Below are 57,671 nucleotides of genomic sequence, written 5' to 3'. Positions count from 1 at the left end.
CCGGTGAACAAGCTGGTGGCACTGTGGCAGGACTTCAAACAGGATGCTGGTGAGGGTAACGGCGCGGTGGAGTTGCAACCGGTCATCAACCGCCAGCTGCACAGAAACCAGCAGCGCATCATCGACAAGATTCTCGACGCCGACTGGAAATTGCGCCCGCTGGGGGATGCCCTGGTGGTGGGAGAGATAGTGCCGTCGGTGCAGTGCTGGGGTAACACCAGCGACGACGATGACGAGCCAGTTACACAGATCGCCAAGGGTTGTACCGGCCAGGACGTGGTTTATCTCTCCGAGGAATTTGATACCGGGCGGGTGGAATACGAATTCTTCTGGCTGGAATCCGACGACAGCCTCTCCTCCGCGCGCTTTTACAGCGCCTACGAAGACGAGATGAGCGGGTTTTACCCGGGCAACAGCGCCGGCGAAGATGACGTCACCAATTTCAACTGCAAACAGCAGTTCACCATCCACCCCAGAAACGGGCACGGCAAGGAGCAGGACTCCGAATCCGCTGAGAGCGAAGCCGCGCCGGAGCAAACGCCCCCCAAAGCCAATGGCAATCGCGACCCGGTGATCGCGCGCACCTCCTACTGCGTGCGCCGCTACAAGGATTACCCGGAGCTCTACGATGTGTTTTACGTCAGTCTGACCGTGGACCAGAGTAACCGCGCCCTGGTGAGCCACTTCACCCTGTCCGGGTTTACCCAGGAATCCGCCAGCGCCTTTACCCAGAAGTTTGTGAGCGAAATTCAATGGCACTGATTATCGAAGAAATCAGTCGTGCCCACCGGGTAGATACCCGTTACCGCATGGAAGAAGACCGCGCCACCCTGGGCCGCTGCTACGACAATGCGGTAATGGTGCAGGACCCCCACGTCGATCCGGTGCACGCCGAAGTTGTTAAAGACGAGGATGGCTGCTACCTGCTGCGCGACCTGAACAGCCTCAACGGGATTCGCCTGCTGGGCAACTTCCGCGACAAGTCGGTAAAACCGACGGCGATCCGCGAACACCTGATCGAGAGCGGCGACGAGATACAGATCGGCAAGAGCCGCCTGCGCTTTATCGATACGGACATGAGCGTGGCCCCGGCAGTCCCCCTGCATTCGGCGGAAACCGTGTTCGACCGCGTGGCAACGCCGCTGGTGGCGACACTGCTGTGCCTGCTGGTGGCGGGATTCAGCCTGTGGATGACCTACCTCGGCACTACCGGCAAGTTCGAATGGACCACCGTGGTGGAGGTGCTTACCAACACCATCACCGGACTACTGGTGTACGCCGCAGCCTGGGCGTTTATCGGCAAGGTGGTGAAGCACGAGGCCCACTTCCTCGCCCACCTGTCCATTGCCGCCGTAGCGGCACTGGGCTACGCCGCCTGGCAGTGGTTCGGCACCCTGCTGAATTTCAATTTCTCCCTGAGCCAGGTGATGCCGCTGCTGAACCTTCTGGTACTCGCCGCCCTGATCCCGTTCATGCTGTGGTGCGCCATTTATCTGGCGCTGAACCTGGCACCACACTGGCGACTGGCGGCTTCCATACTGCTGCCCTGGTGTTTCCTCGGGTTTGCCGCTGCGGTGGAAATCGGCAACATCGGTGAGTTCAGCGAATCCCCCCAGGTTTCCAAGGAGCTGAAGTTCAAGTCCATGCTTTGGCGCAAGCCGGTACCGCAGGAAGAGTTCCTCGCGGACGCGCCGGCGCTGTTTGATATTTCGCTGGATGAAGAAGGGAAAAAAGACAAAGCGGACAAAAAAGCGAAGAAAAAGGCGTCCGATAAGCAGATGCCGGAAGGGGACGACGTGTAAGGCGACGAATAAAGGAGAGCGGCCCCCTCCGTTAAGCGTCGTTAAGTGCAATTAGCCACAGTTAACCGTCGAAGTCTGCGCCCTCAGGGTCTAAAATCTCCACCCGCTGAGCCAATCTGCCCGGCACAAGGAGTGACTGCATGCGTGATCAAACTGGAGACCAGAACCCAGGCAACCCGTTCTGGAGCCCCGCGGTAGCGAAACTTCAGCCCTATGTCCCCGGCGAGCAGCCGAAAACCACCGAGCGGCTGATCAAACTCAATACCAACGAGAGCCCCTACCCGCCCTCCCCCAAGGCGCAGGCGGTGTTGCAGGAACCGGGCCTCGCCAGCCATCTGCGGCTATACCCGGACCCGGAATCCACCCAGCTGTGCAAGACCATCGCCGAGCAGTTTGATCTGGCGCCGGAGCAGGTCTTTGTGGGCAACGGCTCCGACGAGGTGCTGGCGCACGCGTTTTACAGTTTCTTCCAGCGCCCCGAGCCGCTGCTGTTCCCGGATATCACTTACAGCTTTTACCCGGTGTACTGCCAGTTTTACGGTATCAAGGCGCACACCCTGCCGCTGCGGGACGACTTTTCCATTGCGGTGGAAGATTACGCCATCGATAACGCCGGCGGCGTAATCCTGCCCAACCCCAACGCGCCTACGGGCCGCTACCTGCCACTGGCCGATATCGAGCAGTTGCTGCAGATGCATCCGCAGCGGGTGGTGGTGATCGATGAAGCCTACATCGATTTTGGTGGCGAGAGTGCCATTCCACTGATTAACCGCTACCCGAACCTGCTGGTTATCCACACCCTGTCCAAATCCCATGCGCTGGCGGGACTGCGCCTGGGTTATGCGCTGGGTCAGGCCCATTTGATTGAGGGGCTGAACCGGGCGAAGAACTCGTTCAACTCCTACCCGATTGACGGTATTGCCCAGAAGGTGGCGACGGCGGCGATTGCGGATCGCGCGTGGCTGGCGGATAACTGCGCCAAGGTGATCGCCACCCGCGACCGCACCTGTACTGCGCTGACCGAAATGGGTTTCGACATCGTGCCCTCGACCGCCAACTTCATCTTCGCCAAGCCGCCGAAGATTTCAGCCGAGGCACTTTTCCAGGCCTTACGCGAGCGGAACATCATTGTGCGCTACTTCAACAAGCCACGGATTAGTGAGTACTTGCGTATCAGCATTGGTACCGATGAGGAGATGGATGCTTTGATCGGAGCTTGTCGGGAAATTCTGTAGTATTTCAAAGCCCTGAGGTTGGGGGTTTGCGCCCTGTAGATGACCGAGTGGCGGCGCGACTGTCCGGTGCTCTCTTGCGAGACACGCCGTGAACCCATCCCTGGGGGCTCTTCTAAAACATCCCTGTTTTAGAAGGTCTCGCAAGAGAGCCCCGGCCATCCGCCCCTTCGCATGTCACAAGGTGCCAAAAAATAACCCCCTAAAGTCCTTAACTACTTCTCGCCTAGATGCGAAGGCGCTGATACCGGGAAACCCTTCGCGAGACCGTCTGCGGCCAGGACGGCCGCAGCCGAGCCCCCATGGATGGGTTCACGGCGTGTCTCGCGAAGGGTTTACCGGTAGCAGGGCCGCCACACTACTTGCCGAGAAAGAAAAACCACGAAAGCGGCGCCTTCCACAGAACTCGGTTATGGAACCTCTATAATTCCACGGGCACTAAATCTAAAACCCACTCCGACCAGCCGCAGTAACTATGTCGTCTCCTGTTTACGCCAATCTACGAACGCTATTCACCACCCTACTCCTGCTTGTGGCCATTCCCGCCCTCGCCAAAAACCCCTGGGAGGCCGTGAAAAAGCCCTCCAACCAGCTCCCTGCCAGTATCGGCGGCTACAGTAACGGCTGCCTGAGCGGCGCAGAGGAAATGCCACTGCGGGGTGAAGGGTTTCAGCTGGTGCGCACCGGGCGCGACCGGCACTACGGCAATCCCTACCTGGTGGAGTTTTTAAAGGACTTTTCCAACGCCGTGGAAGAAAACCAGCTCGGCAGATTGCAGATCGGGGATATGTCCATGGCGCGCGGCGGGCCATTCAGCAGTGGTCACAGAAGCCACCAGATGGGTCTGGATGCGGATATCTGGTTTTCCCAGGATGAGCGCGCGGCGGAGCGGCCGCTGTCATCCTGGGAGCGGGATAATATCTCGGCTATCCCCATGGCGGACGAGCGCAAGCATATACTGTTGGAGAAAAACTGGGACCCGCGGATCCCCAACATCTTGCGGATTGCCTCCGAAGACCCGCGGGTAGCGCGCATTTTTGTGCACCCCACAGTAAAGCGGAAGATGTGCGACATCGCCGGTAGCGACAATGAATGGCTGCGTAAAGTGCGCCCCTGGTGGGGACACAACTATCATTTCCATGTGCGCCTGAACTGTCCGCCGGAAGACAAAAGCTGTAAACCGCAGGCGCCGCCACGGGGCAAGCCCTGCGAAGGCGGGCTCGACTGGTGGTTTAGCGATGAGTTTTACGCCATCCTAAACGGTACGGCGCCGACAAAACCAAAACCGAAGCCGGAAAAACCGCCGAAGAAGCCCGAAATGCCGACCCAGTGCGCACAGGTACTGACGGCACCGGCGGCCAAACCGTAGTAAAAACGGCAACAGTAAAAAGACAACCGTAATAAATTGATGAGAGCCCGATGACCGATAAGGCCCCCAACAAAATTCAGGTCCTGCTGATCTGCGGCGGTGGCGGCAGTGAGCACGATGTCTCCCTGCGTACTGCCGATTTTATCCAACGCGAGCTGGCCAAAGCCGAGGATATCGCCCTCACCCGGGTCACCATGAACGCCGATGGCCAGTTACTGGATAGCGACGGCTTGGTGCGGGAACTGCGCTCGGACAAGCTGCTATACAGCGCCTCAGGCAGCGCACAGCCGGTGGATTACGTGATCCCCTCGATCCACGGCTACCCCGGTGAGACCGGCGACCTGCAGTCGCAGCTGGAGATCCTCGGCCTGCCCTATTACGGTTGCGGTGCCGAGGCGAGCAAAACCTGCTTCAACAAAATCACCACCAAACTGTGGCTGACGGCGCTGGGCATCGACAATACCCCCTACCAGTTTCTGTGTGCGAACAACGCAGAAGAGATCGCCAAGGCGCAGGATGCACTGACGAACTGGGGCGCGGTGTTTGTGAAAGCCTCCAACCAGGGCTCGTCCGTGGGCTGCTACAAGGTCAGCAGTGCCGAAGAGCTGGAGAAAGCGCTGAAGGAAGCCTTTACTCTGTCGCCCTATGTGCTGGTGGAAAAGTGCCTGACGGTACGCGAGCTGGAAGTTGCCGCCTACACCTACGAGGGTGAGCTGGTGATTACGCCTCCGGGTGAGGTCTGTGCACCCACGGATACCTTTTACAGTTATGAAGAGAAGTACGCCGACAACAGTCGCGCCCAGACCCACGTGGTGGCAGAGGGGCTGTCGGATGCGCAGCTGGGCTGGATTCACGCGGCCTCAAAACGGGCATTTATCGGCCTGCAGCTGAAAGACCTGTCACGGATCGATTTCTTCCTCACCGATGACGGCGAGATCTATCTCAATGAGGTGAACACCTTCCCGGGCATGACCTCCATCTCCATGTTCCCGAAGATGTTGCAGAATCAGGGGCACGATTTCTGCACCTATTTAAGTGCGCTGATCCGCAGTGCGGTATAACGGCTAACCAGGCCAGTATTAACTGGCCTGCTGTAAAACCTCAGACAGCCAGCCTTCCTGTCGCGGCCGTGAAAACTGGCCGCGCAGAAATTCCATCTGATCCCCACGAATCCGCGCGCTGTTGGTCAGCGCCAGGTACTCCGCCGCATTGGGCACAAATGGCAGTGCCAGAAGGTCCATTTCGATGGTTTCCAGCAGCCGGTTGCCCTTGTGCTGGTTACAGCGGCGACAGGCGGTAACCACGTTTTCCCAGATATCCCGCCCGCCTTTGGAAACCGGGTGCACATGGTCCCGGGTCAATTCCCGCACCGGAAACCAGCTGCCACAGTAAAGGCAGGTGTGTTGGTCGCGGGCAAACAGGGCGCGATTATTCAGCGGTGGGCGATTGCGGGGACGCCCCATGCGCTCTCCGCCACAGGCAATAATCGCCGCCAGCTCCAATGTAGAGCGTTCGCCCTGGCGGTTGATACCGCCGCGTACCGTTTGCACCACACCGCCCAGAGTCCAGGTAACCAGCTCCCGCACATACAGGCAGGCGGCTTCTTCCCAGCTCAGCCATTCCAATGGCTGCCCCGCAAGATTCAACCTCAGGATTTGTGCTTGCACGCGTTCACCTCCCGTTTCTGCGAACCGTAAAAACAACAAAGCCCCACGGTCAATCCGGTGGGGCTCAGGACATTGGAAATCGTATGGAAAACTTCGGAGACAATTCGGCGGAGAAAATCAGGGGAATGGGGAGCGCAGGAGGAAAGCGGCGAAATTCGGGGGCGATGAAGACTCGACCACCAATGATGAAAAGGTGGTTGCATTACAAACGGGTACAGCAATAAATTACTGAATGCTTCATCCTCCACGGTCACATTATTTGGACCGGCTTGCTCTGATTAAAGCGGAGAATTGTGACGTTTTCCAGACTGAGTCTAAAAAAGATACTTTTCTTCAACCCCGGAAAGTAGCTAACCGCGGCTCGCTCTCAAAAATGAGGAAATACGCGCCTAAGTGGGAAACTGGCCAACTCTCCGGTTACAGCCTCAATGATTTGCTCTTGAACTCACTGATGCATAAATCCGCAGCCGAATGTAATTCCTGCTTCAAACGCGCCGCCTGTTTTTCAACCAGCTAGAAATAGGTCGGCGCCGAATCGTTATTTATTACCCACAGAAATCAGGCCGACAGCAACAAGGCTGCCTTTATCTCCCCGATGTGATTTAAACGATTTGTTGATAAATTTTTATAGACACCACCTCGTATTTTCTAGCCTTTTTACTTTTAATCTAAAGTTACTTACTCTCTAACCGCCCAAACTACGGTATGGAGCAAAATAACCATAATGAAAAAAATCTTTTCAACTCAAAAGGGACTCTGATTTTGTCTAAATTCTCACTTACCTGCCTAATGATCTCAGCACTTTCAGCGCTTCTGATTGGCTGCGCATCAAGCTATACGGTCACGGAACAAACAAAAAATAAAATGGCTGAGCTAAACGATCAGGCGGCACAACAGCTTTTATCTACTTTGCTGACAAAATCTGAATACGGTGGAGGCTTTTGTATCGGCGGATTAAAAATGACATCCGGGTTCCAAGATCACGATAAATTATCCGTACAAGAGGACGGAACCCTCACCTTTGCTGCAAAATTTGTCGCCAATGCTGAAATTACCGGGGTTCGCGTTTTAAGCAACACAAACACAGTCAGTATTACCACCAAAAAAGAATGGCGAAAGGGCCAATTCGCCATGAACCTGGATGAAATTCAATCCATTCGAGTCAAAGATACAGACGGCTCCTTCTCTTCGACATTCTGCGAGGGGCTTTCCCCGGGCAAGCTAGTCATGGTTGAGGGTGCAGGTGATCTCGGATTTTTTATTAACGTAAAAGATGATCAGCTCGATAACTTGATGGCCGGCCTGCTGCACTTCTCTAAAAACACAAGCTTAAAACAGGGTCTGGGCTTCTGAGCCCAGATACCTTCTACAAAACCCAGTTAAATCCTCATCAAAGGCTGGCTGGGAAAGGGGGAATGGCGCGGCAGTCGTACTTATCTTTCGACACACTGAACTGTAAGTTCGACGCGCTGTTTTCATACTCGCCGTAATAGAGGTAAACGCTGATTCCATCACTGCCCGGAATGCTGTAACGAACAGCATGAGGGCCAAACTGGGAAAACTTAATCTCCGAAGCGGCGTTTAGCTCCCTGATGGACCTGTCGGCTGCGATCGTCAAATCGACAACAGCAATATCCCCCTTAAAGGGCTCAATCACTACCATTTTTGCTACAGGCTCCAGGACCAACTTAGATGTTGGACGCAATGCAACCATAATAGATTGCAAGCAGCCGTGTTTTTCAACTGCCGATAACCCCGTATTTGGCCAAAACTTCATTACCCCAGATGTTAGTGGAGCCTTACCAAGTAACGCCTCCATTTCTTCAATCCGGTCTACGCCAAGCAGGATCTGAACACCGCCAATCGAAACTCTTCCTTCCGCATCAACCGAAAAACTATTTGTATCGAGCGAAAATTCGGAGGCCCCGCCTTGCTCTCTCGCACAAGCTGTCAGAAAGAGCCATACGACCAGACAGAAATGTAGTTTCCGACGAATTCTGCGATGAAAAATTATATGTTTACCCAACCACCCACTCTCTTCTGTAACAACCTTGCCATCTATACGCCTACTTTGTAGGAACGGTAATATCTCATTGATTGAAACGCTATTGAACGCAATTTCTAAAACATTACTATGCGCAGGAAAACCTAGAATGGCGTGAAGGGCAGAAAAGCTATTTATATGGGCAACAGCATATCCAGTAAGATGGGTGTGAAAATCAGGCGGTATATACAAGCAGAGATGAAGGAGGCGCAAAGGCGATGAAGGTACCGTGCCATTTGAGACGGCACTTTTACAAACCCCCAAACGTAAAACACCGCTCAGGCAATCCAGCCCAAGCGGTGCGTCTCACAGGATGGTGCCCAAATCCTTTCAGGCTTGGCAGCGCGGTCTCCATTCCTTGGGGACCTGTCCTTGCCGCCGTTGCAATCCGTTCTCCGTCCTTGCAAATACATTATGGTCGCTGGGGAAAATTAGGGTAGTGGGAAAGTGCTGAAGTTGTTGTAAGAGATGTCTTACAAGCATGTGACCGTCGTCACATTTCACCTGGACGGGACGTCAGGAGGGAGGTGGCGCGTATCGCAACTGGTACTACTGTGCGACATTTAGCGGCTAACTATAGTTACTTCTGTTACGGGATCAAGGCAATTGTGAGAACTACGTCGAAAAACGCGCTAACTTTTGGCCGGACCGTGGTATTTGCCGCCATCGTCTTGATTCTGTTAGTAGCAGCGATTGTCGCGGGTCTGATTCCGGGCATCAATGTCCCCTGGGGACAATTAGTCGGTGCCAATACCGATGACAAGGTGGTGCAACGTCAATTGCAGGTAGCGCCAGGCTATCGGCTGGATCTTTTCAGTGACGCTGTCCCCAACGCACGCTTTATGGCGATAACACGCAACGGCGATCTGCTGGTGTCCCAGCCCAAACTCGGGCAGGTCAGCCTGCTGTTAAGTGACCGCAACGGGGACGGCAAAACTGACGGGCAGCGGATTCTCATCGATGGACTGCAACGCCCCCACGGTCTGGCGCTGTTTGAAGACTGGCTGTACATCGCCGAGAGCAATGGCGTCGGACGCATTCCCTTTGATCACTCCGACGGACGCATAGCCGGCAGCTATCAGAAAATCGTCAGCAACCTCGGGGATACCGGCAACCACTGGACCAAAACCCTGGGCATAGGGCCGGATGGCTGGATGTATCTTTCCAGTGGCTCTACCTGCAACGTATGTGAAGAGGAAGACCCCCAGCGCGCAACCATCATGCGTTTCCGGCCGGACGGCAGCAATTTCCAGATTTACGCCACCGGCTTGCGCAACAGTGTCGGTTTTGACTGGTCGCCGAAAGACGGCGATCTATACGCCACCGATAACGGCCGCGACTGGCTCGGCAACGACTTCCCGCCCTGCGAATTGAACCGCGTCGAACAAAACCGCTTTTACGGCTGGCCCTACGCCAATGGCCAGAAAGTGCCGGATCCGGATTACGGGGTGAATTCCGATGCCGCGGTGCGCCAGAAAATCGCCGATTCGATTCCCCCGGTGTACGAGTTCAGCGCCCACAATGCCCCGCTGGGTATCCGCTTCCTGCGCAGCCCTGAACAACCGGATCAGTATCGGGAATCTGCGCTGGTTGCCCTGCACGGTTCCTGGAACCGCGATGTGAAAGATGGCTATAAAGTAGTGTCGCTGCACTGGGGAGAGAATGGCGGTATTTACGCCGAGGATTTTATGTGGGGTTTTCTCGGCAAGGATAAAAGCACGGTATACGGTCGCCCGGTGGATGTCGCGGAGGACGTGCGCGGCAATATTTATATTTCCGATGACTACGCCGGTGCTATTTACCGGGTACAGCCCGGTTCTGGAACCTTAAGCGACAGCGATGCGCCTATCCCCAATCGCCCCCCCATCAGCGCGCCGAAAAAGCCCTTGGCCATCGATGGCAACGCCGCCCGCCAGGGTGCATTGATTTACGAGCGCCGGGACTGCGCCCAGTGCCACCAGCAACTGCCGCTCAAGGACCTGAGCCGCAAATATACCCTGAAACAACTGGCCGATTACTTTGACACCCCGACACCGCCAATGCCCAACTACGGGTTCAGCAACAGTCAGAAGCGAGCCCTGGCGCACTTTCTGATGGAGCGGGAAGTCAAAGCCGACGGGGCCAGCGGCGATTTGCTGAACTACCTGCCGTAACCTTATCCACAACCCCCGGGGTTTCCTGAAAATCCCGGCTTGCGCGGCTGTGGATATCCAGCGGCGCGCCAATTGACCGCCATACCTACAGCGGCTAAGGTTGCCCGGCAGTGAACAAGGCCCTAGAGAGAAGTGACCCCATGGCAGCCAAAAAGAAAGCCTCTACCTTCGAGAGCGCACTGGAAGAACTGGAACAGCTGGTTGAGCGTCTGGAAAGCGGCGATCTGCCACTGGACGAGGCGCTGTCGGATTTCGAGCGCGGAGTGAAGCTCACCCGCGAGTGCCAGCAGAAGCTGGCCAGCGCCGAGCAGAAGGTTAAGGTACTGATGGAAGAAAACGGCAAGGTCCAGGAACTGCCATTCGACGCGGCCGACGACTTCGCCGGAGATGCGGAGTAAGTGAGCGCTTCCACCACTGCCGTGGCCATGCCCGCAAAGCTCAAGATATTCCTGCAGACCGCCAGCCAGCAGGTTGAGCAGACCCTCAAGGCCGCCCTCGCCGACCAGTCACCGGCAGACGCCCTGTTTGCCGCCATGAATTATTCCGCCCTGGGCCCCGGCAAGCGCCTGCGCCCGGCACTGGTGTACGCCGCGGCCAAGGCTCTCGGCGGCGACACCGCCTCCAACAATAGCCACCAGGCAGCCGCCGCGCTGGAGTGTGTACACGCTTACTCTCTGGTGCACGATGACCTGCCGGCCATGGACGATGACGCTCTGCGCCGCGGCCGCGCCACCTGCCATATCCAGTTTGACGAAGCCACCGCTATCCTCGCCGGCGACGCCCTGCAGACCCAGGCGTTTGAATTGCTGGCCGACGCGCCTCTCGATGCCGAGCTGAAGGTTCGGGTCATCCGCGAACTGGCCCAGGCCTCCGGCGCCCGCGGCATGGTGGCCGGCCAGGCGATCGACCTGGCGGCGGTGGACCAGGCGCTGTCACTGGAGCAACTTAAGCAGATGCACCGCCTGAAAACCGGTGCCCTTATCTCTGCCAGTGCCAGAATCGGCGCCTTGATCGGCGGCGCGGATCCTCAACAGCTGGCCGCCGTCACCCGCTATGCCGAGGCCATCGGCCTGGCCTTCCAGGTACAGGACGACATCCTCGATGTCACCGCCGACACCGAGATCCTGGGCAAAACCCAGGGCGCTGACGCCGCCCGCAACAAACCGACCTATGTATCCCTACTCGGCCTCGACGGCGCCCGCGCCAAAGCCGACGAACTCCACCGGGAAGCCAGCGACGCCCTGGCACAACTGGGTGGCAACACCCAGATACTGCAGCAGCTGGCGGACTATATCGTTCACCGGGATCATTGATCCCGGTTTCTCCTCCCTGCCCCCACAGGATGCAATCTGGCGCCCTTGGGCATACAATCCCCTACCATTATCAGTTGCAATTGATACTTTGGGCCCAGTGCCACTTGCGCGCACTCCTCTCCCCGCCGGAGACAGGCCCAAAACGCCCGAATTCAGGACCCTTGATGTTCGACCAGATACCCCGCCAGCGCCCGCATACCCCGCTGCTCGACCAGATCGACCAACCGGCCCAACTGCGCGCCCTGTCGGAAAAACAACTGCCAGAACTGGCAAAAGAACTCCGCGAATACCTGCTCTACTGTGTCGGCCAGACTGGCGGACACTTCGGCGCCGGTCTGGGCGTAGTGGAACTCACTATCGCCCTGCACTACATCTACAACACCCCGGAAGACCGCCTGGTCTGGGATGTTGGCCACCAGACCTATCCGCACAAAATTCTCACCGGCCGCCGCGAGCAGATGCTCAGCATGCGCCAGCAGGGCGGCCTGTCCGGCTTCCCCAAGCGCAGCGAAAGCCCCTACGACACCTTTGGCGTGGGACATTCCAGCACCTCCATCAGTGCCGCCCTGGGCATGGCGCTGGGCTCGCCAGATGAGCGTAAGGTAGTCGCGGTGATCGGCGACGGTGCCATGACGGCGGGTATGGCGTTCGAGGCATTGAACCACGCCGCGCACACCGGCAAAGACATGCTGGTGGTGTTGAATGACAACCGCATGTCGATCTCCAAGAATGTCGGCGGTCTGGCAACCTATTTCGCCCGCATCCTCGCCAGCAAGACCTACCTGAACATGCGCGAGGGCAGCCGCAAGATCCTGTCTGCCATCCCCAAGGCCTGGCAGCTGGCGCGGCGCACCGAGGAGCATGTGAAAGGCATGATCACCCCGGGCACCCTGTTCGAAGAGCTGGGCTTTAACTATGTGGGCCCGCTGGACGGCCACAATATGCAGGACCTGGTGCATACTCTGCGCAACCTGCGCAATCAGCGCGGCCCGCAGCTGCTGCATATCGTCACCACCAAAGGCAAAGGCTTTGGCCCGGCGGAAGAAGACCCGGTGGGTTACCACGCGCTGAACAAGCTCGAACCGGAACCCAAGGTGCAGGTCGCCGCGGCCGAGGTGAAAAAGAAAGGGCCCAAATACCAGGATATTTTCGGCCAGTGGCTGTGCGACACCGCGGAGCAGGATGACAAACTCATCGGCATCACCCCCGCCATGTGCGAAGGTTCTGGCATGGTGGACTTTGCCGAGCGCTTCCCCGAGCGCTACCACGATGTCGCCATCGCCGAGCAACACGCAGTAACCCTGGCGGCCGGCCTTGCCTGCGAAGGCCAGAAACCGGTAGTGGCGATTTACTCCACTTTCCTGCAGCGCGGCTACGACCAGATGGTGCACGATGTGGCGATCCAGGATCTGGACGTCACCTTCGCCATCGACCGCGCCGGTCTCGTCGGCGAAGACGGCCCCACCCACGCGGGCAGTTTCGATCTGACGTTTATGCGCTGCCTGCCCAATCTGGTCATAGCCGCGCCCAGTGATGAAAACGAATGCCGCCAGCTGCTGTACACCGCCTACCAGCACCCTGGCCCCGCGGCGGTACGCTACCCTCGCGGTACCGGCCCGGGTGTGGAAATCGAACAGGAATTGAATGAACTGCCGATTGGCAAGGGCCGTGTGATTCAGGAAGGTAAAGAGGTCGCCATCCTGAACTTCGGCACCCTGCTCGCGCCGGCGCGGGAAGTGGCAGAAAAGCTGGGTGCAACGCTGGTGGATATGCGTTGGGTTAAGCCTTTGGATGAAGATTTACTCGACCAGATCGCCGACAGCCACAGCCTGTTGGTTACCCTGGAAGAAAACACGATTGCCGGTGGCGCTGGCAGCGCGGTTTCCGAATATCTGAACCGCAGAATCATTCCCGTTCCACTGTTGCAACTGGGCCTGCCGGACAAAATCATCGAACACGGCAAGCACCCAAAACTACTTGCTGAAATCGGACTCGATGCCAAAGGCATCGAAGAACAAATCCGAGAACGTCAGTCGCAGATGCACCAGGCCCAATCAAACGGCCAAGCTGCCGCAATCTAACGCTTACGAAGCAAGAAACAGGAACTTAAGGGCGGGGGCCAGGGGCGGGTTTTCAGGATCGTCGCAAACAGGATGTTTGCGCCGAAGCGCCCAGGGATGGGTTCACAGCGGTCCTGAAAACCCACCCCTGGTGCCCAGCCGCCACTGTACTCTGACCAGAGCTCCGCCAATAGGACTACGAAAGCAGGCACAGTGGCGCCGGGCCTCTGGGTAAAGCTTTTCGGAACCGCTGTGAATACATCCATGTACGCTGCTTCGGCGACGTCCCTGTCGCCGACGCTTCCGAAAAACTTTACCCAGAGTCCCGTCTTAAATTAAGCCTTTCAGCTTCGTTGCAACCACGTTTCAACAAACTATAAATCAGAGACAGGAAGTACGATGTCCTTTTCCAATTCAGTAAAAAAAATCCTGAACTCTAAACATCTCAGCTTAACTACCGCCATCATGGCAATAAGCCTGAATGTTCAGGCCATGGACCAGAAAGCGTTTGAAAAAGCCATGGATTCCATGCCCAAAAAGGGCGCCAGTGAAAAACTGCAGGCACTGCAAGACCTGCGCTACCGTTGGATTATGGAAAGCTATCCGGAATCTGCCACCTACAAAGGTTACCCCGGAGTAGAACGCAACTGGACCGACCAATCCAATGCCGGTATCGAACGCCGCAAAGGACAGACCCGCAGATTACTTGCCGCCAGTCGCCACCTGGATAAAAGCAAACTGGCCGAGGACGAACAGCTCGACTACCAACTGCTGTACCAGGACCTGCTGATGCAGGTCAAAGGCTACCAGTTCCCAGAGCACCTGCTGCCGGTTAATCACATGAGTGGCATCCAGCGCAGCGTGCCCGCGGTGCTCAACGCCATGCCCAAGCGCACCGCAAAAGATTATGAAGATATTCTGGCGCGACTGGACAAACTGCCCGGCCTGATCGAACAAACCAAAATCCTGATGGAAAAAGGCCTGCGGCAAAACCTGACTCCACCACAGATTACCCTGCGCGACCTGCCCGGGCAGATCCGTGCGCTGGTGCCGGCAGATCCGAAGCAGAGCCCGTTGCTGAAAGCCTTTAACGAAATGCCATCATCGCTGCCGGCGGCACAACAGGCCAAGCTGCGCAATCAGGCGCAGAGCATTTACCAGAAGTCGCTGGTGCCTAATTGGCAGGCCTTTGCGGAGTTCGTCGAGCGGGAATATATCCCCAATGCCACCACCGAAACGGCGTTTACCAAAAATGACGATGGCATCCGCTGGTACGCCTACAAGGTTCAGGAAGAGACCACTACCGACCTGAGCCCCGAGGAGATTCACCGTATCGGCCTCGGCGAGGTACGGCGTATTCGCGGAGAGATGGATGCCATCATCAAGAAGACCGGGTTTGCAGGCGACTTCAAAGCGTTTACGGATTTCCTGCGCAACGATCCGCAGTTTTACTACGACACCAAAGAAGACCTGTTGAAGAATTACCGGGATATTGCCAAGCGTATCGACGGTGAACTGCCGGCGCTGTTCGGCACCCTGCCGCGCTTGCCTTACGGGGTGAAGCCGATCCCGAGCTACTCGGAAAAATCCCAGACCACCGCTTACTATCAGCCAGGTTCCAAAGAGGCGGGGCGCGCGGGTGTTTTCTTTGCGAATACCTACGATCTGAAGAGCCGTCCGACCTGGGAAATGGAGGCGCTGACGGTACACGAGGCGATGCCGGGCCACCATTTACAGATTGCACTGGCTCAGGAACAGCAGGATATTCACCCGCTGCGCCGCGAAAAAATGTACACCGGCTTTGTCGAGGGCTGGGGCCTGTATTCCGAGAGCCTGGGTTACGACCTGGGCCTGTACAAAGACCCTTATAACGAGTTTGGCGCGCTGACGTACGATATGTGGCGCGCGGTGCGTCTGGTAGTGGATACGGGCATGCATCAGCTCGGCTGGAGCCGTGATGAGGCGATTGCATATTTCATGGAGAACAGCGCCAAGCCGGAGCACGATGTGATGGTGGAAATTGATCGCTACCTGGTTTGGCCGGGACAGGCGCTGGCGTATAAAGTCGGCCAGCTGAAGATCAAGGAAATTCGTGCGCGCGCTGAAAAAGCGCTGGATACCAACTTCAATATTCGCCAGTTCCACGATGCACTGTTGGGAGCAGGAGCGCTGCCTTTAAATGTGCTGGAAAGCCGGATGAATATCTGGATTGAATCGCAGGGTGGAGAGATCAGCCAGGCCGTTCCCGCTGCCGGTGGCGCTGGGCAGACTGCATTGAACTGATCCCGGTTAGATACGTCAGCGACGTCCCTGTCGCTGACGTATCTAAAAACAGCCCCGCCGCCTTGTCTTCACTAAAAGCCTGGGGGCTGTGCACGTGTACTTATTCCTCTCCACTTTTCCGCAAACGCGCCTGTTCCTGCACCACTTTGCGAACGAACTGACTGAACGCCCGATCACCCGCACGCGTTTCCGCGAGCGTCTTACTGTTGCGCGCCACTTCCCGCTCCAGCTTCTGCCAGTTTCGCAGGCGCCTTTCATCCAAAGCACCAGAATCGATGGCCGCCCGTACCGCGCAGCCGGGTTCGGATTCATGGGCACAATCGGCGAAGCGGCACTTTGCCGCCAGTTTGCCGATATCTGCAAACGTCGCCGCCAGGCCTTCACTCACATCCGCCAGGCCCAGTTCGCGCATACCCGGGCTGTCGAGTAACAGCCCACCTTCGGGTATGGCATAAAGCGCGCGGTGGCGGGTGGTGTGGCGACCCTTACTGTCGTCTTCACGGATACCTGAAGTGGCCGCCAGTACCTGGCCAGCCAGGCTGTTGAGCAATGTGGATTTACCAACACCGGACGAGCCGAGCAAGGCGACGGTCTCGCCATTGCGGCAGTAATCGCGCAGCGGCTCCAGGGTTGTCGTGTCCAGCGCATTAACCAGAATCAACGGCAGGTCGCGGTGTTTTTTCAGTGCGTCGGTGTACTGCTCGTGATTGTCACTGAGGTCCGCTTTGGTCAATACCAGACAGGCCCGACAACCGGCTTCGCGCACCAGCGCCAGATAGCGTTCGATACGCGACAGGTTGAAGTCGTTGTTGCACGAGGAAACAATCAGGACGTTGTCGATATTCGCCGCAATCAGCTGTGCCTGTTTGGCACCCGGCGCCATGCGCCGGAACAGGCTGCTACGTTCGAGGCGCCGCTGTGGTTTGCGCGTTTCGCGATCCAGTAGGAGCCAGTCACCCACCGTCGGTTTTTCCGCGGCGTCTTCAAACAAGGAGCCGTTGACCAGTACCGGCTCCTCGCCCTCTTCACCGGAGACCTCGATCTGGCTTCGGTGTACCGCCATAACCCGCACCGGCACACAGTCATTCAATTCATCCAGGCTCAGCTGCTGTTGGAAAAAAGGTTTCCAACCCAGCTGCCGCAAGGGTGATGGTGCACTGGCGGATTTTTGTTGCACAGCCGCAGAGGCTCCGCGCCGAAATGCCGGGCGGCGTGAAATCAGAGATTTACTCAAGGTTCTAAACCCTCAAATGTACCCTGCCCCGGTGTTTTCCGTCAGGCAGGCGTACGTCTATCAAGCCTCAGACACAGTCTGGGCAGTATGGGATAGGGTTTCCAGTTGGGTGGGAAACCCGACAAAAGAACATTGCCGGGCAGGTGACTGACCAGGGGAATCGTCAGTCGCGGCTGGCCCGGCGGGGGTTGGATACACTCATCAACAATCCTCCGCTGGTGGAATTTCACGCAATTTAACAGCCAAGCCAGCCAACCGCAATAGCTTGAACCCGCAGACTGTCTACAGGGCGCGCCGCGGTACAGGCGCTACAGGCCCGCACAAAAAAGAAAAGCCGGCATAAAGCCGGCCTCTATATCGGATCACTGACGGTACATCACCTTTCTCGACCTTCAGCGTTCAGATAATTTGAGTATAGACGCACCCTCTGACCTCGCCACTCCATCGGTCACTCTATTGCCCTTCCCTGGCAACTCGCGAGACCAGCGTCTTGCTCAGGTACAGAATGGCGTTAATTGATTGCTTTCAAGTGAAGCTTTTGTGAAGGGTTTGTTACAGCGCAATACCCGAGCAGATACCCCTGATCCACTACGCCTGGCGCCTGTTTCATTCACCCTCCCCCGGGGAGGAGGTCGCACGCGGAGATCTCTCGTCCAATGGTGCGGGGTATGCGATACCCCGATGATCGAACTGAATAACGACGCTCCAAATAACAGCGCTCCAAATAACAATAGCAATCAGAGAGAACCCCATGCACGCGACGCTATCCAAGCCCGCCGGCCTGCTGCTGGCCGCCAGTCTGTTATCCCACGCCATCCTCACCGCCAACCAGGCGCAGGCTTCCGACACTCCGGCCCCCACCAGCGTAGGCATCCCCGGCAACCTGCAGGCCGCCCTCGGCTGCCCCGGTGACTGGCAACCCGAATGCCCGGCAACGCAACTGGCGTACGATGCAAACGACGACAAATGGCAGGCCACCTTCTCGGTTCCCGCCGGCAACTGGGAATACAAGGCGGCACTGAATAATAGTTGGGACGAAAACTACGGCGCAAACGGCTATCGCAACGGCGCCAATATCGGATTGCAACTGGGCGAAAGCCGCGCGGTCAAGTTCTACTACGATCACGAAACCCACTGGATTACCAGCAACGCCAATAGCACCATCGCCACCGCCGCGGGCAATTTTCAGGGCGCACTGGGCTGCTCCGGAGACTGGCAACCGGACTGTCTGCGCAGCTGGCTACAGGACAGCGATGGTGACGGTATCTACAGCTTCCTCACCACAGAAATTCCCGCCGGCAGCTACGAATTCAAAGTGGCACTGAATGAAGGCTGGAATGAAAGCTACGGTAACAACGGCGGCAATGTGCCCTTCAACGTGGCGGAGGATGGCGACGAAATTTATTTTGCCTTCGATGCCAACAGTAAACAGGTCACCATCAGCACCAACGGTATTCCCCGCGGCGACCTGACCCAGGAAAAGGCTCACTGGGTAGACAACAGTCACTTCGCCTGGAACATCAGCCCCGCCGATGGCGACCGGGTACAGTTGCTGTACAGCGCTGACGGCAATCTGAAAATCACCCCGGATGGCATTGCCGCCGATGCCAGCTATCCACTGCAGTCCCACGCCACACTGCCGCAAGATAGCCAGGAAAAATTCCCCCACCTCGCCAGCCAGAACGTCTTTTCGCTCACTCAGGAAATTGATCCGAGTCAACTGATCAGTGGACAGCTGGCCCTCGCGCTTTACGACAGCAATGGCAGGTTGAAAGATGCCACCGGTATTCAGCTCGCGGGCCTGCTGGACCAGGCATTTTATTACGACGGTAAACTGGGTGCTGACGTTACCCACAATGCGATCGACTTCCGCCTCTGGGCCCCCACCGCGCGTTCGGTAAAACTGCACCTGTTCAACGACCCGCAGTCCGAAGTAGCCGATATGGTGCTGGAAATGACCCTGCAGGACGGCGCCTGGCAGGCCGCCATCGGTAAAGAGTGGGATCGCGCTTATTACCTGTATGAGGTCGAAGTCTTCTCGTATTTTTCTGACGCGGTGGAAACCAATCTGGTGACCGACCCCTATTCCCTGGGGCTGTCGCTCAACAGCGGCAAAAGCCAGATCATCAACCTGGACGACCGCGATTTGCAGCCCCGCGGCTGGAAACGCCTGCACAAACCGAAACTGGAAAACCCCGAAGATATCTCGGTTTACGAACTGCATGTGCGGGACTTCTCCATTGAAGACAGCAGCGTGCCGGAAAACGAGCGCGGCACTTTCAAGGCCTTCACCCGCCGTCACAGCGATGGCATGCGCCACCTGAAAAAGCTCGCGCAATCGGGCATGAGCCATATCCACCTGCTGCCCGCGTTTGACTTCGCCACCGTCAATGAAGAAAAGTCACAGCAGCAAGCACCGGAAGACCTTTCTGTCTACGCCGCCGATAGCGAAGCGCAACAGGCCGCTGTCAACGCCATCCGCGATACTGACGGTTTCAACTGGGGTTACGACCCACTCCACTTCACTGTTCCGGAAGGCAGCTTCGCCACCGATGCCAACGGCACCGCCCGTATTCGTGAATTCCGCGAAATGGTACAGAGCCTTTCCCGAAGCGGCCTGCGTGTTGTGATGGATGTGGTTTATAACCACACCAGTTCCTTCGGCCAGTACCAGAACTCGGTGTTGGATAAAATCGTTCCCGGCTATTACCACCGCCGCAACAATGACGGCAATGTGGAAATGAGCAGCTGCTGCGCCAACACCGCCAGCGAACACCGCATGATGGAAAAACTCATGCTGGACTCCATGGAAGTCTGGGCCAAAGACTACAAGGTAGACGGTTTCCGCTTCGACCTGATGGGCCACCACAGCCTCGACAATATCCTCAAGACCCGCGCCATGCTGGATGCGTTAACACCGCAAAATGCCGGCGTGGATGGCAAGTCTGTGTACCTCTACGGTGAAGGCTGGAACTTTGGTGAAGTGGCCAACGATGCCCGCTTCGTACAGGCGCGCCAGGGCAACATGGCAGGCAGCGGTGTCGGCACCTTCAATGATCGCCTGCGCGACAGTGTGCGCGGCGGCAATCCGTTTGGTGGCTTTGAGGAGCAGGGTTTCGGCAACGGTCTGTTTACCGACAGCAACGGTAAATTCTGGGGCGACGAACGCCAGACCCTGCTGACACTCGCGGACAAGGTGCGCGTATCCCTCGCCGGCAACCTCAAGGACTACCGCTTCACTGACTCCTACGGTAATGAAACCCGTGGTGAACAGCTGATCTACAACGGCCAGCCCACCGGTTACACCGGCGACCCACAGGAGTCCATCAATTACATCGCCGCCCACGACAATGAAACCCTGTTTGACGGCGTACAGATCAAAGCTAATAGCACGGCAACTATTGAAGACCGTGCACGCATCCAGGCCTTCAGTAATTCACTAGTCTTGTTTGCTCAGGGGGTACCGTTTATCCACGCCGGCCAGGACTTCCTGCGCTCAAAATCCATGGACCGCGACAGTTACAACTCTGGCGACTGGTTCAATGCTCTGGATTTCTCACTGGAAACCGACAAGTGGGGGGCGGGCCTGCCCATCGCAGACAAAAACGAAGACAGCTGGTGGATCATGCAGCCCCTGCTGGCGAACCCGAACCTCGCCCCCCACAAATCCCACCGCGAGCAGACCGCGGCCATCTTCCGCGAGCAACTGGCCATTCGCAACGGTTCGCCGCTGTTCCGCTTGACCACTGCAGCAGAAGTTCAGAAGCACGTGAGCTTCCTCAACACTGGCCCGGAGCAGGTGCCAGGATTGATCGCGATGCAACTGGAGGATCTGGAGGGTGAAATCGATCGCCGCTATGAACGCATTGTGGTGTTATTTAATGGCGACAAAGAAACCATTACGTTCAATCACGACGCACTGGCAGGTACTCATCTGAAGCTGCACCCGATGCAAAGACATTCTGCAGATCCGGAACTGCGCAGTGCGAAATTCGATCGCAATTCAGGGGCTTTCACACTGCCAGGTAGAACAACTGCAGTATTTATTCAGATTAGAAACGCAGAAAAATTGGAAAATTTTAGAGAAAAGAAAGACGCTCTAAAGATTCTTACAGATTTATTTGAAAGATTTTTCTCAAGCTTCTGACGGAGATATAGAGCTAGATTCGAAGAGGCTGATACCGGGGACTTTATGCGAGACCTTCTAAAACAGGGATGTTTTAGAAGAGCCCCCATGGATGGGTTTACGGGGGGGGCGCCTAGCTCGTGTCTCGCATAAAGTCACCGGTAGCAGGCTCGCCACCTATACCGCAAGAAAGTGAAGCTCCGGGGTATTAGGAGGACTTCGTAGCCTGGGGAGTGGCGGCCCCGCTACTGGCAACCGTTTCCGGGACACGCCGTAAACCCATCCATGGGGGCTCGGCTGCGGCCGTCCTGGCCGCGGACGGTCCCGGAAACGGTCGCCAGTACCGAGGCCTTCAATTTGAATTCTTATATATTACCGATGCTTTAACGGCCGTTTTTTAGTTACTTCTCTGAGCCTTCTTCATCATCAAACAAATGGCCGAGCTTCCCTTTCTTGGTAGAAAGGTAATTCGTGTTGTGCGGATTACGTCCAGACTGATGTGGCAGACGCTCGGTCACTTCAATACCAAGATCCTCCAACGCTTTTACCTTGCGTGGGTTATTCGTCATCAGGCGAATGGACTTGATACCCAAATGGTCGATCATTGGTTTGAGAATGGAGTAATCCCGCATATCCGCACCAAAGCCCAAACGTTCATTGGCTTCTACCGTATCGGCACCACAATCCTGCAGTTTGTACGCACGGATCTTGTTCAGCAAACCGATGCCTCGCCCTTCCTGACGCAGGTAAAACACCGCACCACGTCCTTCAGTGGCAATCCGATGTAACGCATATTGCAACTGCGCACCGCAATCACAGCGCAGGGAAAACAAAGCATCTCCAGTCAGACACTCGGAGTGAATACGGGCCAATACCGGCGTATCCGTATCCAGGTCACCCATGCTCAGAACAACATGCTCCTTGCCGGTCTCCACTTCCTCAAAACCGTGCATCTCAAACATGCCCCAGGAAGTTGGCAGCTTGGAGGATTCCACATAGCGAATGGTCAAACTGATACCTCACGTTCCATCAATGTGCGTGATCAATCGCGCGCGCGGAGCAACAACAGACCATCCTGTTGCTGCATATCCACGCGGCTCAAAAAACTGTTACCCAGTAGCGTCACCTGGGGGAAATTATTGCCCAGCACCGTCGCATCCACATTGTGCACCGTGATACCGCCAATGGTGACACTGCTCAGCTGTAACCGATAAGCCTGCTCCACTCCACTGGCGGTAGACACCCGCATGGGTTGCGCGCGGGAAAGGTCCAGGCCGAGACTTTTTGCGGTGGGGTAGTTGAACGCAATACTGGTTGCCCCGGTATCGACCATCACCGGCACCTGTCGGCCATTGATCCAGGCCGAGGTGTTGTAGTGGCCGCGGCGGTCCGGGCTAAGGCGTACTTCGGCCTTGCTGACTTCTGCGTACTGGGAGGCCACCGGAGCTGCCAGCGTCAGCCGCTGTTCCCGACCATCCATTTTTACCAGCGCATGGTCGCTGGTCACCGAGACCAGTGTGACCCCTTCCGGCGAGGTCTTGCCGGATTTCAGCAGCCGCTGCTTGCCGTCAATTTCAAACATGGCACTGGTGCCGAAGATCGCTTTCAAGCGTACATCTTGCGCACTGCCAATGGCTGGCAACAACAGTGCGATCACTACCAGAAATCTGTTCATTTTCATGGGCGTCCTGCCTCAGAGGGTGTGCATCAGGTAAGCCGTGCCCTGCAACACCAGCGCGGCATAGATGCCCGCGAGTATATCGTCGAGCATGATCCCCAGGCCACCGTGTACCCGGCGGTCTGCCCAGCCGATGGGCTGGGGTTTTGCGATATCGAAAATCCGGAACAACACAAATCCGTACAGGGCCCACAGCCAGCCCGCGGGCGCCATAAACATGGTGAGCCAGTAGCCGACGAATTCATCCCATACGATGCCGCCGTGGTCGTGCACGCCGAGCGTTTTTGAGGCCGCACCGCAGAGGTAACAGCCCAGAACAAACGTCACGAGGATCACACCCAGGTAGGCCACCGGCGACAGAAATTGCAGGCCATACCAGACGGGCACGGCGGCGAGAGTGCCAAAGGTGCCCGGGGCTTTTTTGGCAAGGCCGGAGCCAAACCCAAAAGCCAGGAACATGACCGGGCTGCGGAGTAGCTCACCCCATGTCGGGGTCGGAATCTGGGCCTGTGTCGGTGTCATTTTCTTGTTGTTCTCCACCGGTTAAAAATGTTGATAGCTGGCGCTGCCTGGCTGCCAGGATTTGTCGTGCAAGCGGCAGCGGATACCCGGCTTGGAAACGATACGACCCACAGCGGTAACCGGCAGCTTCAGGCTTTCGATCGTGCTCAGGTGTTGTTCGGGCAAGGTAAAGCAGAGCTGGTAATCGTCGCCGCCGGTGAGCGCGGCTTCCAGCGCTGTGTCCGCATTCATCGACTGTGCCAGTTGCGCGACCGGGAAATTATCCAGCTCCAGTTCGGCACCCAGGCTGCTCGCTTCGCAGATATGCCCGAGATCACCGAGCAGACCGTCGGAAATATCCAGTGCGGCACTGGCATAGGGACCAATGGCCCGGGCCACCGCAAATTGCGGTTCGGGGAAGTAGTAGGACGCCGCTGTCTGCTGCTGTTGCTCCGGACTTCCCGCGATCTCTCCGAGCACAATAGGCAGCGCGGCTGCGGCGGCGCCCAGTTGATTGGTGACAAAAATGATATCACCGGCGCTTGCGCCATCGCGCCGCAGTGGCCTGTCGCAGGCACCGGTGACCTGGATGGTGATCGACAGCGGGCCTTTGGTGGTATCGCCGCCTATCAGGGTAATACCGTACTGGTGCGCGGTTTCTGCAAGGCCGCGGGCAAACGGTTCCAGCCATTCCGGATTACTTTGCGGCAAAGTGAGCGCGAGGGTAAACCACAGGGGCTGGGCGTTCATGGCCGCGAGGTCGGAGAGATTCACACGCAGTGCGCGGCTGGCGATACGGTAGGGATCGGCCTTTGCCGGAAAATGTACATCGGCCACCAAGGTATCGACACTGGTGGCGAGCAGTTTTCCGGGCGGCGGCGCCAGCAGTGCGCAGTCGTCGCCGATCCCCAGTACAACACCGTTTCCGGCACTGCCATCAGCGACATGGCCCGGCTGGGTTCCGGCCTGAAAGCGGGAGGAAAAGTACTCCCGAATCAGTTCAAATTCACCGGGGCCGGGCATAAGAGGCTTAGCCTTTGTCGGCCTTTACTTCGACACTGCGCTCGCTCAGAGCCACTTTGTCGAGGATGCCATTGATAAATTTGAAGGCATCGGTGGGGCCGAATTTTTTCGCCAGGGCGACAGCTTCGTTGATCACGACTTTGTAGGGTACATCGACGCGGTTTTTCATCTCGAAGGTGGACATGCGCAGCAGGGCGCGGGATACCGGGTCGAGTTCTTCAACATCGCGGTCGAGGTACTGGCTGTAGGTTCCTTCGATTTCATCGAGGTTTTTTGCCACGCCGTGGAGCAGCTCGCGGAAGTAGGCCACGTCGGTTTTGGTCATGTCGTTGTCGGCATGAAACTCGGCTTCGATGGCGTTCAGGTTGGAGCCTGCCATTTGCCACTGATACAGGGCCTGCATGGCGTAGTGGCGTGCCTTGCGGCGGGCGGATGCGGTTACGGTCATTTCAGTCGTTTCTCAATCAGATTTTGCTGATCAGGGAGACCATTTCGAGGGCGGTCTCGGCGGCTTCACAGCCTTTGTTGCCGGCTTTGGTGCCGGAGCGCTCGATGGCTTGTTCGATGGAGTCTACGGTGAGTACGCCGAAGGTCACAGGAATGCCGGTGTTCATGGAGACCTGGGCGAGTCCTTTGGTGCATTCGCCGGCGACGTATTCGAAGTGCGGGGTGCCACCACGGATGACTGCGCCGAGGGCGATCACTGCGTCGAATTTTTTGGTTTCGGCAATTTTCTGCGCGGCCAGCGGGAATTCGAAGGCGCCGGGGGCGTAGTAGATGGTGATGTCTTCTTCTTTGATGCCTTTGCGACGCAGAGTATCGAGGGCACCGCCTTTCAGGCTTTCTACAACGAAGCTGTTCCAGCGGCTCACCAGCAGCGCGTATTTACCGGTGCTGCCTACGAAATCCCCTTCGATTACTTTGATATTACTCATGATCTTTTCCATTTTCGGTTATCCCACTTCGGGCCCGGTTTGAGCTTCGGTCCCGCGTCAGTGGCGGCGAGGCACTGGGTATTTGTTTTCAGAACCGCTGTGAATACATCCCTGTACGCTGCGTCGGCGACGTCCCTGTCGCCGACGCTTCTGAAAACAAATACCCAGCACCCCGCCTTCAAGTTGAACATCGGTGGCATTAACCACCTGTGCAATTTGTCTTAGATTTCTTCTGCGTTCAGATACTCTTCCACTTCCAGGTCAAAACCGGAAATGGCGCTGAACCGGAATGGCGCGCTCATCAAACGCATTTTACGTACCTTCAGATCGCGCAAAATCTGTGAGCCGGTACCTACCTGCTTGTACACCAGATCCTGGCTCGGGCGCTGTTGCTTGCCGCTGATGAGCCAGTCGATGCTTTCTTCAATTTCGTCGGTGGTTTCGTTGTGGCAGATGACAACCACTACGCCCTTGCCCTCTTCTGCAACTTTTTTCAGTGCATTGCGGAAGGTCCAGGGTTCGAATTTCTCGTCGCCGCGGCGCAGGCTGAATACGTCACGCAGGGTGCTGGCGACGTGTACCCGCACCAGGGTGGGCTCTTCCGGTTGGAAGTCACCGAGGCTGAAGGTGAAGTGGCGCTCGCGGCGGGCTTTGTCGAGGTAGGTGCGCAGTTTGAATTCGCCGAATTCGGTGTGCACTTTGCGCTCGTTGACGCACTCTACGGTTTTTTCGTTGAGTGCACGGTAGTTGATCAGGTCGGCGATGGTGCCGATCTTGAGGTTGTGCTGTTTGGCAAATTTTTCCAGGTCCGGGCGGCGGGCCATGGTGCCGTCTTCGTTCATGATTTCGACGATGGCGGCGGCGGGCTCGAAGCCGGCTAGGCGCGACAGGTCGCAGCCGGCTTCGGTGTGGCCGGCGCGGCTCAATACGCCACCGGGCTGGGCCTTGATCGGGAAGATGTGGCCGGGCTGGACGATGTCGGACGGCTTGGCATTGCGGGCGACGGCGGCGCGGATGGTGCGGGCGCGGTCGGCGGCGGAGATGCCGGTGGTGACGCCTTCGGCGGCTTCGATAGAGACGGTGAAGTTGGTGCTGAACTGGGCGCCGTTGTCGCGGGACATGAGCGGCAGGTCGAGCTGTTCGCAGCGATCGCCGGTCAGGGTCAGGCAGATCAGACCGCGGGCGTGGGTGGCCATGAAGTTGATGTCTTCCGGACGCACCTGCTCGGCGGCCATTACCAGGTCGCCTTCGTTTTCGCGATCTTCGTCGTCCATCAGGATGACCATTTTGCCCTGACGGATATCGTCGATCAGTTCTTCAACGCTATTCAGTTCCATAACTCTCTCGGATCGTATTTGGCAAACTTCTTCGAGCCTGCCTGAAGTGTTCGGTGGGAGCCTCTGGCCCTCTGATTCAGGCCTTGTAAAAACCGTGCTGGGCAAGGAATTCCATGGTCAGTCCTTCGCTCTTGGGTTGCGCCGCAGCATCCCCCAAGAGTAGTCGCTCCAAGTAGCGCGCTATCAGGTCCACTTCCAGATTCACCTTGGTGCCCGCCTGATAGCCGCCGATCACGGTTTCGGCAATGGTATGGGGCACGATGGTGAGTTCGAATTCGGCGCCGTCAACGGCATTCACCGTGAGGCTGGTGCCGTCGACGGTGATGGAGCCCTTGTGGGCAATATATTTGGCCAGTTCATCCGGGGCACGCAGGCGAAACTGTTCGGCGCGGGCGGTGGTCTTGCGCCACACCACTTCGCCGATGCCGTCCACGTGGCCACTGACCATGTGGCCGCCGAGGCGGGTCTGGGGGGTCAGGGCCTTTTCCAGGTTTACCTTGTCGCCCAGTTTCCAGTGGTTCAGGGTGGCTACCGCGAGCGTCTCTGCAGAGACGTCGGCCCAGTAGCCATCGCCGGGCAAATCCACCACGGTCAGGCAGACGCCGTTGGTGGCGATACTGTCGCCCAGTTTGACGTCGGACAAGTCCAGCTTGCCGGTTTTTACCCGTACACGCAGGTCTCCGCCACTGGGTTGCAGGGCAGAGATTTCGCCAACAGCTTCAACTATTCCAGTAAACATCAGCGCTCGATATCAGTAGTCGCAGTGATACGCCAGTCGTGCCCGACGGCGCGCATGTCGGTAATGGTGATGGGCAACATGGAGCCCATGCGTTCGATCGGCAGCTCAAACAGCGGTCTGGCGCTGGAGCCAAGTATCTTGGGCGCCATGTAGACGATGATCTCGTCTACATGGCCCTGATACATGAATTCGCCGGAGAGGGTGGCACCACTCTCGATCAGTACCTCGTTGCACTCGCGGCGGGCCAGCTCTTTCAGCAGCTCGCCCAGGTGCACACGGCCGTTTTTGTCGGCGGGCAGCACCAACACTTCGGCGCCGGTCTTTTCCAGCCGCACGCGGCGATCGCTGTCGGCGGCTTCCGTTGTGACCACCAATGTGGGGGCGGCGCCCTGCAAAATAAAGGCCCTGGCCGGGGTGCGCAGCTTGCTGTCGACAATGACCCGCAGGGGCTGCTTCTCTGCCGCTGCCGCCGCTTCGTCGGCCGGCAGCGCCATTTCTTCCGGGCGCACGTTCATATTCGGGTTGTCGTAGCGGACGGTATCGACGCCAGTGACAATGGCGCAGCTGCGCGCCCGCAGGTTCTGCACATCGGCACGGGCGGCGGGGCCGGTAACCCATTTGGATTCGCCGCTGGCCATGGCGGTGCGGCCGTCGATGCTCATCGCGGACTTGCTGCGCACCAGGGGCAAACCCAGGGTCATGCGCTTGATAAAGCCCGGATTCAGCGCCCGGCAGGATTCTTCCAGCAAGGGGCCTTCCACTTCAATGCCCGCATCGCGCAGTTTTTGTAACCCTTTACCGCTGACACTGGGGTTGGGGTCTTCCATACCGAAGACCACTTTGGCCACGCCGGCGGCCACCAGCGCATCGGCGCAGGGGCCGGTTTTACCGCTGTGACTGCAGGGTTCCAGGGTGACGTAGGCGATGTTGCCGCGGGCCCCGTCTCCACCATCGAGAGCTCCAGCGTCTTTCAGCGCTTCGATTTCGGCGTGCCCTTCTCCGGCGCGCTTGTGCCAGCCTTCGGCGAGGATGTTGCCCTGGGCATCGGCGATCACACAGCCGACACGGGGATTGGGCATGGTGGTGTAGAGGCCGCGCTCGGCGAGCTGGATGGCGCGGGCCATGAGTTCTCTTGGGGTGAAGGCCATCACTTCGCCTCTCCCTGCTTGCTCCCCCTGGGGGTATTCAAACGCTCGATCTCGTCGCTGAAGTCGCTAACATCTTCGAAGCGGCGGTAAACCGAGGCAAAACGGACGAAGGCCACCTGGTCCAGTTCACGCAGCTGTTCCATCACCAGCTCGCCGATGTGCATGGCTGGCAGCTCGCGCTCGCCGGTAGCCTGCAGGGCGTGTTTGATCTGGGCGACGGCGGCCTCTACCCGCTCGGTGCTGACCGGGCGTTTCTCTACGGCGCGCTGGATGCCGGCGCGCAGCTTGTCTTCATTGAAGGGTTCGCGCTGGCCGTTTTGCTTGACGACTCGTGGCAGCACCAACTCGGCGGTTTCGAAGGTGGTGAAGCGCTCGTGGCACTGCAGACACTCACGGCGACGGCGCACCTGGTCACCATCGGCCACCAGGCGGGAATCTACGACTTTGGTTTCATCTGCGCTGCAGAAGGGACAGTGCATGGGGAGAGGGCCCTCGAAAAAGTGGGCCGCAGTTTACCACAAGGTGGAAATTTAGGCTGCCAGCGGGTTAGTTCTGGGCCCGCAGCAACCTCGTTAAATTTCTTCCCGCTCGATAATCCGCTGCCAAAGCTTGTGGCGCAAGGCGAGCACCCGGGACTTGGTGGCGGCGGGAATCCAGGTGCGCTCCAGTTCTTGAGGGCGCGGGTAAACCGCGGGGTTGCCGAGCAGCTCCGGGTCAACCAGGTCCTGGGCCGCCATATTGGCGTTGGCGTACTGGGTTTCGTTGCTGATGTTGGCGATGACGCTGGGCTGCATCAGGTAATTCAGGAACTGGTAAGCAGCGTCGATGTTCTGGGCATTGGTGGGCATGGACACCACGTCGATCCACAGCGGGAAGCCCTCTTTCGGCATTACGTAGCGGATATCGAAGTCTTTGCCGGCTTCTTCCGCCATTTGCTGGGCAACCAGCACGTCGCCGCTCCAGGCGTGGGCGATGCAGCGTTTGCCGCTGGCGAGGTCTTCGACGTATTCGCCGGAGTCGAAGTCGGTAATGTGCAGGCGCACTTTGGAGAGCAGGTTGGCCACCATGTACTGGTGGGCGATGCTCATGGAGTTGGGGTCTTTTTCCAGATATTTGAGCGCGACGTCGAAAATCTCTTCCGGGGAGCGCATCAGGGTGGCGTTGCAGTGGTCGAGTTTGCCGAGGTTCTCGGGATCGAACAGCAGGTCCCAGCTGTCTTCCGGCAGGATGCCGCCGAAGGCTTTTTCCACTGCCTGCACGTTGTAGCCGATACCCACAGTGCCCCACAGGTAGGGGATGGCGTAGTCATTGCCCGGGTCGAACAGGGACAACCGCTCCATGAATTTGGGGTCGTTCTGGGACCAGTTGTCGATGCGATTGCGATCGAGCTTTTGCAGCTGGCCGGCGGCGATGTATTTGGGGATGTTGTCGGAGCCGGGCACGATGATGTCGAAGCGGCGGCCCTCTTTCAGCCAGACCTCTTCCAACTCTTCGATATCGTCGAATTCGAAATAGTGCACCTTGATGCCGGTGGCCGCTTCGAAATCGCTGATGGTGTCTTCGGCAATGGACTCAGACCAGTTGGCGAAGTGCAGCTCCCGGGATTGCGCACTGGCCTGCGTACTGAGGTTCAGCCCGATCACAGCGGTCAAGATGAGTAATAGATTGGAAACTGGACGCATGTTCTACTCTCGTTCCGCAGCCTGGCTGCGCGGTGGGTTCAGCGCTTTGCACCGGCACTCCCGCCGTGATCGCAAAGCATCGAATCCTGATACCGCTTGGACCCGAAAGTACCAGTCCGTTATACGGACTCTGGTGAGCATTCGCTGAGCAACGCATCCTTGGTGCTACAAGCTGCTACAAATCTCAGAAGCAAATTACGCGCCTGTTTTCTTAACTATACAGACCCGAACTCCACTTCGGTTTTTGAGGGCGCGTATTAAAACAGAAACCGCGACCTGTTTCACAGTCGGGCAGCAACTTTTTACTTTCACCTGTAACAAAAACGAAAAAAGGCCCCGGATAGGGGCCTTTTTTGAGAACGGAGATTAGCGCTTTCCGCTTTTATCTCACGCCTTTATCTCACGCCTTGTAGACGGGGAACTTGGCGCAGATCTCCAGCACTTTGGCTTTCACTTCAGCGATGGTCGCATCGGCGTTGCCTTTCTCCAGCGCGTCGAGAATGTCGCAGATCCAGTTGGTGAGCTGCTTGGTCTCTTCCACACCGAAGCCGCGGGTGGTGATGGCCGGGGTGCCCACACGCAGGCCGCTGGTGATGAACGGGGAGCGCGGGTCGTTGGGGACGGCGTTCTTGTTCACGGTGATGTTGGCGTTGCCCAGGGCTTCGTCTGCATCCTTACCGGTGTATTCCTTGCCGATCAGGTCCACCAGCATCAGGTGGTCGTCGGTGCCGCCGGATACGATGTTGATACCGCGATCCAGGAAGGTGGCCGCCATGGCGCGGGCGTTTTCCACAACCTTCTTCTGGTAGGCCTTGTATTCGGGGCTCATGGCTTCCTTAAAGGAAACCGCCTTGGCCGCGATCACGTGCATCAGCGGGCCGCCCTGGCCGCCCGGGAATACCGCGCTGTTCAGCTTCTTCTCGATCTCTTCATTGGCCTTGGCAATGATGATACCGCCGCGGGGACCGCGCAGGGTTTTGTGGGTGGTAGAGGTCACGACATCCGCGTGGGGAACCGGAGACGGGTAAACGCCTGCGGCAACCAGACCGGCAACGTGGGCCATATCCACCATCAAGTAAGCGCCAACCTTGTCGGCGATGGTGCGGAACTTGGCCCAGTCCATGATGCGGCTGTAGGCAGAGAAACCGGCCACGATCATCTTCGGCTTGTGCTCCAGCGCCAGGCGCTCTACTTCTTCGTAGTCCACTTCTCCGGTATCGGCGTTCAGGCCGTACTGTACAGCGTTGTACATTTTGCCGGAGAAGTTGACCTTGGCACCGTGGGTCAGGTGGCCGCCGTGGGCCAGGCTCATACCCAGAACGGTGTCGCCGGGGGCGCACAGAGCCTGGTAAACCGCGGCGTTGGCCTGGGAGCCGGAGTGCGGCTGGACGTTGGCGTAGTCGGCGCCGAACAGTTCTTTGGCGCGTTCGATGGCCAGGGCTTCTACCTTGTCGACATATTCACAGCCACCGTAGTAGCGCTTGCCCGGGTAGCCTTCGGCGTACTTGTTGGTCAGGCTGGTGCCCTGGGCTTCCATCACCTGCGGGCTGGTGTAGTTCTCGGAAGCGATCAGCTCGATGTGCTCTTCCTGGCGGCGGTCTTCGTCCTGAATGGCGGACCACACATCGGGGTCGTAGGAAGCTAGGGTGACGGATTTATCAAACATGGTGTTCCCTCGGATGATAAGGCGCAGATCGCGCAAGCATAATCTCGACAAGGGCAAATCCCGACCCGATTGTGACCGGCCCGCCCCAGAAAGCGGCGCATTGTACACCAAGGGAGTGGCGGCGGTGCAAAGGGTACACATGAAACAAATTCAATTCAGCGCCCGGTTCTGCTCATGTTCCGCGACCCAATAGAGAGACATCGACGCCCAGAACGAATTATGCAGCGGTATCGCTGCCTTCACGGATAGTTCTGCACTCCGAACGACACGCTAAAGCAGCGCACTAAAGCCGGCCACATCCACCAGCTGCCCCCGGTAGCCGTAGACCCGCTCCACCAGCTCTGGCTGTAACAGCTCCGCGGGCGCGCCATCTGCCTGCACGCAGCCATTCGCCAACATCACCATGCGGTCGGCATAGCGCGCGGCGAGATTGAGATCGTGGAGCACCGCAACCACCGCGGTATTTTCATCGGCCACTTCCCTGGCGAGGGCCAGCACCTGGTGCTGATGCTTGAGGTCCAGCGCCGAGGTGGGCTCGTCCAGTAACAGGATTCGCGCATCGTCGCCGTCCGCCAGGCTCAGCTGGGACAGCACCCGGGCCAGCTGCACCCGCTGCTTTTCGCCACCGGAAAGACTGGGAAAGAGCCGATCCCGCAGATGCCAGACGTCTGCACGCCGCATAAAGTGCTCAACGCGCTCGCCCTGCTCCACCCGCGACAGACTGCCGGGCGCCAGGCCCAGCTCCACCACTTCCGCACAGGTAAATGCGAAATTCAGATTGGAATGCTGTGGTAGCAAGCCGTAGCGGCGCGCCAGCTGGCGGTGATCTTTCGGTGTGCGATACCAGTCCTGCTGGGGCCGCCCGAACAAGCGAATATTGCCACTGTGACTCAGCTCGCCACTAATGGCCCGCAACAGGGATGTTTTGCCGCAGCCGTTAGGGCCCAGCAATGCGGTGAGCTGGCCCGCGGCAAACTCCAGGGAAATACCCTCCAGCAGAGGTGTACCGGCACGGGGATAAGAGATCCCGAGATTATCGATCTGGATCAGCACTGGCGCCCCCGTTAAAAAATCTGCCGGCGCTGTTGCCACAGCAGGTAAATAAAGAAGGGCGCCCCCAACAGTGCGGTGAGAATGCCCACCGGTAATTCCGCAGGGGCTACCAGGGTGCGGGCGACGGTGTCCGCAACTACCAGTAACAATCCGCCCGCCAGAACACTGTAGGGCAACAGGAAGCGATGATCCGGCCCCCGCAGCAGGCGTATGGTGTGGGGCACCACCAGACCGATAAATCCAATCATCCCCGAAACCGATACCGCGGCGCCCATGGCAATCGCAGTGAGCACAATCATCAGCTGCTTGAGCCGTGCCACATCCACCCCCAGGTGGCGGGCTTCCGACTCACCCAGCAACAGCGCATTCAGTGCCGGTGCGCGCCGCCACAACAACGCGCCCGCGACCAGCAATACCGATGCCGCCATGACAACCGCACCCCAGGTTGCACCACCCAGGCTACCCATCTGCCACAGGGTGATATCCCGCAGCGCGCGATCATCGGCGACGTAATTCAGCAGGCCAATTCCGGCACCGGCCAGTGCATTGATGGCCACACCCGCCAGCAGCATCATCACCACCGATTTGCCGCGATCGCCGAGTCGATACACCAGCCAGGTACTCAGCGCCCCACCGAAACTCGCGGCAACCGGTAGCAACAGCCAGTGCACTTGCTTCAATACACCACCGGCAACGGTGGTCAGCGCCGTGCCGCTGGCAAATACCAGCACCAATGCGGCACCGACACCGGCACCGGCGGAAACTCCAATAATGGCCGGGTCGGCCAGCGGATTGCGAAACAGCCCCTGCATCACAGCGCCGCAGAGCCCCAGTATTCCACCCACAATCAAGCCGAGTAGCAATCGCGGCAGACGAATCTCTCCCAGTACCAGCGCATATTGCTCCGGCACATCCAGGCTCAGAAAACCGGGCCAGCTCCAGTGCATCAGCCCCGCCAGCACATCGCGCCAGCCGATTGCCATTGCCCCCACGCCAAGGGATAGACAGCTGCCGATCAACAGCAGTGCCATCAAAACCGGCAACAGGCTTTTGTCACTCAGGCGAAATTCCACCGGGGTACCTCTGTTATCTGTCGCTGCACACTGCCGCCATCAGCGGGCGGCCAAGGTTTCATTCAGCTTTTTCGCCTCGGCCAGACTGGCGAGACCGATCCCCCCCAGCAGTGCATAGCCATCCACCGCGTAAAACGCCTGTGTTTTTCCGGCGGGGGTCAGTTTCAGCAGCGGCTGCCATTCCAGCAGGGCCAGGCCATCGTTCAGCTGTTCCGCCTGATCACTGGAAAACAAAATCCAGTCCGGGCGCAATTGCAACAGCGCCTCATCCGACAGCTGTTTGTACCCGGAAAAATCCACGGCATTGATGCCACCCGCAAGGCGGATCAGGCTGTCGGGGCTGGTGCCGGTGCCAGCCGCTTTAACACCACGCCCCTGCTGTGCGCGCACAAACAGAATACGCGGTGGTTCCGCCAGCGCCGCTCGCGCTGCCATCAATGCACGCAACTGCGCCTGAACGCCCTGCTTGATTATTGCTGCGGGTTTTTCCAGCACTTCAGAAAGACGGTCGATGTTATCCAGCAATTGCTCGCCATTTTCCGCTTCCGGTAACTGCAACACGGCTACCCCGGAATCCTGCAACAGCTGCAGTGTATTCGCAGGCCCCATGTGCTCTCCGCCCACCAGCAGTTGCGGGTTTTGCGCCAGCAATCCTTCCACCGGTAACTGTCGGTAGTAACCCACCACCGGGACCTTGCGAAAATCTGCCGGCAGGCGGGTGGAAGAGTCCACGGCGATCAGACTGTCGCCACCGCCGAGCGCGAGCACCAGTTCGGTAATCGAGTGGCCGGCGCTGATCACTCGCTCGGGCGCCGCGGCGCAATACTGGCTAACGCCCAACAACAAAATCATTGTTGAAGTCACAGCCGTTATTTTTTTTACCAGAGTGATCATGGTGCGTATCCCGTCGATAGGTCGATAACAATTCAGAGTGGTTATTGGGCAGCGTCTGGCTGCAAGGCAATCTCGGCCACTTCAACGCCCTGCTGCTGCAACAGCGCAAACAGATCGAGCATGCGCTGTACCGGTACATTGCGATCACTGGCCAGAGCCACCGGGCGTTCGGGGCCAGCTACCAACGCTGCCATCAGCGCCTGTTCAAATGCGTTCTGATTACTGTAGCCACGATCCTCGATCCCCCACAGATCCGGGCCGCGATTGGACAGGGAAATCGTTAGCGGATTGGACGGCATGGCCGCGCTGGCGCGCTCACTGGCGGGCAGATCCATAGGCAGTGAGGTCAGCCGCACATTGGCGGTGAGCAGCAGAAACACCAGTACGATAAAAATGATATCCAGCAGCGGCGTTAGATCCGGTGCCAGGTTGGCCAGGGAAAAATCCCGCTTACTGGGTGGATTGATATTGATCACTGCGCCACTACCGTCAGATCACAATTCGATACAGGCACGCGCGGGGGCAACTCCTGCTTGCAGGCACAGGGGTCCAACCCTTCCAACCAGAGGTTCCCACGATTGAACAGGTGCTCCAGGTCCGCCACCGTGCGGTCGCTCCAGATAGCCAGCAGGTGCGCGCCGGCAATGGCCGGAAGTGCGACCATCAAACCCGCGGCGGTGGTATGCATCGCCATACCCAGGCCGTCGGCCAGCAGCGCCGGGGTCACTGCTTCGCGGCTGCCTGACAGGCCGGCAAACATACCGATCAACCCGAGCACCGTGCCCAAAAGCCCCATCAACGGGCTGATAATCCCGATCACCATCAACAGGCGCAGGCCACTGTGCAACCGGCGGCGCTGCTCCTGCAGCCACACCGCGGCCACCTCTTCACGCTGCACTTTTTCCGTATTCCGGTGCTGCAACAGCAGCGCGGTGGCGCGGCTTGCCAGGGCGCGTTCACGCTCACACTGCTGCGCCAGCTGATCCAGCCCGGACTCTGCAGTGCACTGCAGACGTTTGAAGGATCCACTGATTCCGCGGTGCCCGGTTGTCAGCAGAAACCACAGGCGCTCGCCCAGCAACGCCAGCGCCACCAGCGAGACCAACAATAACGGCCAGCCCATGGGTCCCAGTTGGGAAAAAAACTCTGACCAGGTTTGATGTACGAACATATTTCACTCGTTAATCTGGCGCCGCCTCTGCAGTGCCGCCAATTGTTTACAGCGGATAGTTACAGAGAGAACCGGATTGGCAGCTGTACCCGCGACAGGCGCGCGCGGCCGTTTTCCCGGTAGGGCAGAAAGTGCCAGCGCGCCACCGCCCGCAGTGCAGCCTCATCGAGACTGTCCACACCGGACGACCGCAACAACCTGCGCACCACTTGCGTGCCCGAGGCATCCAGCTGTACTTCCACCACAACCGTGCCCTGCTGCCGGCGCTGCCGCGCCAGCTCGGGATAAACCGGTGCGGCAGGCGGACTGGCGAACGCAGGGCGCTCCACCAGCACCGGAATATCGCTCAGGCTCTGCTGGTCCATTCGTTCAACTGTCTGTGTCGGGGCCTGCGACACGCTCGCCACTGGCGTCGGTTTTGGCTCTAGGTTTAGATCAGGCGCATCCGTCACCCCTGCTTTCTTCGACCGCGCTTTCTCCGGTGCCGCTTTCTCCGATGGCGCTGCCTCCGACGACAGATTGGCCGGCATCGCATCACGCAATCCCCGGCTTGCCGACGTTTTTTCTACCGGCGGCTGTGGCTGCGACTGTTCCGCCGCAGACGCCAACTTCAGCTGTCCCAGTTTCAATGCCACCGCAGCCGAGGGCGCCTGAACTTCCGTCGCCGGCTTTGCCCACAGCAACCACCCGTGCAGTACAAAGGAACAGATCAGCATCACGGTCATGCGCACTCGCACAGGCATTCCTCGTTCACGTTTTTTGGCTGACCACAGGTTAGCAATCCGCCCAAATAAACTCAAACGATAATTGTTAGCATTTACAATTAGATTATTTGTACATATTCTTTGGCACAACCGCAGGCTGTTGCTCGTACAAAAAACGACCGGTGACGCAAGTAACTGAACTGCGCAGAAAACAATTTGGGAATGCACAAATGCACAAAGGGGGCACCGCCATGGGCCAGATCAAGACTCTGAAACTCCAACCTCTCGCCGCCGCACTGCTGGCGCTGGGTGCCAGTAATACATTGGCACAGGCAGCAGACACCGCGCACAGTGATCAACCGGTAATCCAGTTTGGCGAAGTGGTTGTCGCCGCAGACCGCAACCCGGCCGCGACGGAAAAAGACGCGCGCACGGTGGTTGTCGAGCGCGAACAGCTGGAAGAGCAGCAACCGGAATCCATCGCCCAGGCACTGAAATATGAACCCAACATTCAGGTGGAAGGCGGCCCGCGCTACTCCAACCAGGCACCCAATATCCGCGGCCTGTCCGGCGTGCGCGTGTTACAAACCATCGACGGTGCGCGCCAGAACTTTAACTCCGGCCACCGCGGCACTTACCAGCTGGATCCGGAACTGCTGAAACAGGTGGAAGTGAAAAAGGGCCCGGCATCCAGCCTCTGGGGCTCCGGCGCCATCGGCGGCGTGGTGGCCCTGTCGACCAAAAACGCCAGCGACTTGCTGAAAAACGGTGAAACCTTTGGCGGCTACCTGAAGGAAGAATTGGGCAGCAATGGCGACTCCAGCGAAACCACCGCGGCGATCTACGGCCAATCCGGCAAGTTCGACTATCTGGTAAACGGAACTGTTTCCGAGCGCGACAACCTGGAAATTGGCGGCGGCGAAGAGTTAGCAGACAGCGCCAGTGATAACACCGCCCTGCTCCTCCGTGGCGGCGCCCAGATCAGCGATAACCAGCGCTTCGATATCATCTTCCGCCATAACAATCGCGAAGAAGGGGTACCGTCCAACCCCAACGCCAATGTGGGCACCAGCTCGCCGTTTATCGAACGCGACATTACCGACCAGAACCTGACCGCCAGCTACCTGGTGCAGGCATTGGACGGTAAACACACGTCGAAATTCACCGTGTATCGCAACGACACCCAGTTCGACGAATTCCGTCCGACTCAAGGACAAAACGGTCAGAATGACAACACCGAAGTGAACACCACCGGTATTGCCATCACCAATGCCAGTGACGGTTTCGGCGCCCAGTGGGTCTACGGCCTCGACTGGTACCGGGACGACGTCACCACCGTGCGCGACGGCGACAACCGGCCGGAAGATATGAACGCGGACTCCGAGGTACTGGGCTTCTACGCCCAGGCGGACTTCATTTTTGCCGAACTTCTGACCCTGACCCCCGGGCTGCGCTACGACCGCTTTGAAGCAAACAGCAAGCAGCTGGTGGATTCCGCCCGCGATGACAGCGCGGTATCCCCGTCCATCGCCGCCTCCGTCAAAGCCAGCGACTGGATGAACCTGACCGCCAGCTACGCCAGAGCCTTCCGGGCACCGGGCGTGGAAGAGATGTACACCCAGGGCACCCACTACGCCTACGGTGATTTCAGCTTTATGGGTATGGGATTCCTCGCCAACACCTTTATCCCCAACCCGGATCTGGCAGCAGAAGAAGCGCAGAATACCGAGCTGCGCGCAGACTTTGCCTTCAGCGGCCTCGCCAGTGACAGCGACCAGCTGACCGCCCGTGCCGCGGTGTTTCGCAACAAGGTGGATAACTTTATCGAGCAGGTGGTCATCAATCCGCACTTCATGTTTGGCTTCCCCATGAACACCACCTACCAGAATGTGGACGAAGCGGAACTGAAAGGCTTTGAGCTGGGCGCCAACTACCGGCTGAACGACCTGGAACTGGGCCTGAGCTACGGCCAGACGGAGGGCAAGGACCCGTCAGATGACAGCTACCTGAGCAATATCCCCGCCGACAAGTGGGTGCTGGACCTGGGTTACTACTTCCTGCAGCGCGACCTGAAAACCGGCCTGCGTACCTCACTGGTCTCCGCCCAGGATCAGTTGCCGGACGACGAAGCCCGCGAGTTCGACAGCTACACTCTGGCGGATGCCTATGTGACCTGGGAACCGGCCACCGGCAACCTCAACGGCCTGAAGCTGGGGCTGGCGCTGGATAACCTGGCGGACGAGGAGTATCGGGTCGCCTTCCAGCAGCTGTATATGCCCGGACGCAACATTAAGCTTTCTGCCAGTTACCGCTTCTGATCCCTTGTTCATTTGCCGGGAAACGGAGTGCGAGTCGGGCCGATTGTCTGCGGCCCGCCATTTGCACTTGAAGAGCCCGTATTCAAGACATCTCTAATTAAGACATTGCCGGAAAACCGAATCATGCAACAACAGGTACAGGAATTACTGGCCAGCGAACCGGGCCATACCCTGGAGCAGATGGCAAAACAGCTAGACACCAGCGTGCGGCAAATCATCGCCAACCTGCCCGCAGACATGGCCTCACTTGCCGGCAGCGAAGCGGTGTGGCCGCTGATTGAAGAACTGCCCAGCTGGGGCAAGGTCACCACCATCGTGCAGAACGAGGGCTCGGTGTTCGAATTCAAAGGGGAATTCCCCAGGGGCAGCATTGCCCACGGCTACTACAACTTCATGCACCACAAAAACCCCTTCCACGGTCACCTGCTGGTGGACGGCTTGAGTGAAGTGGCCTTTGTGAGCAAACCCCACCGCGGGGCCGAGAGCCATTCCATCGTATTCCTGGCCCCCAGTGGCAATTGTGTATTCAAGGTATTTCTGGGACGGGATGCAGAGCGCAAACTGATCCCGGAACAGGTTGCTCGTTTTAACGCTTTAAAGCAGCAGCTGGCAGGCGCCGGCGCTGAACATTCCTGACGGGGGATTCTGATCATGACCGAACAGAACAACAGTAACATCGACAATCAAGCCGGCACGCCACAAGTCGATCCACAAGCCAGTGCCGCCAGGACCAGTGTCGCCAAGACGAATGACGGCGCCGACCTGGTCGCTGAAGTGCGCGACTTCATCGCCACCCGCAAGCTACTTAACCTGGCGAGCCTGACACCAGAGGGGTACCCACACGCGAGTACCGCGCCTTTTCTGGCCGCCGATGGTCACTTTTACCTGTTTATTTCCGACCTTTCCGAACATGCAGCCAACCTGAAAGCTAACCGTAAGGCTTCTGTGATATTTAATGCAGATGAAGCGGATACCAAGCAGGCGTTTGCGCGTTTGCGGGTGACGTTCAATGTGGAGGCGGGCCTGATCGGCCGTGAGGCGCCTCTCTGGCAGGAGCGCATTGAACAACTGCGGGAGAAGTTTGGCCCGGTTATGGATCACCTGAAAGGCCTGGAAGATTTCCACCTGTTTGAACTGAAGCCCAGCGCCGGGCGCTACGTCAAAGGCTTTGGCCAGGCGTACGCGCTGGAAGGCCTGGAAAAACAGGTCGCCTTGCACCTGAAAGACGGCCACAAGGAAAAGAACAGCGACGCAGCCTGAACGCTCCGGGTGTTCACTGCACACCGGCGCCCTGTTTGGCGCCGGACTTTATAATGCCTTCTCCCCTCCGCTTCCCGATTGCTGTTCTGACAGTTTTTTCCTGCCCGCGGTACCGCTGCAACCAAACTGAAACGCTTCTGCAACCCTCACTTGCTATTTTGGTAACAAATAACCAAAGAGTAACAATGATGTCGTCAAAAAAGAGCTTACTGCTTCCCCTGCTGTTCCTTTCCGCCTGCGCCGCCAATCCGCCGCAACAAACGCTCACCGTCAGCGGCACCCTGATCGAGGAAAACGGCAAGTTCTTCCTGCAGGCAGAGGAAGAGCGCTACCACCTGAACCGCATGCCCCAGCTGCGTTACCAGAACTACCTGGGCCAGCAATTGTTGATCAAGGGTGAAGTTCCAAACAATTGCCAGCAGGTATGGAAGGACTCCATTGTGCAGGTGCAAGGCGGCGCGGAAATCGTGGATATGAATAAGGTCGACTGGTCCGAGTGCCTGGTGGCCGACAAGGTCAGCCTGGTCACCGCGGATGGTCCCAAGCTGGTGTACGACTGGGAACAGATCGATCTGCAGGATTATTACTTCTAACGTCACTGAGGCCCCCAGGCTTCACTTCACCTCTCCTCGATAGCACTCGCTTTGCGCTGTCGACGCAAGCCGCGACACGATATTGTCGCGGCTTGATTCAGATCAAGCTCTCCCTCTGACAGCAGACAACAATGGGATTATCGATTGTCACTGCCCGTCAAGGAGGCGCGATATGAACGGCATTTACCGACAACTCTGCGATGACCACAAGCAGATGCAGAACCTGCTGGATGTGTTTGAACATTTGCTCCACGAACTGGGAAAGCAAGATCGGGATCCCGCAACCCTGAGCATGATCCTGGAGGCGCTGGATTACTTTTCTGTCTATCCGGACCAGTGGCACCACCCGGTGGAAGACCTCGTGTTCGAACAGTTGCTGGGCAAGCCCGTGGACATTAGAGACCTGGTTGAAAAAATAACATCGGAACACAAGGCCGTCGCCGAAGCCACCCGCACAATGAACCAGCTGTTTTACGCAGTCGCCAATGATGCCGCAGTGGAACGGGAACGACTGTTCGGCACCGCGCAGGAATATATCGCCCTGCAGCGTGCACACATGAAAAAAGAAAACGAAATTCTGCTGCCGCTGGTCAATCAATACTTGACCGACACCGACTGGGAAGAAGTGACCGTCGCGCTGGCAGACAGGCAGAGCTGCCATTTTCACCGGGGCGTGAAGCAGCTTTACCAGGCCATTTATCAGGATCTTGCGGAGAGGGAGTCCGCCGTCGCCAGCTGAACACAGGTCGCAAACGACAGACGACAAAGTGAACAGAGTGAGAGGCTAACGGGTGTGCGCCTCTCACTGAAGGAAACCCGTTAATTACTTTATCCGTTCTCGTAACTGCAGTGAGTCCCGGCAAGCTCACTAAGGGCGATAAGATCCAAAATCGTAATCGCCCTTCCCTGTGCCAGGATGAGCCCCTGCTTTTGAAAGCGCGACATCAGGCGACTGACGGTTTCCGCGGTCAGCCCCAGATAGTTCGCGATATCCATACGCTGCATGGAAAGTTTGAATTCACTGGCCGAGTAGCCACGTCGCGCATAGCGGCTGGAGATATTAATCAGCAGCGCTGCTAGACGACTCTCCGCGGAGCGTTTGCCAAGCAGTAGCAACACGTCGTTGTCCTGCTTCAGTTCTTCGGAAAATATGTTGTAAATCTGCTTTTGCAGTGCGGGCACCTGCTGCGCCAGATTTTCGAGCTGAGTAAATGGCAGTACGCACACACTGCTTTCTTCCAGCGCCTCCGCATAGCCAGGGTGGGAACCACTGCTGTACGCATCCAGCCCCAGCAATTCACCGGGTAATGCGAAATGGGTCACCTGGGTGTCACCGTCGGCGCCGATCACCGCAGACTTGAAGCTGCCCGAGCGAATGGCATAGAGATTGGAAAAGGGATCACCGGCGCGAAACAGGGTGTCGCCGGCTTTGAGGATTTTTTTCTTGCGCGAGACCTGCTCCAGGCGCTGGATATCCTCCTCACTCAGCCCCACCGGTAGACACAACCTTCTGACAGAGCAGTTTCCGCAATTGACCGCTGGTGAGGATTTCGGCATCGTCATTTCCACTTTCACTATTCGATGACTATTTCGTCGATGAACTGTTCGTCGATAAGTCTTTCGGTCGATCGTTCGCCCGTTCGTTTGCAACTTTTTCCGCGACTTCTTTTTTCGCGGCATCTTTCGAAAGAAATTCCCAATTCAGGGGCGCTTCCCCGCCCCGTCCATCCTGGAATTGTATCTCCAGCAACCGATTAAAGCACACGGGAGTACTGAGCTGCGGATTCCCCGGTGTGCAAGTGCCGGTCAAAAGCGGCGGCAATATTGCGCAGGAACCAGCGACCGCGCTCAGTGACCACCAGGTCTTGCTCTGATTCGCGTATCAGCCCGTCCGCAATCAGTGGGCGTAACCGGGCCAGATCCGCGGCAAAATACTGTCCGAACGGCGTGTTTGTGCGCAGCTCCAGCGCGCGCTTTTCCACCCTGAGATGGCACATCAACTCCATGATCAGCCACTGCCGCACCCGGTCGTCATCATCGAGCGACCAGCCCCGGCAGATGGCCTCGCCGCGCTCGGCAATGGCCGTCGCATACTCCTTCTGGCCGTGGTGGTTTTGCCAGTAGCCATCGCGACTGTAGCTGATGGCCGAGGCACCAAGGCCGATCAGCGCGTCAGCGGGCATCAATGTATAGCCCTGGAAATTGCGCGCGAGGCGTCCATCGTCGGCGGCCGCGGCAAGGGGGTCTTCCGGGCGGGAAAAATGGTCCATACCGAGAAACCGGTAACCTGCATTTGTCAGCCGCTGTGTCGCGGCAAGCTGCATATCGATTTTTGCCTGCGGTGACGGAATCAGGTCGGAGTCGATCAGGCGTTGCGCCTTGAATCGGTGTGGCAGATGCGCGTAGTGATACAAAGCAATACGATCCGGTGCCAGTTCAATCACCTTATCGATGGTGCGCTCCAGGCTTTGCACGTCCTGCCCGGGCAGACCGTAGATCAGGTCATAGGAAATGGAACCAAAGCCCCGCGCCCGCGCGGCATCGGTCAGGGTGCGGACCTGCTGCGGCGTGCAGATTCGATTGATCGCCCTTTGCACCTCGGGATTGAAATCCTGGATGCCCATACTCAGGCGATTGAAACCGAGTGTTTGTAGCGTATCCAGGGTTTCCAGTTCCAGCACCCGCGGATCCGCTTCCACACTGTATTCCACGTCCTCTCCGGGGCGAAGATCAAACACCTCCCCGAGCCCCCGCACCAGCCGCGTCAGATCGCCGTCGTTCAGATAGGTTGGCGTACCACCACCGAGGTGCAATTGGGTTACAGGCACCCGTGCGACGCGTTCCCGATACCACTGAGCCTCGGCAAGTACACGCTCCAGGTAGCTGGAAGCCAGACCATACTGCTGGGTAATTACCTTGTTGCAGGCACAGAAGTAGCAGAGGGAACGACAGAATGGGATATGCACATAGAGCGACAGGGAGCTCACGTCTCGCAATGCTTCCCAGGGCTTGCCACTTCCATTCGCCGCAAGTAATTCACGATTGGCATGCAGCGGCGTAAACCGGTCGGCAGTGGGATACGACGTATAGCGAGGACATGGGCCCGCGTAACGCGCCAGCAGTTCAGGAGAAAGGTCTCCGGAAGCTACCCCCGATGCAACAGAGTCAGAGGTACCAGAGGTACCAGAGGTACCAGAGGAGCCAGGGATACAAGGGGTATCACTGCTGCGAGGGGGGGCGCTGTCCAAGCGATTTGAGGCCATTTACGCGTAACCTGTGATCCGGAGCTGAATGAGCGGGAAACTATTGGATCGCGCAAAGTTACCGGGCCACGGATTACCGGCGCTTGATTTAGATCAAGCGCCGGCAGGTTGGTCGCGGCACTCAGTCTCCGACGGGACGCCGGAACAGATTCTGGATACTGGAAAAATCCAGCGACCTGTTGAGGTCATCGCCACCGTGCAGCTGGTAGAGATTTTTCGCCAGCGCGCCCAGCGGCGTCGAGGATGCACTGCCAGCGGCGGTATCCATGGCGAGCCCCAGGTCTTTCAGCATCAGGGCCACCGAGAAACCGCCCTGGTAGTCCCGGGAGGCCGGCACATTGTCCATTACCCCCGGGTAGGGATTGTACTTTTCCAGTGACCAGTTGCCGCCGGAGCTGGCACTCATAATCTGCGACAACACCTGCGGGTCCAGCCCGTTATCCACCCCCAGCTGCAAAGCCTCTGCGGTGCCGATCATATGAATGGCCAGCAGCATGTTGTTGCAGATTTTGGCGACCTGGCCGCTGCCTGCGGGGCCGGCATGAAAAATATTTGCGCCCATGGCCTCCAGCACCGGACGCGCCCGCTCCAGTGTTTGGTCTTCGCCACCGCACATAAACGACAGAGTCCCTGCCGCGGCGGCGGCGGTGCCACCGGAGACCGGGGCATCCAGCGCGTCGATACCGCGCTCAGCCGCTGCCGCGATCACCTGGCGGGCGTCGTTTGCGGCAATGGTGGAGCAGTCAATGAGCAGGGTTTCCCGATCCATCGCCTGCAATAAACCCTGCGCCCCGAGATACAGCGCACGCACCGCTTCGCCGCTGGGCAGCATGGAAACCACCACGTCGGCGCCGTCAATCGCCGCTTCCGCGCTTTCGCCGCGCAGGCAACCATTGGACACTGCGCTTTCCAGCATCGGTACCGACAGGTCAAAGGCCGTTACTGCAAAACCCTTGTTCACCAGGTTTGCGGCCATGGGGCCGCCCATATTACCGAGCCCGATAAACGCGATCTTTTTGATTGGCTGCATGTTTTTTCCCTCTCATTTTTATTGTTACTTTCCATTATTTTTACTTCCGGTTAGATAACCCCGACCGTCACTCAATCAGGGGGCAGTAAAACAGGCCTCCACCTGTTCCGCAGTGACCTCTGCCAGTGTTGCCGGTTGCCACTGCGGATTGCGGTCCTTATCGATCAGCAGTGCACGCACGCCCTCCTTTACCTGACCATTAGCGCACATATTCACCGCCAGTATTTTTTCCATGTCCAGCACCTCCTGAAGCGAAAGATGCTTGCCACGCTTCAGCTGCTCCCACACGACCCATGCGGTTAACGGGCAGCCGGCCCTGAGGGTTTTGGCAGCCCGTTGCAGCCACTCATCATCCCCGGCGTATTCAACAATCTGCTGATAGACCTCCGGCAGGGTGGCGCCATCGGTGAGCTGCTGGATCACATCGTAATGGGCGCGGACATTGGAGTTCGGCTGCTGGTCGGCGGGCATTTCAGACGCCTTGAGCAGGCGGCTTACCAGCGCGCGATTGTGTTCCGGGTCGCTATTGAACCCGGCGTCTGCGAGAGCGCCAAAGACCGCATCCTTGCTCCCGGAGGCAACCAGGCGATCCGCCATACCGGTATAGATAGCATCGGCACCGTTAAACTGGGCACCGGTCAGGCCGAGGAACAGGCCAATGCGACCAGGCATACGATTGAGGAACCAGCTGCCGCCCACATCGGGAAAGAGGCCAATGGTGATTTCGGGCATGGCCATACGCGTGGATTCGGTGACCACGCGGTGGCTGGCGCCATTCATGATACCGATACCGCCACCCATGACGATGCCGTTGCCCCAGACGATGATGGGTTTCGGGTAGGTGTGGATCTGGTAGTCGAGGTGGTATTCACGGGAAAAAAACGCTTCCACAAACTCACTGGCGCCTTCGCCGCCGTAGCTACCGGATTCCCGGTGCAGCGCCACGACATCGCCACCGGCACACAGGGCTTTGTCACCGGCGCCTTCTATCCAGATACAGGCGACACTGTCGTCCTGCTGCCACTGTTCCAGCTGTGCGGCCATCAGGTCGATCATGTCGAGATTGAGGGCATTGAGGGCTTTGGGCAGATTGAGCGTCAATTTGCCAATGGGGCCCTGGCGCTCAACGATTACGGGTAAATCCTGGGTCATACTGGTTCCCGGCTGTTTATTTGGGGCAAAGTTAAACATAGATGGGCGGGTGGTGGCATTACCTCCTTCTTCCCGGTAATTGACATATCCCGCTGCCTCCAGGCTTTCCCGGTGCCTCAAAGGGGGCTTTTAGGAACATTTGAAGCAGATCAAAAATGACACACTACGAGCAGGTTGAAGTTTCCCACCAAACTGCTAACTTGCGCCCAAATTCTGACCGACTGGAATCGAGCTCTAATGGCTGAATACGTCTATACAATGAACCGCGTGGGCAAGGTTGTTCCGCCCAAACGCGAAATTTTGAAAGATATTTCCCTGTCCTTCTTCCCCGGCGCCAAAATTGGCGTACTGGGTCTGAACGGCGCCGGTAAGTCCACCCTGCTGCGCATCATGGCCGGCGTGGATCAGGACTATAACGGTGAAGCCCGCGCCATGCCGGGTATCAATGTGGGCTACCTGCCCCAGGAACCGCAGCTGGATCCCGCCAAGACCGTGCGCGGCAACGTCGAAGACGGCATGCGCGAGGCCATCGATGCCCTCGCCGGCCTCGACCAGGTCTACGCCGAATACGCCGAGCCGGATGCCGACTTCGATGCGCTGGCCAAGAAGCAGCAGAAATTTGAAGACATCATCCAGGCCTGGGATGCGCACAATATGGAGCATCGCCTGGAAGTGGCCGCCGATGCCCTGCGCCTGCCGCCCTGGGATGCCGACGTAAACAACCTCTCCGGTGGTGAGAAGCGCCGTGTGGCCCTGTGCCGCCTGCTGCTGTCCCGCCCGGACATGCTGCTGCTGGACGAGCCGACCAACCACCTGGATGCGGAATCCGTATTCTGGCTCGAACGCTTCCTGCACGACTTCGACGGCACCGTGGTGGCCATCACCCACGACCGCTACTTCCTCGACAATGTGGCCGGCTGGATTCTGGAACTGGACCGCGGCTACGGTATCCCCTGGGAAGGTAACTACACCACCTGGCTGGAACAGAAAGAGAAGCGCCTGGAGCAGGAACAGAAAGGCGAGCAGGCCCGTGCCAAGGCCATGCAGAAAGAACTGGAATGGGCCCGCCAGAACCCGAAAGGCCGCCAGTCCAAAAACAAGGCCCGTCTGTCGCGCCTGGAAGAAATGCAGTCCCAGGAATTCCAGGCCCGTAACGAGACCAACGAGATCTACATTCCGCCGGGCGAGCGCCTGGGTGACAACGTGATCGAGCTGAACAATGTGAGCAAGGCCTTCGGCGATCGCGTGCTGATCGACAACCTGTCGTTCCGTGTACCCAAGGGTGCCATCGTCGGTATCGTCGGTGGTAACGGCGCCGGTAAATCCACCCTGTTCCGCATGATCAACGGCACCGAGAAACCGGACTCCGGTGAGATCAAAATCGGTGAGACGGTACAGATTGCCAGCGTCGACCAGAGCCGCGAAAACCTGGACGACAACAAGACTGTGTGGGAAGCCGTTTCCGATGGCCAGGATATTCTCAAGATCAACAACTACGAAGTGGGCTCGCGCAACTATATTGGCCGTTTCAACTTCAAGGGCAGTGATCAGCAGAAGCGCGTGGGCGAGCTTTCCGGTGGTGAACGCGGCCGCCTGCACCTGGCCTACACCCTGAAGCAGGGTGCCAACGTACTGCTGCTGGACGAACCATCCAACGACCTGGATATCGAAACCCTGCGCGCCCTGGAAGAAGCCCTGCTGAGTTTCCCCGGTTGCGCCATGGTGATCTCGCACGATCGCTGGTTCCTGGACCGTGTGGCGACCCACATCCTGGCCTACGAAGGTGACAGCAACGTGGTGTTCTTTGAGGGTAACTACACCGAATACCACGAGGACTTCGTGGAACGCAATGGTGAAAATGCCACGCCGCACCGTATGCAGTACAAAAAGTTGAAGACCTGATTTTTCAGTGACTCAATGTAAAAAGCCCGCATTTTGCGGGCTTTTTTGTATTTTTCTGACGGGCAATAAAAAAGCCAGCCCCAAAGAGGCTGGCTAAAGCAAGAGAGGTTTGCCAATTGCACAACCAAACAGCTGCGCAATCGGCAATTTTTTATTTCAACCGATCAGATCAGTTGAAGTCGTAGCGAACGCCAAGACGAACGCTGCGTGGGCTCTGGTAGCTGGTGGGCTCACCGTAGTTGCTGTTGAAAAGCTCATTGACTTCGGTGACAGAATCGTTGTCCAGAATATTGAACAGATCCAGAGACACCAGCAGCTTCTGGTTATTTCCAAACTCAACCGGGTACTGAGCATTCAGGTCCAGGTTCCAGTAGTTGTCAGTGCGACCCATGCTGGCACGTGGTACAAGCTGATCATTACAGTAGAAGGACTCTTGACCGTACTGGGCAGCGAAGCCGTCAGTCGGGTGAACACCGAAGCAGTTCTGCGGACGGCCAGTCTGCCACATGAAGTTGGCACCCATGCGCAGGCCCATGTCAAAGGCATAGGTACCGAAGGCCTTCACAGTGTGACGACGGTCGTTCGGCAGGTCGCCGTAACCGCCGTCCAGCAGTCCAGGCTGGTCGAAGTTGGTGGTCAGGCCAGCGTCATCCTGACCATTGTCGGAACGCACGTAACCTTCGTTGTTACCCCAGCTGTGACCCCAGGTGTAAGACGCATTCATAGACCACTTGCCGTCGAACGGACGATCAAATGTGAACTCGAGTGCACCATACTGGCGTTTGGCTTCCGGGTATTGCAGTTGATCGGCAGTCAGGGCGATGTATTCATCCATTTCCGGGATATAGATACGCATATCGTTGCCCGGATTGGTCAGTACGTACTGATGGAAGCCACCAAATACATCTTCAACGGTGTCGCCGCCAACCTTGGATGCATCCCAGCTACCAGTGGAGTTGTAGTAATCGATCACCGCAGCGTCGATCGCCACATCTTCAATGGAAGTTTCCAGGTTGCGGTACAGACCCTTCACGCCCAGCTGCATGCCATTTTCCATTACGTATTCGTAACCGAGAATGAACTCAGACTGGTACATCGGCTCAATGTTAGTGTCTACCAAACCGCGGGTATCCGGCACGTCACCGTTGCTGTAAACCTCGGTACCTACGAGTGCGCCGACATTGCTCGGGGTGGAGTCAGCATTCTGGCTGGTACCATCCCAGTCGTAGTACTCATGAATGTAGGTTTCTGCGCCGGACATACGGATGTTGGTGTTAGACGCAATCGGCAGGTAGTAAGTACCCCAGTTGGCAAATACCTTCTGGTTACCAGCACCTGTCGGATCCCAAGACAGGGACAGGCGCGGTGCCCACTGATTGTCGACCTTAATGAAGCTCTGACCATCAGCGTTTTTGTTGTCGAAGGTTTCGTTACGCAGGCCAGCCTGGAAAGAGAGGGTATCGGTCAGGTCCCAGGTGTCCTGGATGTAGAAGGCGTTTGAAACGGTCTCGAACTCACCACCGGAAATGTAGGTACGCTTACGCACAGCGGGGCCATCCGGACATACGGAGGAAGCATCACACACGTAAGTACCGGTCGGATCGAGCAGCCAGTACACACCACCAGAGTTAGTGGTGTCAGCAGTAGAGGTGTTCACCTCGTTATCCACACCTACTTCGATGAAGTGATCGCCCAAATCCCAAGAGAAGTCCACGCGGGTCATCTCGCGGTTATCAATACCCTGTTCAACGGTGAAGTTGGTCCAGCCACCCAATGCGGCGAAGTTGGCATCTGCGTCGACAGTGTATACAACCGGGATATCGGCGGTAGCTGGCGCAGTAGTACGGTCTGCTTCGTTTTCACCGTAGGACACAGACAGTGTCATGGTGTCGGTCAGGTTACCGGTGTAGGTAGCAATCCAGTTAAGGCCACCGCGAGCATAAGTAGTGTCGCCGAGGTATTCACCAGTAGCGCCAGTTTCGGAATCATACTCGTAAGCGCCTTCGATGGTTTCACGCTCATCACTGAATGCAGTAAGTTCTACACGGTGATTTTCGGTGATGTAGCCATCCAGCTTCACGCCCCAGAAATCGGTTTCCCGGTTCGCCTTGTAACCACGGCCACTAGTCATGCCGTAGTATTCTTCGTTCTCTACGCTGTTGTTATACAGGCCGTAGAAGAACAGACGATCCTGAATGATCGCGCCGGAAGCGTAAATGTTGTAGTTCGTTTCATCGAACGCATCTTTGTCATTATCCGCCGCATAGGTATTCGGGGACGTGGAGATGTCTTCGTCGTAGTAGAAGCTGGAACCAAACTTGAAGTCATTGGTACCACTCTTAGTGGTGGTGTTCATTACACCACCGGTGGAGCGACCGAATTTAGCAGAGTAACCGCCAGTCTTAACCTGAATGCTATCGTAGAACTCGAAAGGTACTTCAGAGAAGCCCAGACCGTTACGGAAGTTAGTAGTATTCAGGCCGTTAACGTAGCTCACGTTTTCTGCAACGGAGGCACCAGCGAAGCTGGCATTGTTACCAAACGCGCTGTCACCTTTGCTCACACTGGGAGCCAGCATGGTTACAGAGGTCAGGTCACGGGCAACAGGAAGCTCCATCAGCTCATCAGCAGACAGCACCATTCCTGATTCAGCAATACCAACGTCTACTTGCGCGATACGCTCACCGGTAACCAGTACTTCTTCTACACCAGAGCTATCACCAAGATAGATCGTGGTGGTTCCACCGAGACCAACTACCGCGTCTTGGGTGTCGATCAGTTCGCCGTTTTCAAAAACCTGCAGCTGGTATTTACCCGGAGTCAGGCTGCCAAAACGGAAGCTGCCGTCTGCAGAAGCGCTGACTTCCTTGGTGATACCACGTGCGGTATCAGTCAGCTTGATGACAGAGCTGGACTCGGCACCGATAACGGAACCGCGAATAGTACCAGTGGTGTCGTCAGCCAGTACGGAAGGCGCGCTAACAATAGTGGCAGCACCAATAGCCAGAGCCAGGGCGCTGCGAGCGAGGTTGTGACGCAGATTGCGAGTAGAACTCATTATAGAGACCCCCTTTGGTCATCGTTTTTTTAGAGTTAGTCGTATATGGCCGCCCCCAGCGGCCATATGCCCAACACATATCTCTAAACGGACGGGCGCTGCACAACCTCAATTTCCCCCTAAAGCGACTTTCTCGTATTTATCCCCGAAACGGGCTTAGCTGACAGCCTCAATACCGTGGGCATCCGCCCGAGAAACCAAAAAAATATCCACAAAAACAATAAGTTACAAATTTTCTCTTGTGCCACATCACCGAACAACCGGGTTTTAACGCCAAACGATCCAATCGAGCAGCGCCCCGCAAAACTATCCTAAATTTCACAAGAAATACAAGATGACTTAATCAATCTGAAACAAAACGACCCATACGGGACCAATTTGAACCAGATCACGAAATACTTACAACTTTCTTAAAAAAATCTGCTTCCGGGTGCATCCAACCGGGGCTCCTGTGCATCGTTGCGATGACATGACGCCTAGCGCTCAGCCCTGAACAGTGAAGAAAAAAGCCGACCAATTGGTCGGCAAATAAAGGATGTGCATTCTGAAACGGCCCCCGAAGGGGCCGTTACTATTGAGAGGATTTATGCTTATCAGAAATCGTAAGACGCTGTCAGCATCACGTAACGCGGAGTCTGGTAACCCAGGGCCGTGTTATAGGTATTGCTGACCGTGTAGGGGTCGTCTTCCGAAGTCACATCCATTTGGGTCGCTTTGGTTTCATTCAGCAGGTTGAACACGTTCATGCTCAAACGCAGCTTCTGATCCATAAACGCCGGGGTATAGGTCAGGCCCATATCCAACGTGCGAGTCCAGGGTGTGCGCTCTTCACCCGGGGTTGCCACTTCACCGAAGCAGGTGTGATAGCTGGCACCGTAGCCGACGGGGTCACCGGCGTCAGACGCTTCGTCGACAGTACCGTCCGGATTGTAGTAACCCAGACAGCTCACCGGCATGCCGGACAGGATGCGAACGTTGGCGCTCAACAGAAGCTCTTCGGTAACGGCATAGCTACCGCGAATTTTCAGCTGGTGACGACGGTCGTTCGCCAGGTAGCCATCAGAGAACTGCATCAGTTCTGCCACGTCCCAGTCCTGGGTCTTGGAGATGTTGTCCTGACCGAATTCGGACTTCACCTGACCTTCGGTGTTGCCCTGCAGCTTGCTGTAGGTGTAGTCCACACGCGCTTCCCACTTGCCATCGAACGGACGCTCGATAAACAGGTCAATCGCGGAGTACTCACGCTTCAGGTCGGGCATACCCCAGTCGTCGGCGCTCATGGTTACTTCGGTACGGGAACCGGTGGGGTTACCGTCCGCATCGATGTTGGCCAGACTGAAGGTGTTGGTGCCACCCGGGTTGAACATGTAGCAGTACTCCATCGCCACAGTGTCCAGGTCGACGCCATTGGCTTCGAGCTTGTCCATCATGCGGTAAGGGTCACACACGTCGTCGATACCGGACTTCAGGTCGCGGAAGGTGAACTTACCACCGTAGGTCCAGTCTTCACCCAGGCTTTTTTCGAAGCCGATGATGTACTCGTCCTGGTACATGTTTTCCAGGTCGGATGGTGCGAAAGTCTGCGGATCGACCGCCTGACCATACTCACCATTCGCAGATACCGGGCCCGGGCCGAGCGCGGTCAGGCCGGTAGGCGCACCGTTCTCATCGATACCGGTGTAAGTGAAGTACTCGCGGGTATAAGTCGCCGCAGAGGCACCGCGAATCGCCACGTTGTTCGGCATCGCCAGGTAGTAGCGACCGGCGTTGGCGTAGACTTTCAGAGAAGAATCACCGAACACATCCCAGGCAGCGCCCAGGCGCGGTGCCCACTGGTCGTCAGACTCAAGATAGGCGTCGCCGTCCAGGTTGTAGTTAGTGAACTTGTCGTTACGCAGGCCCATGGACAGCAGCACATCCGGCGTTACCTGCCAGCGGTCTTCCAGGTAGTAGGAGTCCTGCTCCAGCTTCATGCTGGTGGCATCCTGGTAGATGTAGCTCTGCACGTAGTAGCCGTCGCCACCCGGAGCACCCACGCCCAGTGCGGCGTTCAGGTCGGCGCCCGGCTCGGCACGGCCGTAGATCCATACGTCGGTTACCTGAGATACACCTTCGTTCTCAGACTCAAACTCCATGTTGTCCACACCGAAGGTCAGGGTGTGGTCGCCCACTACCCATTCCAGGTTCACGCGAACACCATCGGTGTAATCGTGCGCGTCGCGGCCGCGGTAACCACCGGCGCGGTTAGCGATGGGGTTGTCACCGACAATCGACGGATCCTGGTTCAGGTAACCGGAGATGTACGGGTACAGGGTGTCACCGCCCAGCTCGTCCTTGTAAGAGAAGCTGCCATGGCCATAAGTCGCACTCAGGGTCAGGCTATCAGTCAGGTAGCCGGTGTAGTTCAGGATGGAGAACTCACTGCGGTTGCTGATGGAGTTCGGGGCGGAATCCAGTGCCGGGCCGCGGCTAGCGGTATCGAAATCCCACTCGTTGAAGCTGCCTTCTTCGGTATTCTCTTCACCCATGAAGGTGTATTCGAGCAGGTGGTCTTCGGTGATGTACCAATCCAGCTTTGCGTAGACCTTGTTGTTCTCGTTATCCCAGTCGGTCACACGCGGGGTAGCGTCGACATACGGAGAGTTTTGCGCTTCCTTCATTTCAGTTTCGAAAGACACGAAACCGAACAGTTTGTCCTGGATCAGCGCGCCGCTGACGTAACCGGTGTAGGTTTCACCCCAGGAGAAGTCTTCACTGCCCTCTTCACGCTTGGTACCGGCCAGTTCCGGGTGGGTGTACTCGTAGCCTTCCGGCAGCTCCATGTTCTGGAAGTAAGTATCCGGCTTGCTGGACTTCAGACCCTTGGGTGTGATGATCACCTGGCTGCCGAAGTGCAGGTCATTGCTACCGCGGGCACCCACCTGGTTGATTACACCACCGGAAGAACGGCCGTATTTGGCGCCGTAACCACCGGTATAGGTTTCCTGCTGGGCCACAGAGGCGTAGGGCAGGCTGAAACCACCGAGGTTGGACAGCGGATCACTGGCAAGGAAGCCGTTGATGTAATAGGCGTTTTCAGAAACACCGGCGCCACCGAAGGACACCATGTTGCCGAAGTAGCCGCTGGCACCGGCGTTTACACCGGGCGCCAGCAGGGCGATGTTCTCAGCGGAACGCCCCATGGGCAGACGCTCGAGCTGCTCGGCAGTCAGTACTACGCGGGTGTCGGTGGAGCTGACGTCGATCGCCGGCATGTTTTCGCCACCGATCACGGTAACGTTTTCCATCAGCGCATCGTCGCCACCGAAGGAAACATCGGAGCTACCGCCGAGGCGCACGGGAATGCTGCGCGAGCCAACAGTCTCACCGTCTTGCTCCGCGGTAACCACGTAGGTGCCCACCGGCAGAGAACCGACGTTGTAGCGGCCGGAAGCATCGACAGTGATGGTACGGCTGAAACCGCTGTTGTTTTTGATCACTACGGTGGCGCCAGCAGGCGCATTACCGGAGATAGAACCCGTGGTGCTCTGAGCGTATACCCCGCCGGCAACGCACATGCCCAGCGCGATGCTCAACGCGGAACGAACAAACTTGGACTTTGCCTGAGTAGGCTCTGCCCCGCAGAAATTAGACCTGGTCATTTGGCCCCCTCTCTTTTTTTGTTGGATCTCTACTGAATCAGTTTTGTTATCTGTTGATTAAGGCGCCTGAAAAGCTGCCTTTCAGTAACTTACAGGCCCACCAATAAAAATGCCCATAACGGCATTTCATGTCCAACCTGACAATAATTAACCAAGTCTCTTTTTGTGCACTTGCGACAAAACTTTGTTCGACAAAAGTCCAATAAAACAAGCAATTGATAAAGGGAAAGCCGCGCCATTCAGTACGAACGTCTGTTTTTTGGGGCGACGCACCAGCTCCCGTTTACACAGGCCCAAAAGGGTGCACCGGGATATGCAGCCTAATAAAACGCAAAAATGAAAATATCCTCCTAACAATTAAAATCCTGGAAATAATTACCTTACATAAAACTTACATTTTTAGCGGCAACAGACCTTTTTCAATATTTATCGCCAAAATCATCCAATAGCACCGCAAAAAGCTCTGCTATCCGACTTTTTCACAAAATCAGTCGCGGCATTACCAGATTGAATTGAAGGGAACAAAAAAGGCAGCCCGAGGGCTGCCTAAAGGAAGGTTGCGGAAGTTTCCGCGGAGATCAGAATGAAACGCGGGCGCCCAACGCGAAGGTGCGGCTGAACCTGAAGTTTCCGAAGTTATACAGGTTCGGGTACTCGTAGTACTCCTGCTGCATTTCCTCGGTCAGGTTGGTACCGTCGAAAGTCACAACGAAGTTGCTGGTGACATCGTAGCTCAGCTGGAAGTCAACGCTGGTTTCCGGGCTGTGGTAAATACCCAGCGGATTGGCAAACAGAGCAGCTTCGTTTGCAGCCAGGAAGTCCTCACGCCACACATAAGAAAGACGCATATCCAGGTCGTTCTTATCGTAGGCGAGTACAACACTGTAGGAAGAGTCGGAAACACCGAACATCGGCAGGTTATCGACACCGGTTACTTCACCGGCAGCATTGACGACCGGGATGTCCTGTTCTGAATCCAGCATGGTGTAGCTCGCTACAACCCCAAAACCATCCAGCAAGCCCGGCAGGTTTTCAGGGAAGTAGGTTGCACCCAGCTCGATACCCGTCAACACGCCATCGGAAGCATTGTCTGGCTGGCTCAGGATGTAAGTGTATTCACCAATGTCTGGAATATCGTTCGGCACATCGATGGTGACAGAGTTGCGGAATGGCACTACCAGCCCATCGATATCACGACGGAACCAGGTTGCGTACAGCGCGCTGGCATCACCGAAGTAGTATTCCAGTGCCACATCCAGATTGCGGGACTCGGTAGGCTCCAACTCAGAGTTACCACCGGACGCAGTACCGTAGCCGATGTCCGTCACATCCGGGACATAAGTGATGGTCGGGTTCAGGTCCACGAAGTTCGGCAAACGCAGGGTTTCACCATAGCTGACACGAGCCAGCAAGTTATCGGTGAGGTGGTAGCGCAGCATCATGCTCGGTAGCAGGCGCGATACGTCATTGGATGCGGTGTCGCCAGTGAACTCGAGATCCGAAGATACATTCAGGAAACGCAGACCAAATTCACCGTCCAGTTCGCGGCCGGCGAGCTCGGTAGCAAATTCGGTTTGCGCGTAGATTGCAGTCTGGTCTTCTTCAATTTCGAAATTTTTGGACAGCGAAAGCTGAGAAGAGGTCGCCAGACCGTACAGGCTACGCAGGTTATCACTATTCGCATTCAACCAGTTGGCATCAGCAGCAGCCCAACCACCAGGAAGACCAGCGCGACTACCGAAGAAATCGTCACCACCGGATAGCAGTCCCAATTCAGACGGGCGGAAGGAGCAAGGGTCAACGGCCAGTGCGGCATTACACCCGGCGCTTGCTACACGAGAACTTTCGGAAGCAGATCGGCTATCGTGGCGAAGGCCAAATTCAACTTTGCTGAAAATACCCCAATCTGCATCGTAGCTACCGTCCAGGGTCAAGGTAACGGCATCACCTTCACGCGCACCCGCATTGTCGAACATGCTGCTCATGTACCAGAGTTCAGAACTGGTCAGATCGCTCTCATCGATGTCCGGTGTATTCGGATCATCAAAGAATTCCATGGATGGAATACCGTCGCCGCTGTTGAAATCCACAAACATGCGATGGATACCACCGCCGGCACGGGAAGTCTGCAAAGCCAGGAATTCGTCTTCGTATTCACTCTTCTGATAGACAACTTCCGATTCCAGGCGGAGGCGATCGCTCAGATCCCAGTTACCACCCAGGGCATAGACAAAGCTGTCCGTTTTACCGTTCGCGTAGTCGCCACTGGAGAAAGCATTGGTGGCATTGACGTAGCGAGATTTAATGATGTTTGTACCGTCAAAAAGCTCGACCGGATCTTCCGGGTCGATAGCCCACCAGGCATCGGTGAACGTCAGCAACAGGCTGTTCTCGCTCTCCTGACGGTAGCCGTTGTAGAAGGCTTCGAACAGGTACTCAGAGCTTTCGTTGGGAGCCCACTGCAGGGAAATGTTTGCCGCAGGGCGTTCGCGCTCACCGGTAAAGTCGTTCAGGATAACGGCATCGCGACCGAGCAGGTACTCAGTACCATCGTCAAGAGTGGAACC

General features: G+C 57.3%; 46 protein-coding genes (2 of these 46 only partly in view). 18 read left to right on the top strand and 28 right to left on the bottom strand.

Features of this window, described 5'->3' with window-relative positions:
- The 5 genes from GRX76_RS06090 to GRX76_RS06070 form a co-directional block, all read left to right on the top strand.
- Positions 1 to 762, top strand: the 3' portion of a protein-coding gene (locus tag GRX76_RS06090) for a S1C family serine protease (protein WP_236250570.1). It extends 651 nt beyond the left edge of the window; the window shows 762 of its 1,413 coding nt (coding positions 652-1,413); its start codon lies beyond the left edge, outside the window; the stop codon is at positions 760 to 762.
- The gene (locus tag GRX76_RS06085; protein WP_160152494.1) at positions 753 to 1,802 is read left to right on the top strand and encodes an FHA domain-containing protein; all 1,050 of its coding nucleotides are present in this window, start codon (positions 753 to 755) and stop codon (positions 1,800 to 1,802) included. Before GRX76_RS06090 ends, GRX76_RS06085 begins: the two co-directional genes overlap by 10 nt.
- Positions 1,803 to 1,942: 140 nt before the next feature.
- Entirely contained in the window at positions 1,943 to 3,037 is a 1,095-nt protein-coding gene (hisC, locus tag GRX76_RS06080) for a histidinol-phosphate transaminase (protein ID WP_160152493.1), read from the top strand.
- Between the two features lie 472 nt (positions 3,038 to 3,509).
- A complete protein-coding gene (mepA, locus tag GRX76_RS06075; protein WP_160152492.1) occupies positions 3,510 to 4,403 on the top strand; it encodes a penicillin-insensitive murein endopeptidase in 894 nt (297 codons plus the stop codon).
- A 50-nt stretch (positions 4,404 to 4,453) separates the two neighbouring features.
- Entirely contained in the window at positions 4,454 to 5,464 is a 1,011-nt protein-coding gene (locus tag GRX76_RS06070) for a D-alanine--D-alanine ligase (RefSeq protein WP_160152491.1), read from the top strand.
- An 18-nt stretch (positions 5,465 to 5,482) separates the two neighbouring features.
- Here GRX76_RS06070 and GRX76_RS06065 read toward each other — a convergent pair whose 3' ends face one another.
- Positions 5,483 to 6,070, bottom strand: coding sequence for an HNH endonuclease (locus GRX76_RS06065; protein ID WP_160152490.1), 588 nt, complete (start codon positions 6,068 to 6,070; stop codon positions 5,483 to 5,485).
- Between the two features lie 705 nt (positions 6,071 to 6,775).
- On the opposite strand from GRX76_RS06065, the gene GRX76_RS06060 reads away from it, so the two are divergent.
- Complete coding sequence (locus GRX76_RS06060) at positions 6,776 to 7,423, top strand: hypothetical protein (protein WP_160152489.1); 648 nt, start codon at positions 6,776 to 6,778, stop codon at positions 7,421 to 7,423.
- Positions 7,424 to 7,460: 37 nt separating this feature from the next.
- Here the strand turns inward: GRX76_RS06060 and GRX76_RS06055 are convergent, their stop codons facing one another.
- Positions 7,461 to 8,096, bottom strand: a complete 636-nt coding sequence (locus tag GRX76_RS06055) for a hypothetical protein (protein ID WP_236250569.1) — start codon at positions 8,094 to 8,096, stop codon at positions 7,461 to 7,463.
- A gap of 689 nt (positions 8,097 to 8,785) precedes the next feature.
- Between GRX76_RS06055 and GRX76_RS06050 the strand changes: the two genes are divergently transcribed.
- The 5 genes from GRX76_RS06050 to GRX76_RS06030 all read left to right on the top strand — a co-directional run bounded on the left by GRX76_RS06050 (position 8,786) and on the right by GRX76_RS06030 (position 15,923).
- Entirely contained in the window at positions 8,786 to 10,267 is a 1,482-nt protein-coding gene (locus GRX76_RS06050) for a sorbosone dehydrogenase family protein (RefSeq protein WP_236250568.1), read from the top strand.
- 140 nt (positions 10,268 to 10,407) lie between these two features.
- Entirely contained in the window at positions 10,408 to 10,665 is a 258-nt protein-coding gene (xseB, locus tag GRX76_RS06045) for an exodeoxyribonuclease VII small subunit (protein ID WP_160152487.1), read from the top strand.
- A 27-nt stretch (positions 10,666 to 10,692) separates the two neighbouring features.
- Positions 10,693 to 11,580, top strand: coding sequence for a polyprenyl synthetase family protein (locus tag GRX76_RS06040; RefSeq protein WP_160154838.1), 888 nt, complete (start codon positions 10,693 to 10,695; stop codon positions 11,578 to 11,580).
- Positions 11,581 to 11,744: 164 nt separating this feature from the next.
- Positions 11,745 to 13,661 carry a 1-deoxy-D-xylulose-5-phosphate synthase gene (gene dxs, locus GRX76_RS06035; RefSeq protein ID WP_160152486.1) on the top strand — a complete coding sequence of 639 codons (1,917 nt, stop codon included), beginning with the start codon at positions 11,745 to 11,747 and terminating at the stop codon, positions 13,659 to 13,661.
- A gap of 378 nt (positions 13,662 to 14,039) precedes the next feature.
- Positions 14,040 to 15,923, top strand: a complete 1,884-nt coding sequence (locus tag GRX76_RS06030; RefSeq protein WP_236250567.1) for a DUF885 family protein — start codon at positions 14,040 to 14,042, stop codon at positions 15,921 to 15,923.
- A gap of 100 nt (positions 15,924 to 16,023) precedes the next feature.
- On the opposite strand, the gene rsgA is transcribed toward GRX76_RS06030, so the two are convergent.
- Positions 16,024 to 17,100, bottom strand: coding sequence for a ribosome small subunit-dependent GTPase A (gene rsgA, locus GRX76_RS06025; RefSeq protein ID WP_236250566.1), 1,077 nt, complete (start codon positions 17,098 to 17,100; stop codon positions 16,024 to 16,026).
- 808 nt (positions 17,101 to 17,908) lie between these two features.
- Between rsgA and pulA the strand changes: the two genes are divergently transcribed.
- Positions 17,909 to 21,304, top strand: coding sequence for a pullulanase-type alpha-1,6-glucosidase (gene pulA, locus GRX76_RS06020; RefSeq protein ID WP_160152485.1), 3,396 nt, complete (start codon positions 17,909 to 17,911; stop codon positions 21,302 to 21,304).
- Positions 21,305 to 21,684: 380 nt separating this feature from the next.
- Here the strand turns inward: pulA and ribA are convergent, their stop codons facing one another.
- From ribA to GRX76_RS05930, 18 genes are all read right to left on the bottom strand, one after another.
- Positions 21,685 to 22,293 (bottom strand): GTP cyclohydrolase II, encoded by a 609-nt coding sequence (gene ribA, locus GRX76_RS06015; protein ID WP_160152484.1) that lies wholly within the window; start codon positions 22,291 to 22,293, stop codon positions 21,685 to 21,687.
- Positions 22,294 to 22,325: 32 nt separating this feature from the next.
- Positions 22,326 to 22,964 carry a TIGR02281 family clan AA aspartic protease gene (locus tag GRX76_RS06010; RefSeq protein WP_160152483.1) on the bottom strand — a complete coding sequence of 213 codons (639 nt, stop codon included), beginning with the start codon at positions 22,962 to 22,964 and terminating at the stop codon, positions 22,326 to 22,328.
- 12 nt (positions 22,965 to 22,976) lie between these two features.
- Positions 22,977 to 23,483: a phosphatidylglycerophosphatase A gene (locus GRX76_RS06005; protein WP_160152482.1), complete on the bottom strand. Its 507-nt coding sequence runs from the start codon at positions 23,481 to 23,483 to the stop codon at positions 22,977 to 22,979.
- Positions 23,484 to 23,504: 21 nt separating this feature from the next.
- Positions 23,505 to 24,485, bottom strand: a complete 981-nt coding sequence (gene thiL / locus GRX76_RS06000; protein WP_160152481.1) for a thiamine-phosphate kinase — start codon at positions 24,483 to 24,485, stop codon at positions 23,505 to 23,507.
- A gap of 7 nt (positions 24,486 to 24,492) precedes the next feature.
- Positions 24,493 to 24,933 carry a transcription antitermination factor NusB gene (gene nusB / locus GRX76_RS05995; protein WP_160152480.1) on the bottom strand — a complete coding sequence of 147 codons (441 nt, stop codon included), beginning with the start codon at positions 24,931 to 24,933 and terminating at the stop codon, positions 24,493 to 24,495.
- A gap of 16 nt (positions 24,934 to 24,949) precedes the next feature.
- Positions 24,950 to 25,420 carry a 6,7-dimethyl-8-ribityllumazine synthase gene (gene ribE / locus GRX76_RS05990; protein WP_160152479.1) on the bottom strand — a complete coding sequence of 157 codons (471 nt, stop codon included), beginning with the start codon at positions 25,418 to 25,420 and terminating at the stop codon, positions 24,950 to 24,952.
- Positions 25,421 to 25,641: 221 nt separating this feature from the next.
- The gene (ribBA, locus tag GRX76_RS05985) at positions 25,642 to 26,757 is read right to left on the bottom strand and encodes a bifunctional 3,4-dihydroxy-2-butanone-4-phosphate synthase/GTP cyclohydrolase II (RefSeq protein ID WP_160152478.1); all 1,116 of its coding nucleotides are present in this window, start codon (positions 26,755 to 26,757) and stop codon (positions 25,642 to 25,644) included.
- A 76-nt stretch (positions 26,758 to 26,833) separates the two neighbouring features.
- Positions 26,834 to 27,496, bottom strand: a complete 663-nt coding sequence (locus GRX76_RS05980) for a riboflavin synthase (protein WP_160152477.1) — start codon at positions 27,494 to 27,496, stop codon at positions 26,834 to 26,836.
- Positions 27,496 to 28,620 carry a bifunctional diaminohydroxyphosphoribosylaminopyrimidine deaminase/5-amino-6-(5-phosphoribosylamino)uracil reductase RibD gene (gene ribD / locus GRX76_RS05975; RefSeq protein ID WP_370463949.1) on the bottom strand — a complete coding sequence of 375 codons (1,125 nt, stop codon included), beginning with the start codon at positions 28,618 to 28,620 and terminating at the stop codon, positions 27,496 to 27,498. The genes GRX76_RS05980 and ribD overlap by 1 nt, the downstream gene beginning before the upstream one ends.
- Before the next feature lie 23 nt (positions 28,621 to 28,643).
- Complete coding sequence (gene nrdR / locus GRX76_RS05970; protein WP_160152476.1) at positions 28,644 to 29,123, bottom strand: transcriptional regulator NrdR; 480 nt, start codon at positions 29,121 to 29,123, stop codon at positions 28,644 to 28,646.
- A gap of 93 nt (positions 29,124 to 29,216) precedes the next feature.
- Positions 29,217 to 30,326, bottom strand: coding sequence for an extracellular solute-binding protein (locus GRX76_RS05965; RefSeq protein WP_160152475.1), 1,110 nt, complete (start codon positions 30,324 to 30,326; stop codon positions 29,217 to 29,219).
- Positions 30,327 to 30,726: 400 nt separating this feature from the next.
- Positions 30,727 to 31,992 carry a serine hydroxymethyltransferase gene (gene glyA, locus GRX76_RS05960; protein WP_160152474.1) on the bottom strand — a complete coding sequence of 422 codons (1,266 nt, stop codon included), beginning with the start codon at positions 31,990 to 31,992 and terminating at the stop codon, positions 30,727 to 30,729.
- A gap of 270 nt (positions 31,993 to 32,262) precedes the next feature.
- The gene (locus tag GRX76_RS05955) at positions 32,263 to 33,045 is read right to left on the bottom strand and encodes a heme ABC transporter ATP-binding protein (RefSeq protein ID WP_160152473.1); all 783 of its coding nucleotides are present in this window, start codon (positions 33,043 to 33,045) and stop codon (positions 32,263 to 32,265) included.
- An 11-nt stretch (positions 33,046 to 33,056) separates the two neighbouring features.
- Complete coding sequence (locus tag GRX76_RS05950) at positions 33,057 to 34,118, bottom strand: iron ABC transporter permease (protein ID WP_236250565.1); 1,062 nt, start codon at positions 34,116 to 34,118, stop codon at positions 33,057 to 33,059.
- A 39-nt stretch (positions 34,119 to 34,157) separates the two neighbouring features.
- Entirely contained in the window at positions 34,158 to 35,012 is an 855-nt protein-coding gene (locus GRX76_RS05945) for a hemin ABC transporter substrate-binding protein (RefSeq protein ID WP_160152472.1), read from the bottom strand.
- A 41-nt stretch (positions 35,013 to 35,053) separates the two neighbouring features.
- Positions 35,054 to 35,488 carry a biopolymer transporter ExbD gene (locus tag GRX76_RS05940; RefSeq protein WP_160152471.1) on the bottom strand — a complete coding sequence of 145 codons (435 nt, stop codon included), beginning with the start codon at positions 35,486 to 35,488 and terminating at the stop codon, positions 35,054 to 35,056.
- Positions 35,485 to 36,183 carry a MotA/TolQ/ExbB proton channel family protein gene (locus GRX76_RS05935; protein ID WP_160152470.1) on the bottom strand — a complete coding sequence of 233 codons (699 nt, stop codon included), beginning with the start codon at positions 36,181 to 36,183 and terminating at the stop codon, positions 35,485 to 35,487. The genes GRX76_RS05940 and GRX76_RS05935 overlap by 4 nt, the downstream gene beginning before the upstream one ends.
- Before the next feature lie 59 nt (positions 36,184 to 36,242).
- Positions 36,243 to 36,920 carry an energy transducer TonB gene (locus GRX76_RS05930; RefSeq protein ID WP_160152469.1) on the bottom strand — a complete coding sequence of 226 codons (678 nt, stop codon included), beginning with the start codon at positions 36,918 to 36,920 and terminating at the stop codon, positions 36,243 to 36,245.
- Positions 36,921 to 37,117: 197 nt separating this feature from the next.
- On the opposite strand from GRX76_RS05930, the gene GRX76_RS05925 reads away from it, so the two are divergent.
- From GRX76_RS05925 to GRX76_RS05905, 5 genes are all read left to right on the top strand, one after another.
- Positions 37,118 to 39,205: a TonB-dependent hemoglobin/transferrin/lactoferrin family receptor gene (locus GRX76_RS05925; protein ID WP_160152468.1), complete on the top strand. Its 2,088-nt coding sequence runs from the start codon at positions 37,118 to 37,120 to the stop codon at positions 39,203 to 39,205.
- Positions 39,206 to 39,328: 123 nt separating this feature from the next.
- On the top strand, positions 39,329 to 39,841 hold the full coding sequence (gene hutX, locus GRX76_RS05920; RefSeq protein WP_160152467.1) for a heme utilization cystosolic carrier protein HutX: 513 nt from the start codon (positions 39,329 to 39,331) through the stop codon (positions 39,839 to 39,841).
- Between the two features lie 15 nt (positions 39,842 to 39,856).
- A complete protein-coding gene (locus GRX76_RS05915; RefSeq protein WP_160152466.1) occupies positions 39,857 to 40,465 on the top strand; it encodes a pyridoxamine 5'-phosphate oxidase family protein in 609 nt (202 codons plus the stop codon).
- A gap of 185 nt (positions 40,466 to 40,650) precedes the next feature.
- Positions 40,651 to 41,058 (top strand): hypothetical protein, encoded by a 408-nt coding sequence (locus tag GRX76_RS05910; protein ID WP_160152465.1) that lies wholly within the window; start codon positions 40,651 to 40,653, stop codon positions 41,056 to 41,058.
- Positions 41,059 to 41,230: 172 nt separating this feature from the next.
- Positions 41,231 to 41,797: a hemerythrin domain-containing protein gene (locus tag GRX76_RS05905; RefSeq protein WP_160152464.1), complete on the top strand. Its 567-nt coding sequence runs from the start codon at positions 41,231 to 41,233 to the stop codon at positions 41,795 to 41,797.
- Positions 41,798 to 41,886: 89 nt separating this feature from the next.
- Here GRX76_RS05905 and fnr read toward each other — a convergent pair whose 3' ends face one another.
- The 4 genes from fnr to GRX76_RS05885 all read right to left on the bottom strand — a co-directional run bounded on the left by fnr (position 41,887) and on the right by GRX76_RS05885 (position 46,503).
- Positions 41,887 to 42,615 (bottom strand): fumarate/nitrate reduction transcriptional regulator Fnr, encoded by a 729-nt coding sequence (gene fnr, locus GRX76_RS05900; RefSeq protein ID WP_160152463.1) that lies wholly within the window; start codon positions 42,613 to 42,615, stop codon positions 41,887 to 41,889.
- Positions 42,616 to 42,812: 197 nt separating this feature from the next.
- Positions 42,813 to 44,321, bottom strand: coding sequence for an oxygen-independent coproporphyrinogen III oxidase (gene hemN / locus GRX76_RS05895; RefSeq protein ID WP_160152462.1), 1,509 nt, complete (start codon positions 44,319 to 44,321; stop codon positions 42,813 to 42,815).
- Between the two features lie 121 nt (positions 44,322 to 44,442).
- Entirely contained in the window at positions 44,443 to 45,351 is a 909-nt protein-coding gene (gene mmsB, locus GRX76_RS05890) for a 3-hydroxyisobutyrate dehydrogenase (RefSeq protein WP_160152461.1), read from the bottom strand.
- A gap of 75 nt (positions 45,352 to 45,426) precedes the next feature.
- Positions 45,427 to 46,503, bottom strand: a complete 1,077-nt coding sequence (locus GRX76_RS05885) for an enoyl-CoA hydratase/isomerase family protein (protein ID WP_160152460.1) — start codon at positions 46,501 to 46,503, stop codon at positions 45,427 to 45,429.
- Between the two features lie 237 nt (positions 46,504 to 46,740).
- Here GRX76_RS05885 and ettA point away from each other — a divergent pair, with 237 nt between their 5' ends.
- Complete coding sequence (gene ettA, locus GRX76_RS05880; protein WP_160152459.1) at positions 46,741 to 48,405, top strand: energy-dependent translational throttle protein EttA; 1,665 nt, start codon at positions 46,741 to 46,743, stop codon at positions 48,403 to 48,405.
- A gap of 169 nt (positions 48,406 to 48,574) precedes the next feature.
- Here the strand turns inward: ettA and GRX76_RS05875 are convergent, their stop codons facing one another.
- The 3 genes from GRX76_RS05875 to GRX76_RS05865 all read right to left on the bottom strand — a co-directional run.
- On the bottom strand, positions 48,575 to 51,463 hold the full coding sequence (locus GRX76_RS05875; RefSeq protein ID WP_160152458.1) for a TonB-dependent receptor: 2,889 nt from the start codon (positions 51,461 to 51,463) through the stop codon (positions 48,575 to 48,577).
- Positions 51,464 to 52,056: 593 nt separating this feature from the next.
- Positions 52,057 to 55,104 (bottom strand): TonB-dependent receptor, encoded by a 3,048-nt coding sequence (locus GRX76_RS05870; protein ID WP_160152457.1) that lies wholly within the window; start codon positions 55,102 to 55,104, stop codon positions 52,057 to 52,059.
- 578 nt (positions 55,105 to 55,682) lie between these two features.
- Positions 55,683 to 57,671, bottom strand: partial view of a TonB-dependent receptor gene (locus GRX76_RS05865; protein WP_160152456.1) — the 3' portion only. Its footprint extends 798 nt past the window's final position; only the last 1,989 of its 2,787 coding nucleotides appear in the window; its start codon lies off the right edge, out of view; the stop codon is at positions 55,683 to 55,685.

It is taken from the genome of Microbulbifer sp. ALW1, assembly GCF_009903625.1.
Lineage (GTDB): Bacteria > Pseudomonadota > Gammaproteobacteria > Pseudomonadales > Cellvibrionaceae > Microbulbifer.
The sequence above is the reverse complement of the archived record's forward strand: the minus strand, read 5'-3'. Positions and strand labels throughout refer to the sequence as shown.

Coding starts and splice junctions, on each gene's coding strand:
- GRX76_RS06085 (WP_160152494.1), top strand. CDS start 753: ATGGCACTGATTATCGAAGAAATCAGTCGTGCCCACCGGGTAGATACC.
- hisC (WP_160152493.1), top strand. CDS start 1,943: ATGCGTGATCAAACTGGAGACCAGAACCCAGGCAACCCGTTCTGGAGC.
- mepA (WP_160152492.1), top strand. CDS start 3,510: ATGTCGTCTCCTGTTTACGCCAATCTACGAACGCTATTCACCACCCTA.
- GRX76_RS06070 (WP_160152491.1), top strand. CDS start 4,454: ATGACCGATAAGGCCCCCAACAAAATTCAGGTCCTGCTGATCTGCGGC.
- GRX76_RS06060 (WP_160152489.1), top strand. CDS start 6,776: ATGGAGCAAAATAACCATAATGAAAAAAATCTTTTCAACTCAAAAGGG.
- xseB (WP_160152487.1), top strand. CDS start 10,408: ATGGCAGCCAAAAAGAAAGCCTCTACCTTCGAGAGCGCACTGGAAGAA.
- GRX76_RS06040 (WP_160154838.1), top strand. CDS start 10,693: ATGCCCGCAAAGCTCAAGATATTCCTGCAGACCGCCAGCCAGCAGGTT.
- dxs (WP_160152486.1), top strand. CDS start 11,745: ATGTTCGACCAGATACCCCGCCAGCGCCCGCATACCCCGCTGCTCGAC.
- GRX76_RS06030 (WP_236250567.1), top strand. CDS start 14,040: ATGTCCTTTTCCAATTCAGTAAAAAAAATCCTGAACTCTAAACATCTC.
- pulA (WP_160152485.1), top strand. CDS start 17,909: ATGCACGCGACGCTATCCAAGCCCGCCGGCCTGCTGCTGGCCGCCAGT.
- GRX76_RS06010 (WP_160152483.1), bottom strand. CDS start 22,964: ATGAAAATGAACAGATTTCTGGTAGTGATCGCACTGTTGTTGCCAGCC.
- GRX76_RS06005 (WP_160152482.1), bottom strand. CDS start 23,483: ATGACACCGACACAGGCCCAGATTCCGACCCCGACATGGGGTGAGCTA.
- thiL (WP_160152481.1), bottom strand. CDS start 24,485: ATGCCCGGCCCCGGTGAATTTGAACTGATTCGGGAGTACTTTTCCTCC.
- nusB (WP_160152480.1), bottom strand. CDS start 24,933: ATGACCGTAACCGCATCCGCCCGCCGCAAGGCACGCCACTACGCCATG.
- ribE (WP_160152479.1), bottom strand. CDS start 25,420: ATGAGTAATATCAAAGTAATCGAAGGGGATTTCGTAGGCAGCACCGGT.
- ribBA (WP_160152478.1), bottom strand. CDS start 26,757: ATGGAACTGAATAGCGTTGAAGAACTGATCGACGATATCCGTCAGGGC.
- GRX76_RS05980 (WP_160152477.1), bottom strand. CDS start 27,496: ATGTTTACTGGAATAGTTGAAGCTGTTGGCGAAATCTCTGCCCTGCAA.
- ribD (WP_370463949.1), bottom strand. CDS start 28,620: ATGGCCCGCGCCATCCAGCTCGCCGAGCGCGGCCTCTACACCACCATG.
- nrdR (WP_160152476.1), bottom strand. CDS start 29,123: ATGCACTGTCCCTTCTGCAGCGCAGATGAAACCAAAGTCGTAGATTCC.
- GRX76_RS05965 (WP_160152475.1), bottom strand. CDS start 30,326: ATGCGTCCAGTTTCCAATCTATTACTCATCTTGACCGCTGTGATCGGG.
- glyA (WP_160152474.1), bottom strand. CDS start 31,992: ATGTTTGATAAATCCGTCACCCTAGCTTCCTACGACCCCGATGTGTGG.
- GRX76_RS05945 (WP_160152472.1), bottom strand. CDS start 35,012: ATGATCACTCTGGTAAAAAAAATAACGGCTGTGACTTCAACAATGATT.
- GRX76_RS05935 (WP_160152470.1), bottom strand. CDS start 36,183: ATGTTCGTACATCAAACCTGGTCAGAGTTTTTTTCCCAACTGGGACCC.
- GRX76_RS05925 (WP_160152468.1), top strand. CDS start 37,118: ATGCACAAAGGGGGCACCGCCATGGGCCAGATCAAGACTCTGAAACTC.
- hutX (WP_160152467.1), top strand. CDS start 39,329: ATGCAACAACAGGTACAGGAATTACTGGCCAGCGAACCGGGCCATACC.
- GRX76_RS05915 (WP_160152466.1), top strand. CDS start 39,857: ATGACCGAACAGAACAACAGTAACATCGACAATCAAGCCGGCACGCCA.
- GRX76_RS05910 (WP_160152465.1), top strand. CDS start 40,651: ATGATGTCGTCAAAAAAGAGCTTACTGCTTCCCCTGCTGTTCCTTTCC.
- GRX76_RS05905 (WP_160152464.1), top strand. CDS start 41,231: ATGAACGGCATTTACCGACAACTCTGCGATGACCACAAGCAGATGCAG.
- fnr (WP_160152463.1), bottom strand. CDS start 42,615: ATGCCGAAATCCTCACCAGCGGTCAATTGCGGAAACTGCTCTGTCAGA.
- hemN (WP_160152462.1), bottom strand. CDS start 44,321: ATGGCCTCAAATCGCTTGGACAGCGCCCCCCCTCGCAGCAGTGATACC.
- mmsB (WP_160152461.1), bottom strand. CDS start 45,351: ATGCAGCCAATCAAAAAGATCGCGTTTATCGGGCTCGGTAATATGGGC.
- GRX76_RS05885 (WP_160152460.1), bottom strand. CDS start 46,503: ATGACCCAGGATTTACCCGTAATCGTTGAGCGCCAGGGCCCCATTGGC.
- ettA (WP_160152459.1), top strand. CDS start 46,741: ATGGCTGAATACGTCTATACAATGAACCGCGTGGGCAAGGTTGTTCCG.
- GRX76_RS05875 (WP_160152458.1), bottom strand. CDS start 51,463: ATGAGTTCTACTCGCAATCTGCGTCACAACCTCGCTCGCAGCGCCCTG.
- GRX76_RS05870 (WP_160152457.1), bottom strand. CDS start 55,104: ATGACCAGGTCTAATTTCTGCGGGGCAGAGCCTACTCAGGCAAAGTCC.